This window comes from Amycolatopsis sp. NPDC051128 (genome assembly GCF_040682715.1).
Lineage (GTDB): Bacteria > Actinomycetota > Actinomycetes > Mycobacteriales > Pseudonocardiaceae > Amycolatopsis.
This window is the reverse complement of the sequence record NZ_JBFBBN010000030.1, coordinates 54514-112184: the sequence shown is the minus strand read 5'-3', so window position 1 is coordinate 112184 and position 57671 is coordinate 54514. Positions and strand designations below refer to the sequence as shown.

Below are 57671 nucleotides of genomic sequence, written 5' to 3'. Positions count from 1 at the left end.
CCGCAGCCAGACGTACGAGTCGTACAAGAGCTTCTGGGGGCGGTACAAGTCGGTGACTGCCGACGGAGTGAAGGAGATCGGGCCCGGCCGGGTCACGGCGCGTGTTCTCTACGACGGTGGCAAGCCCGAGACCGACACCTTCACCATGGTCCAGGTGAACGGCGTTTGGATGATTGACGCGCAGGGCTGAACCGACTCGCCTCCGGCCGCGTGTTGACGTATGAGCCGTCACCGCCGTCGATCCACGCTGGAGGTAGCCGTGTCCGTTTCCGAAGCCGACCTGCTCCGGCGCGTGCGATGAGGCCCGCCGACCCGATGGTGTTCATCCTCCCGGCGGCCCCGCCGGGCAGCGACACCTACGACAAGCGGATGTGCCAGAACCTGCCCGCCGTCGGCCAGCCGGTGCTGGAGCTGCCGATCGCCGGCGAGTGGCCGGAGCCCGACGCGACGGCGCGACGGCGGCTGGCGAGATCCCTCGCCGCGCTGCCCGACCGGACCGTGGTGCTGCTCGACGGCGTGATCGCCTCGGGTGTGCCCGAGATCGTCGTCCCGCACGCGCGGCGGTTGCGCCTGGCCGTGCTGGTGCACCAGGCCCTCGCCGACGAACCCGGCCTCGACCCGGCGCACGCCGCGGAGCTGGACGCGTGCGAGCGCGAAACGCTGCGGATGGCCGGTATGGTCGTCGCGACCAGCCCGTGGCTCGCCCGGCTGCTGATCGACCGCCACGACCTCGACCCCGGCCGCGTCTACGTCGCCAAGCCCGGCACCGACGCGGCGCCGCTCGCGGCCGGCGCCGACGGGGTGTCCCGGCTGCTGTGCGTCGGCGACGTCACCCGCCGCAACGGCCACGACCTGCTGGTCCAGGCCCTCGGCGAGGTCGACCACCTGGCACTGTCCTGCGTCTTCGTCGGCTCGCTGGAGGCGGACCCGGGGTACGTCGACGAGCTCGGCTGGTCGATCGAGCGGCTCGGCCTCGGCGGCCGGATCACGCTCGCCGGCGACGCGGTCGACCTCGGCGCCGCCTACAACGCCGCGGACCTGCTGGTCATCCCGGCGCGCGCGGCGACGTCCGGCATGTTCGTCGCGCAGGCGCTGGCCCGGGGCATCCCGGTGCTGGCCACCGAGGTCGGCGGAGTCTACGACGCACTCGGCGTCGACGCCGACGGCGAAATGCCCGGCGTGCTGGTCGAGCCGAACGACGCGTTCGCCCTGGCCGACGCGCTGCACCGCTGGTACGCCGACCCCGAGCTGCGGCGGTCACTGCGCACCGCGGCGCTGGGCCGGGGCAGCGCGCTGGAGGAGTGGGAAGTCGCCGCGCGCCGGCTCACCCAGGCGCTGTCGAGGCTGGCGTCCGAGCCTCGCATCGTCGCCTGACGGCCTTGCCCGGGTGCTGAGATTCCACGAACCTGGCGCCATGTCGTTCAAGCGGTCGGGGACCAACCACCTGCTCGAGTTCGATCGAGGCTTGCTCGAGATCGCCGGCCGTGAGGCGGACCGGCCGCTACGGGAATCACTTCTCGGGTTCCGCGACCTTGTCGTGAACGCGATGGACTGGTGTAACACTCGCAAGAAAAGGTTTCGTCGCCGCGCGTCGATCGTCCGGGTAGCGGCGCTGGTGCTCACCGCGGCCTCAACCGTGGTGCTCGGGATCCAGGAGATTCCCGCTCGCGCTTCCCTCGCGCTGCCCATGGTCGCGCTGGTTACTGTGCTCGGTGGGCTGGAAACGTTCTTCAACTGGCGCTCGCGCTGGGTGCTGATGGAGGAAACGCGATATCAGCTGAACCAGCTACGTGACGAAGTGGACTACTACATCGTGACGACACCGACAGCTGAGTTGAGCCGCGAGCGGCTCGATGAGTTCTTTCATCGGCACCAGGTCGTCTGGGCTGACTCGAGCCGCAGATGGCTCGAGTTCCGCAGACACGACCGCCCGCCGCAGCCGGAGATCCGCTCCACGCCTTGACCAATTCCTTTCGCCGCCCGCGTCACCCTCCGCGACGCCCCGGAGGTCGACGAACCCACCGAGCCCGAGCAGCGCGAACTCCTCGACCGCCAGATGAGCGCGGTCATGAGCTTGGGCCTCGCGGCGGCCTGGTACCGCGGTGAGCCGTTCGGGGTCGCGGTGCTGACACCCGGCCGTGATTTCACGGTGCGCCGCCTTCGCCCAGCGCGATCTTGCCGGTCCGGCGATACCGGGTGGCCGGGTTCCGCACATTCTCTTCCGTCGCTTCCACGAGGCCCTCGCTTCGGAGGATGCGAAGCCAGTGCGCCACGGTCTGGTCGGTGAGACCGGTGGCTGCCGCCAGCTCGACCCGTGCTGGTGAGCCTGCGGTCCCCGTCCCCGACCCGGACGAAGCTGCCTTGGGTCATGCCGGCGCCGCGGCTGAAGCAAGGCTTGCGGTTCGGTGGCAGCTCCGGGATCTCGGCGACCAGGACCCTCGTGCCTTCGAAGTCGTGAATGCCGATGTGCGGCCGGACCGGAGGTTCGAGGTCGGCAGCACACATGGCGGCCAGGTCGGACGACATCTTCGCCGGATCGGAGAGGCCGGTCGCGGCGAACTCCGCTCCCTAGTCCAGGCCGAGGATCAGGGTGCCACCTCGTGTGTTGGCGAAGGCCACGAGTGGGGTAGCAGACGCGTACTCGATGTAGTCACGCCAGGGTGAGCGCGTAGATCTCCACTCGCGGGTCATCCGGCAGGCTGACCGACTGCAGCGTCTTCCCGCCGTCGAGCGCGGCCGAGATTCCGAACAGCCGGACCGGCGGCCCGTCCACGCCGCTGCCCGCCTTGATCCGGTGCGGCATCTCGAGCACGACCGGACTACCCGGCCCCGCCCAGTCGCCGAACGTCGCCGCGAGGTCGGTGCTGGTGCCGTCCGTGTAGTGCGCGGTCAGCGTCGTCGACACCGGTCCGTTGTGCGACGCTCCGACCAGCCGCATCGCCGTGTGCTGCCCGGCCGGGAGCAGGAGCGACTGTCCGCGTGCCTCGACGAAGTTCGCCGCGGTGCCCGAAGCGTCCGGTGCCGCGTAGGTGACGCCGTCCCAGACCACCGGTCCGGCCGGGGGCAGCAACGCCGCGTCGTAGCTCCAGCCGCCGCCGTCGAAATCGCCCTCCGACGATGCCGCCACTGTGGCCGTGCCGTCGTGGTCGCGGTCGCGGCCCAGGTCGACCGCGCACTGCGCGCCGGCCGAAACGCACGCGCTGGGCGTCCGGACCTCGACCGTCACCGACCTCGTCACCGTGTTCGCGCCCAGCCCGGCCACCTTGACCTGTACCGGATACTTCCCGAGCGCCGTGCCCGCCGGCACGGTCACCGTGATCGGCACCGTCTTCTGCGACGGCGACCGCCCCGACCAGATCAGCTGGATCGGCTGGACCTGCGCCTTCCACCCCGAAGGCGTGGTCGCGGAGATCGTCACCGGCTGCAGCGCCGGGTTCTGCGCGAGGACGTCCAGGTCGAGGTGCACCTGCTGAGCCGCGCCCGCGGGGATCACGACCGACGTCTGCCGCAGCGACGCGTCGACATGCCGCCGCGGGTCGCCAAGAGCGTTGTTCACCGACGGCGGCTCACTGGCAGTTCCCCACGAAGAGGGCTTCGAACCCAGCTTGTGGGCGAGGGTCCCGCCGTGGGCCAGCGACGACCAGTCCAGCGAGGTTTGCCGGACCCCGCGGCCGTTGAGCGACACGCTCTGGACGTACCGGTTCGTGTCACTCGCACCCGGCGCCGACACCGTGAGCGTCCCGCCCTGCGCCGAGCCGTACTGTCCGATCCGGACGGTCGCCGACTCGAACTGCGGGCTCGACAGCGCGAGGAAGTTCGCGCCGCTCATCGTCGGGTACAGCCCGAGCGACGAGAAGACGTACCAGGCCGACATCGTGCCGAGATCGTCGTTGCCGGTCATGCCGTCGGGGCCGGTGGTGAACAGCGTCATCGCCGCGCGGACGACGGTCGCGGTCTTGGCCGGCGCGCCCGCCCACAGGTACATGTACGGCGCGAGCAGGTCAGGCTCGTTGTTCGGGTTGTACGTCGGCTTGCCGTAGTAGTCGTACGGGCTGGCGATCCAGTCCTTCCGCGCGGTGCCCGCCGGGTCCTTCAAAAGGTTGTCGTACGCGAAGAAGGAGTCGAGCCGCTGCTCCGTCGCCGGCTTGCCGCCCATCAGCGAGACGAGCCCGGCCGGGTCCTGCGGCACGAGCCACTGGTACTGGTAGGCGCCGCCTTCGTGGAACTGGTGGCCGGCGTCGACCGGGTTGTACGGCGTGAGGAAGGTGCCCTCGGTGGTGCGTGGCCGGAACTGCCGGATCGAGGAATCCCACAAGTTGCGGTACCACTGGCCGCGGTCGGCGAACATCCGCGCGTCGGCCTGGTGCCCGAGCCCGCGAGCCATCAGCGCGAGCGCCGCGTCGGCCGCCGAGTACTCCATGGTCGCGGACGCCGGGTGCTCGCAGTCGTTGTCGCCGCCCTTGGCCGCGCAGTCCTTGCCGAGTTCCAGACCACTGGGCAGGTAGCCGCGGTCGTTGTAGTAGCCGACGCCGGAGCGGCCGTTGTACGGCGAATCGGCGGGCGGCGTGCTCGTCGCGTTCTTCTTGAGCAGGGCGTACGCCTCTTCTTCGTGCCCGGCGAGCAGGCCCTTCGACCACGCTTCGACGAGGAACGGCGTCACCGGGTCGCCGGTCATGATGTTGGTTTCGCTCTCCGCCAGCGCCCAGCGTGGCAGCCACCCGCCGTCACGGCCGGTCGCCACGACCGACAACGCGACGTCTCGCGCGGCCTGCGGTTCGAGCATTTCCAGCAGCTGGTTCTGCGGCCGGTAGGTGTCCCACAGCGAGAAGTTCTGGTACGGCGTGTAGCCGCTCGCGGTGTGCACCTTGCCGTCGAAGCCGGTGTACGCGCCGTCGGTGTCGCCGGCCAGGTTCGGGTGCAGCTGCGCGTGGTAGAGCGCGGTGTAGAACGCCGTCTGCCGCTCGGTGGTGCCGCCGGCGATCTTGATCGCGCCGAGCCGGTCGGCCCACTGCTGGTGCAGCGCGGCGCGGGTGGCGTCGAAGTCGTAGCCGGACGTCTCCGCCGCCAGGTTCTTCCGGGCGCCGTCGAGCCCGGTGTAGGACAGGCCGACCTTGAGCACGACGTCGTGGTCGGTGCTCGCGTCGAAGCTCGCCCAGGCGCCGTTGTTCCCGGTGCCCGCGGCGTCGCGGCTGCCCGCGCTGCGCGTCGAACCGCGCCAGGTGCCGAACGAGCTGAACGGCCGGTCGAAGGTGACGGTGAAGTAGACGGTGTGCTCGTCGTGCCCGGCGCAGAACCCGCCGGCGCGGACGCGGCCTTCGAGGGTCCGGTCGCCGACGACGTGGATTTCGGAGTCCTTGACGGACTGGTTCGCCTGGCCGGTGTTGAACAGGACGTTCGCGGCGCCGGTCGACGGGAACGTGTAGCGCTGCCAGCCGGTGCGCGCGGTCGCCGTCAGCTCGGCGTCGATGCCGTACTTCTTCAGGCCGACGCGGTAGTAGCCGGGTTCGGCGTGCTCGTCGTCGTGGCGGTACTCGGACCGGTAGGCGTTCTTGTCAACGTTGTCCACGGCCCCGGTGGTCGGCATGATCGGCAGCTCGCCCATCACGCCGCAGCCGACGCCGGACAGGTGCGTCTGGCTGAAGCCGTAGATCGCGTTCTGCAGGTAGTCGTACCCGCCCTGCCCGCCGGTGTCCGGGCTGACCTGCACCATCCCGAACGGCGCGCTCGCGCCGGGGAACGTGTTGCCGAAGTTCTGCGTGCCGACGAACGGGTTGACCAGGGAAACCGGGTCGACCGGCGCGGCGGCGTGCGCGGTGGCCTGGGTCGTGGCGGCGACCACGAGCCCGACCGCCGCGGCCGCGACCAGCCGTCTGCTTTGCGACCCCATGGGTGCTCCTCCCAGATGACAACGTTGTCAGAAGTGGATCGGGGACCGGATCGGTCAGCAGCCTCTCACCTCGGCGGCCGTTTGAGAAGGCGGCAACCAGGTCAAGCCGTTGTCATGTCCCTCTCGGGCATTGCGGAGGCGGTGGCGAGCAGCGCGGCGATGCTCGGCTTGTTCTCGTCGCGCCGCCGCCAGGTCATGGTGACCTCGGCCGTCTCCCCGGCGAGGGGAACGGCGACCGCGCCGCGGTGCTCGACGATGGCGGGCACGATCCCGCAGCCCATCCCGGCGGCCACGCACCGCCCCAGGGCGGCGAGACTCCCGACCTCGGCCTCGATGACGGGCCCGTCGATCCGGTCCAGCATCTCCCGGAAACCGCACCCACGCGGAGTGGCGAGGAAGCCGACGCCGCGGAGATCGCCGGGCCGGATCTCTTCCTTGTCCGCCAACGGATGTCCCGGCGGAGCGATGACGACGAGCCGCTCTTCGCCGAGCGTCGCACTGGCGAACGCGGGATCGTCCGGCGCGGCGCCGAAGGTGAAGCAAACGTCCATTTCGGACTGTTTCACGGCGCGGTACAGCTCGCCGCGGCCGCCTTCCTCGAGGCTCAGCCGCACCCGCGGCCATCGGGCCCGGTAGGCGCTGAAGATCGGGGGAACCCAGTGCGCGCACAGGGTTTCGAGCGCTCCGATGGTGAGGTTGCCGTCGGGTTCACCGCGTTCGCCGTCGACGGCGGCCTTCGCTTCTTCGACGAGCGAGAGCACTTGGCCGGCGTAACCGACGAGCCGTTCCCCGGCCGCGGTGAGCGTGAGCCGCCGGGCGGTGCGGTCGAAGAGCTTCGACCCCAGTTCCGCTTCCAGCGCCTGGATTTGCTCGGTGACGCTGGATTGGGCGTAGTGCAGCTCGGCGGCGGCGCGGGTGAAGTTGAGCGTCCGCGCGACGACGCGGAAGGTGCGCAGGTGGCGCAGTTCCATGAGGGCCCCCATCGGTGTTCCCGATACCGGCCATCGTAACTCCCTGCTTCCGTCGCTGTCACCCAGCGTCCAGGGTTTCCGGTGTGACAAGACTTCTGACGGGCCTCTCCCTCGGCTACTTCCTGGTCATGCTGGACACGACGATCGTGACGGTGGCGCTGCCGTCCCTGTCGTCTTCGTTGCCGGACCAGCAGTGGATTTCCAACGGCTACACCCTGACGTTCGCGGCGTTCCTCTTGACGGCGGGCGCGTGGTCCGACCGTTTCGGCGCTCGCCGGGTGTTCTTCGCCGGGCTGGTTTCGTTCGCGGGCCTTTCGCTGCTGTCGGCGCTGGCTTTCTCCACGCCGATGCTGATCGCCCTTCGGGCCTTGCTGGGCGTCGCCGGAGCGTTGCTGGTGCCTTCGTCGTTGTCCCTGATCGCGGCGGCCTACCCGGTCGCTTCGGCGCGGGCGAAAGCGATGGGGGTGTGGGCGGCGGTGAGCGGAACGGGCCTGGTGGCGGGCCCCCTGCTCGGCGGCGTGCTGACGGAGGCGTTCGGCTGGCGGGCGATCTTCGTGGTGAACGTCCCGGTGGCCGTGGTCGCCCTGGCGCTGGCCCGCTCGGCGCCGGCTACCCCACCCAAGCCGCGTCGTGCCGACGTGCTCGGCCAGGTCGCCGCGGTGGTCGCTTTGTCGACATTGACATACGCCCTGGTCCAAGGCGTTCCCTGGGTGCTGCCGGTGGCCGCGGTCGCGGCCGTGGTGTTCGTGGCGTCGCAGCGCCGTCCCGATGCGATGCTCCCGTCGCGCCTTCTCTCCTGGGGCCTGCTGTCGGGCGCGATCGTGAACTTCGGGCTGTCGGGTGTCCTGTTCGTGCTGTCGTTGTACTTCCAGGAAACCCGGGGCTACCCACCGTCGTCGACGGGGTTGGCGTTTCTCCCGCTGACGATCCCGACGGCGTTCAACCCCATCATCACCGGCCGCCTGGTCGCGCGGATCGGCCCCCGGGTCCCGGCGGTTTCCGGCTTTCTGCTGATGTCCGCGGGCACGCTGGTCCAGGCGTTCTCGCCGCCGGTGGTGGTCTCGATGCTCGGGCTGGCGCTGCTGGGTTTCGGGGTTTCCCTGGCGATCCCGTCGCTGCTGACCGCGGTGGTCGGTTCGGCCCCACCAGAACTGGCGGGCGTCGCCGGGGGAGCGTTGAACGCCGCGCGTCAGACGGGCGCCGTCCTGGGCGTGGCCCTGCTCGGTGTGCTCGTGTCGGGCACGTCGGCGGCGTTCGCGTTGGCGGCTGCCGCCGTGGTGCTGCTGATCGGGGCCGCGACAGCCGGCCTGGAGCCACGCAAGGCGGCCGCGAACCTCGCGCCCAGATCCTGAAGGACTGGCCGCGGACGAGGAAACGCGTGGCGCGAGGTCGGCGCGCTGATTGAGGCCAAGCGTCGGCCCACCGTCGCAAGCCAAGCCTGATGGAGCGCTTCAACCGGTCTGGCCTTTAGAGGACGTAGCCGAGACGCAGCAGGGCTTTGCGGAACTTCAGCTCCTGATCCTGGGGAACGGCGAGGTGCCGGTCGCCGATCAGCCGGCAGAGCGTTCGAAGACGTCGATCGTGCGCGATGAGCGCGGCCGTGGCGGCGTCGGCGCACTCGATCAGCCGAACGTGACCGAGATCGGTGAGCTGACCGATCCGGCGCCGGACGTCGGAGACCAAGGTGGTCAGCGCGCCGGGCAGTTCGTGTTCGCTGCGTTCGCCGAGGAACTGTGTGAACTCGTCCAGGTCACGTCCGGCGTCGACACCGGACAGGAGACTGGTCGCGGAGACGGTCCAGACCTGGTCGGCGGTCTGCTCGGCGAAGGCGGACAGCGTGAGCCGATCGGCAGCGGAGAGCCGTGTCGTGGCGACGACGTCGAGATTCGGCAGCACCTTGAGCGGGCGGACGTCCGGCACCTCGGCGGCCGGTGGCTCGTACGTATCGGTCAGGCCGAGAACATAGGCGCCGAGCGCGTTCAGGCGGATCGCGACAAGACCGTCGTAGCGGCTCAAGGCGTCGATATCGTCGCCGCCCCAGTTGTCGCGGAAGTCGTCACGTGCCCCGGCCGGGTGAACGTAGTCGAGGTCGATCAACCCGAGCGTGCCCGCGTACTCGAAGAGGACGGCGAGGGTGTAGCGGCCTTCGAGCAGTTCCCACTCGCCGAAGCCGTCGTAGCCGAGGCTGCCGTACTCCGGATCCTCGAGGTACAACTTCCACAACGCACGCTCGGAACGCGCGATTGTCGGACTCAGGCGGCCCCGGCGCATCTTCATGAACAGGGCGTCCACGTCGAGCCATTCACCCGGCGGGCACTTGGCCAGTGCTTTCGCGACCATCTGCCGCCGGGGCGTGGCCGCGGTCAGCACATTGGCCGACCGCTGACCCTTGATCTGCTCGACGCGGCTGAACTCGTCGATCACCGCATGGGTCAGCCAGCGCTGCCACAGCAGGCGGATGGTGTCCGGCCCCGGCGCGGCCAGCGCGGCACGACCCTTCGGCGTCAACCGCAGCTTGCCGCTCTCCACCTTCGCGAGCCCGCCGGCCTGGAGCAGCAGTGGCCAGGCGAACGCGGCGATCGCGTCATCGGCGTAGAAATCGGCGTTGACCAGGTGTTCTGTGATCGTGTCCACTGTGGCCGCCGCAGGAAGTGAGGTCCTCTCGCTGACCTTCAGCTTGCCTCCCGCGCACAGCTCGAGCATTGTGCGGAGGTTCGTCACGGCTTCGAGCTCGGTCAGCAGCAGCCAGCGTTCTTCTTCGTCGTCCAAGGTTTCCACCTGTACTGGATGTCCTCACTCACGGCAAGTCCAGGCTATCTTGCCACTCGCTGTGGGTCCTGAAGTGCCCAGAGGCGTCCGGGTGGGTACCGTATCCGCCCGTGGCTGATACCTCCCTCACCGCATACTCGCCGCTCGTCGACGTGATCGCCGCTGTGCTGGCCGAACGCGGACCGATGGCCGAGGACCTGCTCGTTTCCGTCCTGCTCGACGGCGGTGTGGCTCTGGACGATGATCCGGAAGACGCCTTGGTGGGGGCGTTGGACGACGGCGAGGGGTTGCTGACGGTGCTCGTCGACGGCAGGTGGGCGTCTGTGCCCGCACTGCTGGCCGGCCGGGTGTTCACGCACCGGTTGACCGCGCCCGAGGTCGAGCACGACTTCCTCGAGCCGGAACCGGATCTGACCCTGGTCGGGACGTTGGTCCAGTACGCCGGGCATCAGCGCATGGTCGACGGATCACCGCTGGTTCCGGCGTCTCCGCAATTCGATGTCGAGACCCTGGCCGAGCGAGGTGTCCCGCCAGAGTTGGTCGGCCCTTCCGGGACTCTGTTGCTCCCGCCCGGTTATCTCCGCGGACGGGGTCTGTCCGCCGGCGACGTCGTCGCGTTGCGGATCACCGCGGATGGGTTGCTGCTGGAGGTCGACCAAGCGATCCATCCGGATCGGGTGGCGGCCTTGGGCCACGCGCTGAACGACGAGCTCGCCGACAGTCCCGATGGACCGTTGGAGCTTTACCTGGCGATGTTGGCGGTATGCGCGAGCGATGCGACGTTGTTCAGCGAGCCGCTTCCTCCGGTGCGTGAGGTACTGGCTGCCTGCGGGCTGGAGTACGACGACGAATGGCTGGCCCCGGCGGGGTTCGATTTCCGGCGGTGGCGGGCGGGCGTGCGTCAAAAGACCATCGCGCAGCGGTACGGCCTCGACGACGAGTCGGCGCTCGCGGTCCTGATGATCCTCACGCAGTACGAGAGAGCGGTCGCGTCGCATGAATCGGCCGGCGCGCCGGACATTCTCGACGACGACGTCGTGGCTGCTGGGTTCGGCGCGGCCGTGTCGCTCCTGGTCGATGCGCCGGTCGCCGAGGCTGTCCTCGGCGAGATGCCCGCCGACCCGCAGGCCGCGGCGGCGCTGGCGACGTTCGCCGAGTCACTCGAGCCGAAGGCACCACGCGAGGCACGGCCGGCGTTGCGGTGGCTGCGAGGCAAGGCCTACGAGCGGCTGGGCGACGTGGCCGGTGCCGAAGCCGCGTACGAGGCCGCCGAGTCGTCGGACCCGCGGTGGTCGCCGGCGCTGTACGAACTTGCCCGCTTCGCGGGTGATCGCGGCGACGCCGCCCGAGGGCTCGCCTTGCTGCGCCGTGCCGACGTGCCGCCTGACGACGTTCTGGTCGAACTCTTCGAGCGATTCCAGGTCGAGCCCCGTACCGATATCGGCCGCAACGACCCGTGCTGGTGCGGGTCCGGCCGCAAGTACAAGAAATGCCACCTCAATCGAGAAGAGCTGACACTGGACGAACGTGCGTCGTGGCTGTACCAGAAGGCGGGACTGTTCCTGGGTGACGGTCCATGGCGCGGCGCGGTGATGGCGGCCGCGCAAGCGCGAGCCCAGTTCTCGACCGACAATCCGTACGCCCTGATCGAGGCCTTGGACGACCCGCTGTGCGCGGACGCGGTCCTGTTCGAGGGCGGCGCGTTCGCCGACTTCGTCGCCACCCGTGGTGCCCTGCTGCCGGAAGACGAGCGGCTGCTGGCCGAGCAGTGGCTGCTGGTCGAGCGGTCGGTGTACGAGATCGAGCAGGTCCGTTTCGGCGAGGGCTGCACGCTCCGTGACGTGCGCACGGGCGACGTCCACCAGGTGAGTGAGCGGATAGCGAGCCGAGTGCTCAAGACAGGCACGTTGATCTGCGCCCGCGTCGTGCCGGCGGGCGAGACAGAGCAGATCTTCGGCGGCATCGAACCGGTCGCGCTGCACGAGCGCGACGAGCTCATCGCGCTCCTGGACGCCTCTCCCGATCCGATCGCCTTGATTTCCTTCTTGACCAGGCGCTTCGCACCACCGGAGTTGCAAAACACCGAGGGCGACCCGCTGATGCGAAGGACGACCGCGACGGCGACAGATGGCACGAATACGTCACCACCAACGGCACGAACCGCATCCGGGCCACCCTCCACCTCGACGGCCACGACCTGACGGTGCACACCAACAGCGAAGCCCGCGTCGACCGCGTGCTCGCCGTGCTCAGCACGCTCGACCCGAAGCTCACGGTCGTGAGCGAGTCCCGCCAACCCGCACTCCTCGAGAGGCCGCCGCAGCTCCCACCCGTCGAGACGACCTGATCCGGCTGTTGGACTCCTTCCCAGCCGCCCACGGCCAGCCCGGCGCCATGGACCCCGACCGCCTTCGCGCGGCCCTCGGTCTCCAGTAGGCATGTCGGCCGAATCTTGCCGGCTCCGGCAGATACCTTGTCCCTCATGGAGAAAGTCACCACGCTCGATGTCGACCCCGAGGAGCTCGAAGCAGTGGTGGGCAGCACTTTCTACGCCCGGGGCCTTGACTACGCGCGACGGAACGCCGTCCTCCGCAGCCGATGGAGTTCCCGGGACAACGCGCTGCACGGCAAGGTGCTGGGCAGGGGCGAGATCTACGAGACGTCGGCCTACTTCGAGTCCGTCGACGGGTTGCCCTACGGGTTCGAGCACGGCGAATGCAGCTGCCCGATCGGCTTCAACTGCAAACACGTCGCGGCACTGATACTGGCGACCATCCTGCCCGACCAGCCGCAGGCCAGGCCTGCCCGGCTGCAGGCCCCGGCGACCAAGGCTCGCCGTCCGGCGAAGCCGTCGAGCTGGGAGCAGTCTCTCGGAGCGCTGTTCGAATCGCCTCCTGCCGGAGCGTCGCACCGCCGGGAGACCATTCCGCTGGCGATCGAGCTGTCGCTGTCATCGGACGCACGCACGCCGACGCTGTCCGCCCGGCTGGTGCAGCCGGGCCGGGCGGGCTGGGTCGGCGGCGGCCTGAGCTGGAGCAAGCTGGGTACGCTGACATACCAGGGCTACCACGCCGCCCAGTTACGGGTGCTCACGGAGCTTTACGCGGTCTACCGGTCGCACGATCGGAACTCGGGCTACTACTACTCGGACGTGAAGTCGATCGACCTGTCCGACTACCAGAGCAGCCGGCTCTGGCCGATCCTCGACGAAGCGGAAGCTGTCGGAATTCGTCTGGTACAAGCGAAGAAAGCGCTCGGCGACCTGTCCCCGTACGACACCGCTGAGCTGTGCCTGGACGTCACCGAAGACACCCGGCCCGGATCGCTCACGGTGGCCCCGAAACTGACCGCGGCGGGGAACACCGACGTCGTCCCGGTGCGGTTTCTCGGCGCGACTGGCCACGGCCTCGTGTACACCGAGCGGGCGGACGTCGAGGCAGGTGGTGACCCCAGCCGCTGGAAGATCCGGCTCGCCCGGCTGGTGACCCCCGCCGCGCCCCAGCTGCAACGCATGATCCTGGCCGGGGAGCGCCTGAAGATCCCGGCCGGCCAGACGTCCCGTTTCCGCGACGAGTACTACCCGCGACTGCGGCATATCGCCCCGGTTGTCTCTTCCGACGAAACCTTTGTGCCACCGGCGATCTCCGCTCCGACGTTGACGCTGCACGCGTCCTATCACGACGGTCACGCGCTGGAGCTCGGCTGGGAGTGGGCGTACGAGGTCGGCGAGTCCCAGGTACGAGCGCCACTCACGCCGGCCCGGCCGGAGGACGGCTTCCGCGACCCCGAGCGGGAACGCGCCATTCTCGCCGGACTCGACTTCCCGGCGGAGCAGTTCGGCCTGGAGCAGGTCTCGCCCGGCGAACCGGACCGGATCGAATCGGCGCCGGGCGGTGTTCTCCGAGGCATCGACACGATGCGATTCACCACCGAACTGCTGCCCCTGCTGACCGACCTGCCCGACGTCGCGGTCGAGGTCAGTGGCAACCCCGCCGACTATCGCGAGGCAGGCGACTCGCTGTCCGTCAGCATTTCGACCGAGGACATCGCGGGCGAGACGGACTGGTTCGACCTCGGCATCACGATCAGCGTCGAGGGCAGGGACGTCCCGTTCACCTTGGTTTTCGCGGCACTGGCCACCGGCCAGTCGTACCTGTTGCTCGACGATGGTGCGTACTTCTCCCTCGAAAAGCCGGAACTGCAGACACTGCGTCAACTGATCGAGGAAGCCCGCGCGCTGCAGGACTGGGGCGGCGACACCCTGCGGATCAGCCGCTACCAGGTCGGCCTCTGGGACGAGCTGGCCGCGCTCGGGGTCGTCGGCCGCCAGGCCGCGGCCTGGCAACGCCAGTTGACCGCCCTGCGCTCGATCGACGGGAACGATACGGCAGAGCCACCAGCAACCCTCGACGCGCAGCTGCGCCCGTATCAGCTGGAAGGCTTCCAATGGCTGGCATTCCTCTGGAAGTTCCAGCTCGGCGGCATCCTCGCCGACGACATGGGCCTGGGCAAGACCCTGCAGTCCCTCGCACTGATCTGTCACGCGAAGCGGGCCGACCCGACATTGGCTCCCTTTGTCATCATCGCCCCGACCAGCGTGGTCTCGAACTGGGCAGCCGAGTCCGCCCGGTTCGCGCCCGAGCTGTCCGTAGTGACGGTCGGCGACACCATGCGGCGGCGCGGAAGCACCCTGGCGGAGACGGTCGCGGGCGCCGACGTCGTCGTCACCTCACACACGCTCTTCCGGCTCGACTTCGACGAGTACGCCGAGCTGTCCTGGTCGGGCCTGATCATGGACGAAGCCCAGTTCGCCAAGAACCACCAGTCGAAGATCTACCAGTGCGCGCGCCGGCTCGCGACACCGTTCAAGCTCGCCATCACCGGAACGCCCATGGAGAACAACCTGATGGAGCTGTGGTCGCTGCTGTCGATCACCGCGCCCGGGCTGTTCCCCAATCCGGCCCGATTCGCGGAGTACTACGCCCGCCCCATCGAAAAGCAGGATGATGCCGACCTGCTCGCCCAGTTCCGCAGGCGGATCAAGCCGCTGGTCAAACGCCGCACCAAAGAACAGGTCGCCGCGGATCTGCCGGCCAAGCAGGAACAGGTGCTCGAAGTCGACCTCGCACCGCGGCACCGCAAGATCTACCAGACTCACCTGCAGCGTGAGCGGCAGAAAGTGCTCGGCCTGATCGACGACCTGAACCGGAACCGCTTCACCATCCTGCGTTCGCTGACCTTGCTGCGCCAGCTCAGCCTCCACCCCGGACTGATCGACGAAAACCACGGCAATCTCCCCAGTGCGAAGATCGACGCTCTGCTCGAACAGATGCGGGACGTCGTCGACGGCGGGCATCGTGCCCTGGTATTCAGCCAGTTCACCGGCTTCCTGGACATCGTGCGCCGAAACCTGGAGGATGCCGGCGTCGAATACTGCTACCTCGACGGCAAGACCCGGAACCGCGCCGCGGTGGTGAAGAAGTTCACGAGCGGCACCGCGCCGGTGTTCCTGATCAGCCTCAAGGCGGGCGGCTTCGGGCTCAACCTCACCGAGGCCGACTACTGCTTCCTCCTCGACCCGTGGTGGAACCCGGCGACCGAGGCCCAGGCCATCGACCGGACGCACCGGATCGGCCAGACCCGCAACGTCATGGTCTACCGGCTGATCGCCAAGGGCACCATCGAAGAGAAGGTGATGGAGCTCAAAGCCCGCAAGGCCGCACTGTTCGCCGGGGTCATGGACGAGGGCAACGCCTTCGGCGGAAGTCTGGACGCTGAGGACATCCGCGGCCTGTTCGGTTGAGTGTCGGCGACCGCTCAACGTGTGTTGCGTTCAGGGAAGGTCTGGATCGGGGTGCTCGGCGAGGAATCGGCCGGCGGTGTCGCGGTCGACGAGCGCATTGTCGGCGAGCCATTCGACGGCGCGACGTTGCGCGCGGGTGTCCCGGAACTTGTACCAAGACTCGAGAAGTTCCGGGTACTCCTCGTGCAACTCGTCCTTGAAGCGACGGAAGGCGCCCCTGCCGCGGATCGCCCTCTCAAACCGTCGGCCGGCTCGCTCGTCGCTGATGCCGTCCGCGAAGTCGGCCATGTCCTCGTACCAGACGTAGGACGGCAGTGGCTGGATCGGGATCAGGTCCAGCTCGTCGAGGTCGACCGGCTGCTTACCGTCGATCCCGGCGTCCCGGGTCCAGTACCCCATCTCACCCGTCCGAGGGTCGACCAGGTGGAAGTGCTCGTAGTCGGTCTGGTCTTCCAGGGCCACCGCGATCTCTGCGAGGTCGAACTTGTCCAAGCCGAGCATGCGCACAGCTTATCCGCGGGCGCTCAGTCCGTCGTGCCCAAGCCGTAGGGCCGGCAGCACTGCTTGTACTTCCGCCCGGAACCGCACCAGCACGGCGCCGTACGCATGGGAGGCCAGGTGACCAGCGGGGGGTCGGTCCTCAGGTCAGGGTAGGAGCGAAGGTCATCCGGCGACGGCTTCTCGACTCGCTTGTCCTTGAGGAATTCCTCGAACCCGGCCATGTCCGCGGGCGTCTGACTGACAGTGTGCCCTTCGTCCACCGCGAACACGCAGAGCCGCTCGACCTTCTTGCGATGGTCCTCCCAGCTCGTGCCGGCCTGATCGATCAGGTGCGGCCACCGCGCGATCAACTTCGCGTGTTCAGCTTCCGGCCAGAAGACCGCCAGGATCGTCGCGGAATATTGGTATTCGCCGTCGGCTCCGGCCGGGCTCCAGTTCACGCTGCTCCTCGTTGCCACGCGCAGGAGCATAGGCGATGCGAACCCGAAGACCCGACCGCGGCGGGTCCGATCCCCCGTCACTACCTTGCCAGTAGGCGACATGAGGAGAAACCGGAGTGCGTACTCACTACGACCTTGACGACCACGAGGGTTACGAAGCGGGTGAGGACCTCCTGCTCCGACGCTTCGCCGCTTGGGCCGCCGCCCAGGGCCGTGAGATCGACTCGTATTCCGTGATCTCGGCACTCCAGTTCCGGCACACGTCGGTCGACGGGCGGCTGGGCTATTGGACTGGCGCGGTGGTCCGGGACTTCCTGCTGTCGTATGTGCCGCGCACGCTCTCGGCCACCGCCGACGAGGCCGCTCTCGTGCCCGAAACGCTACGGATGTTCCTCCGGTACCTGCACGAGACCGGGCTGACCGACCCGATGGGCGAGCCACTGGCGGAGCTCGAGGACGCAGTCACGAAGGCGACGGCCGAATTTCCGGCCGCGATGGCCGACGAACGCAATTTCGGCGTCAGCAAGTACTGGGTGATGGCCGCTGCCCGGAACGGGGTGGACCGTTCGGACCCGGACGCGTTGAACGCGTTCCTCGCCGAGGTTCACGAGGGGCGGCACAGTTACGACGCCGGACTCCTGGACGAACTCGTCGCCCGGCAGTTCACCGAGCAGACCGGACGGGCATTTCGGCAGCCGGCGGTTTCGCTGCCGCCGGACTCCAAGCTCGCGGAAGCCGCCGAAAGCTCGTCGATCGTGAGGCAGTTGCGGAAGCTCGTCGAGTGGGTGGGCGACGGCCGTGCGTTGACCGGCACCGGCAACCTGAAACTCGCCGACGCCCGTGACCTGGTGTCGCTGCTGGACACCGGCGACGTGCTCGAACGAGGAGCCGGCGGCGAAGTCCGCAGTAGCGCCGACCTGCCCCACCTCGCCATCGTGTTCGAACTCGCCAAGCGCACCCGGATCGTGCGCGTGGTCAAGGGCAGGCTGGTGCGCGTGGCGAAGGCGGCGCCGCTGGTGAAGAACGCCCTCGCCTTGTGGACGGCGGCATTGGACGCGCTCCCCGAGCCGGGCCTGCTGGTCAGGCCGAGCAGCTGGGTACCCGGCTACGCGCAACTGCTCGACGAGAGCCTCGACATCGTTCTGCCGGACGTGCTCAACACGATCTACGGCATGCCGGAGCCGATGCCCGTGGTCCGGCTCGCCGAAAGCGTGTGGATGGCCTGTGTCGAACGCTTCTACCTCGATCTCGAACCATCGATCGAGCCGGTCTGGCGGGATGGGCTCGCCGCCGAGTTTCGCCGGTTGCTCACCAAGCTGGCCGAATTCGGCGCGGTCGAGCTGACCACGGGACCGGCCGACCCGATGTACACCCTGGATCTGGTACCGGAGAACCCCGAGCTTCCACCCGACGTGCAGGACCGTCTGCGAGTCGCGCTCGAGGCCCCTTCTCTGGACCTGGCCTCCCTCACACCTCTGGCCACCAGAGCGGTCCGCGCGCGGCTGCTGCGGGAGGGCCGGGTCGCGCCGCTGGTGGGGGATCTCGTCAACGCCGCTCCGGCTCCCATGCTGAGCATGCTGGCGGACCATTACGCCCCGGAGACAGCCGTGGCCGAGATCTCCGGCTGGCTGGCCGCGCACGGTGGCCGGGAGGCCGGCCTGCCCCTCTTGCTGGACGCCGTCCGCCAAAGCCCGTTCCGCACGCGGGCGTCGGGCATGCTCGAGGTCCTCGTCAATTCCCTCCCGGACGGCGACGCGCTACTGCGCGACCTGCGCACCGACCCGGCCCTCGGGCCGATCGCGACACGCGTACTGATCGACAGCGGTGAACTGGACCTCCACGAAGTCGATGACCGCGAACGCCTGCTCGGCATGACCGAGCAGTTCCTCGTCCTGCTGGAGACGGCCGGGCCGGAAGGAGCGTCGCAGATGCTGAGCGCACTGCCTGGCGCCGAATTCGCGGATCTGCACGAAGCGATCCTCGAATCGGGGCATCCGGACCGGGTGGGGCTCGCGGAGCTGGCGGAGATGTTCGAGGAGTTCGGGCCGGGCCGTAAGGTGCATCCGCTGGGCGGGCTGGCCCGGTCCCGGAGCACGAAGGGCAAGGGCAAGAAACGCCGCCGCTGAGCCCAGCGGATCTCAGTTAGGCGCGCTGCTACGCGGACGCCGTGCTGACCATCGCTGACACAACGAAGACTGAATGGGTCTGCGGCTGTCCCAGACCTACAGCCTCGCCGCCGGCGGCAAGATTTCGGCAACATCGACAGCGTCCGGCGACACGATGATCACAACGAAATCTTTGGCGACTGGGGTCGCCTCCAGGTCTACTCGACAGCACCGCTGCGAGTCGACTTCACGTCAGCGGTCTCAGGACCGACTGGTTGATGCGACAGCGCACTCGCATGATCATGCGGCGCCATGCGCTTAGACTGAGGAGATTTCGTCGCTGGTGGTGTCGGCGGCCAGACTTGGCCGCCGACACCACCAGGGGTTCATGCTGCGGCGGAATGGCGAGTGAGGGACTCTGTCAGTCGTCGCTCGGCCCGTGACAGCTGTTGTCGGAACTGGTAGGAGGAGACCCCGCGTTCGTTGGCGACGGATGCGGCGCCCTCGCCGTCGAGCCGTACCCGTCCAATTAGGCTGGCTTCGTCTTCAGTCAGGGTGTCGTCCTTGACGGCTTGCGCCAGGACGAGGTCCGGATGTCCGGTCGCCCGTGCCCGGTACCTGACGAAGGTGCTCTCGTCGTAGGTGGAGGAGTGTTTCGTTGATTCGGTCTTCCTTGCCGCGAGCTTCCAGTCCGTAGCGGAGGGCCATGAACCGCAGGGACGAGTAGAGCATCGGCTTGCCGGGGTCCAGTGAGTTCAGTGCCTGGAGAAATCCTTCGACGATCTCGGCGTCGAAGTCGGCGATGTCGCCGCGGAAGTTGCGGGCGATGCTGCCGGCAACCTTCTTCAGGCCCGGCATCATCAACCCGAGTGCCGCGGTGGCCCAGGGGTCGCCTGTTCCTGTGCGCGTCGCACGACCTCGCTCCAGACGGCGTTCTTCACCTGGTTGCTGGTCTGGCGCTTCAGGAGCGTGATCCGGAGTTCGTCCAGGGGGATCGGCGGTCGGGGGAGGCCGAAGCCGATGACGCGTCCGTCGAGTGATAGCGAGGTTGGCTGCGCGGACAACTCGTTGAATCGCCGTTCGATGATCTCCAGCGAGGTGAGCGATCGCTGATGGTCAGGCATTGCGTTGCCTTCCTTGTCGGGGGGATGTCGACACCCCCTAATACGGAATCTGCGGCGTGATCATGAAAGGAATCACTCGATTGTGCGACACCTGCACTGCGTGTCGCTCCGCCGCATTACTCGATCATCTGTCTACGCCCTCTGTGTTGAAGGAGAACGGTATGGAGAACAAGGTCCTGTTAGGCGACGTGCCAGGGGTTGATCTGAGCGCGCTCGATGCGGCGCAGCGTGGAGGGCATACCTGCGTCCGTTGCGGACGTGTTCCGCTTCATCGAGTTGACCTGACGCAGGTCGGCGCGCCAGATCTGATCGCCTGCTCCGTCGAGGATGCGGCAATCTGCTCGCGACCCGTGTTCTGGCTGGCGAAACCCTGCCCGCGGTGGTGCAACGGTCTACACGACGATCGCGACGCCGGCCCGGATCGTCGTCACTTCTCCAGTTGGGAGGAGCAGGTGCCCTTGATCTTGGAGGATGCCCAGGAGATGGGGCCGGGGTTGGGGTGGCAGCCCGAGCACGTGGTCGTAGGCCTTGACCAGGGCGCCCGCGAGGATGCCCCACGGATCTGGTGCGGCAAGGGAGAGACCAATCAGGGCTGGCACCTGACCGAAGACGAGGCCCGCCGCCTCGCTGTGACGTTGACGGCCGCTGCGGACTTGGCTGCAGGTGAGCCGGCCGATCAGCTGCAGTTGCCGTTCGACATAGTCGCGGCGTAGGACGACCGGCAGTTCGGCATGCCGGCGTTGTCTGAATGTCGTCAGCGCGCGATCGAAACGAGGAGGAGTTCGCCGACCAGGGCAACCGTGTCCGGCGTGGTGTCGGAGCCACTGGGTGTCGTCTTGATGAGGCGTAAGCTCCGCTCGGAGGCCGTCCGGAACCAACGTTCGACGTGCAGAGCTGCGTCCTGTCTCAGCACGGTGTCGGCGGCTGCCAACTATGCGCGGACGACCGGTCCGGTCTCGTCATCGAGGGCGAGCCGGACGATGCCGAGCAGGTCGGTCGCTTCCTTGACTCGGGATCGGTTCGGCAGCGCCGGCAACTTTGTCGCGATGAGCGGTCCTGGTTCGGCGACCCGGACGGTGTGTTCGCTTATGGTGCCGCCACCGACAGCATGGAGCCGCCACCGACGGCATGGATATGCAGCGGCGTCGCCGAACGCAGAGCCCAGTCGTGACTGAGCACGTAGAGCCGGTCGGTCGGATCCTCGGGAAGCTCGTCGAGTTGCCCCTCGCTGATTTCGATCACATTCACCCGAACATTGCCGGTCGGCGTGGCGACCATCGCACCCGCCCCATCGATCGCGGTGGCCCCGGTGGCGAGCAGGACATCGAGTTGGCCCGGCTCACCGTCCAGCCACCGGTTAACCGTGTCGATGTCGTTGGTCACCCGATGCGCGGTAGGACCGAGGCGGGACAGAACGGCGAGGCCACCGACCACGGTGATCCTCCGATCGAGCCGCCGAGTTCCACGCTTCGACCCACTCTGCAGTTTGTTCAACTGGTGACGGCACTATGACAGACTGATCACTTGCCGCTGTGCACCAAAGTCTTTCTGCGGCCGAGCAACGCTAGGACGGCCACAGCGGCCACGGTCATCCACGCCTTTCCGATGATCTGCCCAGGCAGGAACTCGAGGGAACCGAAGGCCATCTTGAGGAAGATCAAGCTGTCTGCCAGCAGACCGACGATGTTCGAGCTGACTATGGCGACAATGAGTCCACGCTTCCGCAGCGGTTCGTACACCGCGAAGTCTAGGAGTTCCGCCACTATGAAGGCGACGGCTGACGCCGTGGCGAGCGCGGGGTCGGCCAAGAGGTAGGACAGGATGGTGCCCACCACGATGGCGCCTAGGGCTGCGCTGCGGCCAAGGCTCTCACGTGCCAGGTCTCGCAGGACCAGAGCCAAACCGGCGAAGTAGACGGCTGCTGGAGCGAGGAAGCCGAACCCGACCGGGATTGCGCCGAAGTGGGTTACGACGAGGTTTGCCAAAGGGATAGTGGCGATGTATGCGACGAGCAGAATCACCCCGCTCGGAGTGATCTTCTTCACGGAAGCCTTCTTTCGGAGCAAACTGACTTCTGAGAACGGCTATGCGTTCGTCCTGGTCACGCGAAGCGTTTGAGGGTTGTCGTCACCCTGTGATCAGAGCCACCGCGTCGTGGCTGTGGATGCTTTCGAGGTTGCGCACTCTAACCTCGTGGGCCAACCCGCGGGCGCGGCATGTGAGCGAGATGTCGCGCGCCATGTCCTCGACGAACACGGGGTGATCGTAGGCCTGCATTGTGAGCGTGCGCTCGTCGATGCGCTTGACGAGCGGAACCACCGGAGCCGACCCACTGTCGCGGATGATCTTGACCGCATCCAGCACCGGCAGTGGATACAGGTGGTCCCCACTACCTATGACCGACAGGGTGACCTTGCTGCGCTGGTTGTGCGCACCGTAGTCGGAGATGCTCTTCGAACAGGGGCACAGACTCGTGACCTCTGAGGTGACTGCTGCGGTCACGCTGCAGGAGCCGTCCTGCCAGGTGCCGGTCACCTCCACGTCGTGGACGGACACGGACTCCAGCCCGCTCGTCGGCGCGGACGTCACCTCCGAGATAGGCATGCTGAGGACCACCGAAATACCGGGAGCGTCCAGTATGGCCGCACCAGTTTTCAGCACCTGGGCCATGTCCCGGGGGTCGAACGCCTGCAAGCGTTCGTGGACGAGGGCGACCATCCGACTCATGTGCGTGCCCCGGCGGTCCGCCTGCAGTTGCACGGCGACCGAGATTTCGGCGATGCTCCGCTGGTTCGTGATGCCGTCATCGAACACCACCGGGTACCGCACCCCGGCGATACCGACCTGGTCGACCTCGATGCCCCGAGAGTCCACTTCTGCTTGGATGTCGTGCACGTCACCGCCCTCGATAAGTGCACCCGGAAGTGCAGGTCTCCCGGACCGTCACAGCGGACACCTCGGGCAACCGCGGCGCCAGGCGGTCCCAGATCCACACGGCCAGGTTTTCGCTGGTGGGGTTCTCCAACCCCTCGATCTCGTTGAGGTAGTGATGGTCGAGTTGCTCCTCGACAGGCTTGAACGCGGCTTTCACGTCACCGAAGTCCATGACCCAGCCCGCGAGCGGGTCGACGCTGCCTTCCACGTGCACCGTCACGCGGTAGGAGTGGCCGTGCAGGCGAGCGCACTTGTGTCCCTCCGGCACCTCGGGAAGCCGGTGAGCGGCCTCAAAGGTGAACTCTCGGAAGATCTCCATCAGCGAATTCCCAGGTACTTGTGCGTTTGCAGGGACAGCGACCAGCGTGGGTTCTTCATGCAGTACTCAACCGCCGCCTCGGTGTGGCTCTCCCGCTCTCGGTCGTCGAGGGGTTGGAGCCGGAACGAACGGAAGTCCAAGTGTTCGAACTGCGCAGGGTCACCACCAGCCTGGGGATAGACCAACTTCAACTCGTCGCCGGCGGTCACCACCAGGTCCGCTCCGATCTTCGGGCTGACGCAGAGCCAGTCCAGCCCTGCTGGAGGGACCCGGGTGCCATTCGTCTCCACGGCGACCTCGAACCCACGCTGGTGCAGGGCATCGACAGCTGCTGCATCCAACTGCAGCAGTGGTTCTCCCCCCGTGCACACTGTGAAGCGATTGTTCCTATCCTCCGACGGCCACGCCGCTGCCACTGCGTCAGCGAGTTCGTCGGGCGTGGCGAACCGGCCGCCTCCCGTACCGTCGGTACCGACGAAATCCGTGTCGCAGAACTTGCAGATCGCCCGGGAGCGATCTTTCTCGAGACCGGTCCAGAGGTTGCACCGGGAGAAGCGGCAGAAGACGGCCGGTCGGCCGGCGTGGCTGCCCTCGCCCTGCAAGGTGTAGAAGATCTCCTTGATGAAGTAGGTCATGCGTTCACGTTTCGGTACGTCACGGGATCGGTGAAACCGGCCTCGGCGAAACCCTTGAGCCGCAGCAGGCAGGTATCGCAGCCACCACATGCCCGTCCCTGCTCGTCGGGGTCGTAGCAGCTCGAGGTGATCGAGTAGTCGACCCCGAGGCGGAGGCCTTCGCGAACGATGTCCGCCTTGGACATCTCGATGAGCGGCGAGTGGAGGCGGAGCGGGGTTGCCCCCTCGACGCCGGCCCTGGTGGCGAGGTTGGCCATCTTCTCGTACGCCGCCATGTACTCAGGTCGGCAGTCTGGGTATCCGCTGTAGTCGACCGCGGTCACGCCGGTGAAGATGTCCGTCGCACCGACGACCTCGGCATAGGCGAGCGCGAAAGACAGGAAGATGGTGTTGCGTGCCGGTACGTAGGTCACCGGGATGCTGCTCGCGTCGACCTCGTCGACGTTGCCATGCTTGGGCACCGAGATGTCCGACGTGAGCGCTGAACCGCCGAAGGCGCGAAGGTCGATGTCGACGGTCTTGTGTCCGGCTGTCCCGAGCGTCTGGGCGACTCGTCGAGCTGCCTCGAGTTCGACACTGTGGCGCTGCCCGTATCGGAAGCTAAGCGCGTACGGGGTGAACCCCTGGTCCTTCGCTATGGCCAGTACCGTCGTCGAGTCGAGACCGCCGCTGAGCAGTACGATCGCCGGTCGTTCCATCGACGTCACCCTTCAAGTGGTGGATAGCGGGTCAAGATCATAACTGGCTAACTAAGCTGTAGAGTAAACCGCATCGGAAGCAAGTTACGGTCCAAGGGAGCCGGCGAGGCGTGAAGAAACTATCCGTGGTAGTGACCTGCACGGACCGTAAGATGCTCGTACCGTCTCCGACTCTTCGTGTGGGCTCGCTCCCGGCGGGCACGGTGAGCAGTCGACTCAGTACATGGACGGACCGGGTCCGTGCCGGCACGCACTGCACCCCATTGGGCGGCCTGTACAAGGGTGAGCACTGGCAGCAGGTGCACACTGTGGTCGATGCGGCCACCCGAGCGGGGTTCGAAGCGGAACTGTGGGTCGTGTCCGCAGGGCTGGGCTTGCAGTCCGCAGTCGCCTCATTTCCGGCTTACGCCGCCACCTTCAGCCCCGGCCACGAAGACAGCGTCGCGTCGACCGGGGGCGACCGTCGACTGTGGTGGAAGGGCCTCCAGGAATGCCTCGGCGCGTCGACCCTTGTTGAATTGGGATCCCGTAGCTCCGTACTCTTGGTGTTGTCCGAGGTCTACGGGAGCGTCCTGACGGCGGAGTTGCGCGAACTCGGTCAGATTGGTAGTGACACACTGCTCGTCGGCGGAAGTGAGGACATACCCGGTGTGCAGCGCGTACGGGCCAACGGATCGCTTCGCAAAGCGCTGGGCGGTACCCTCACCGGGCTGAACGCACGGATGGCCAGTTCCTGGCTGGCCCACTGCGAGGACGGTAGGTTGACCTCAGCCACCACGACTGAGACGTGGACACGCTGGGTTGAGCGCTCGGCCCACCACGAGAGCTACAACCGCACGCCGATGACGGACGCGGAGGTCAAAGCGTTCATCCGGGCGTCGGTAGCCAAGCAACATGGCATCTCTCGAACCAGGTTGCACCGGCTGCTCAGGGAGAGCGGCAGGGCTTGCGAGCAGAAGAGGTTCGCCAACCTCTACTCCGAGACGATGGGAGAGCGGTGAACCTCAAGCGCAGGGCGTTGAAGGTGCATCAGCACCCGACGATCCCCCTGTACATCTTCACCCTCGCCGCCGAGGAAGTCGCGCTGATCTCCGACGTGGCGCGGATCTCCCGGGACGATGCTGGTCGACTCCTGGGATATCAGCGCCCTGAGAAGAAGCAGCACGTGAACCAGATCCTCGAGTACCTCGACAGTGACGAGGTGCTGTTCCCCAACGGGTTGATCATGGCTTTGCCCGACTCCGTTCGCTTTCGTTCCAGTCCAGGGCCTTCAGCAACCGACGGCCTGGCCACCAGTGGCACGCTCGAGATCTCACTCGCACAGACCCCCGACGAGCCCCGGCCGGCCTGGATAGTGGACGGCCAGCAGCGGAGCCTGGCCCTCGCACGGACGAAGCGGACTCGTCTCCCCGTGACGGTCGCCGGGTTCGTGGCCGAGGACATCGCCACTCAGCGTGACCAGTTTCTGCGGGTGAACACGGTGTCACCGCTGCCCGCCAACCTCGTGGCGGAACTGTTGCCCGAGGTGGGTACGGCTCTACCTGCGAAGCTGTCTGCCCGCAAGTTGCCCTCCGCCCTGGTCACGATGCTCAACCAGGATTCGGACTCGCCCTTCCGAGGCTTGATCAAGCGGCCGTCGACCAGCCCGGAACAGCGCGGCACCGCGGTCGTCACCGATAACAGCCTCACGGCCGCGGTCGAGGAGTCTCTGAACTCTTCCGCAGGTATCTTGTTCCTCTACCGCAACCTGTCGAACAGCACCATCGACACGGGCGCGATACGCAAGATCCTGGTCTCCTACTGGACCGCCGTGCAGCACACCTTTCCCGAAGCCTGGGGTTTGCCGCCGACCAAGAGCAGGCTGATGCACGGTGTCGGCATCAGGGCCATGGGGCGACTCATGGACAAGATCGTCCCGAACGTGGACGTGGAAGCAGCAGATGTCGTCGAGCGGATGACGAAGGAACTGGCCTTGATCGCGGACCACTGTCACTGGACCAAGGGGCGGTGGGGTGAGCTGAGCATCGCTTGGAACGAGCTCCAGAACACCCCGCGACACATCAGCGTCCTGTCCAACTTCATCATCCGTGTCTACGTCAAGTCACGGGTGAACGCGTCATGAAGTTCTACTTCCCGGACAGCCAGGACCTCGTCAGCCCAACGTACGACTTCATCAATGACGAGTACCTGCCCACCAGGGTCCGTCAGCGCGACGACGTGTACGCGCATGAAGTGGTCACACCGTCTCCTTATGACGGTGTCCTCGTCAGTAAGGCGATCGTCGATGGCTCGGTGAAGGGAGCAGGCAAGTACGCCGCACCCCAGCGCGCACGGCTCTACCGTCTCGGGGTGCGTAAGTTCTTCAGACTGCCCTCAGGCACCGCCAGCCTCGGCGACTGCGGCGCTTTCAACTACGTCGAGGAGGAGTACCCGCCGTACTCGGTCGACGAGGTGCTCGACTTCTACGACGAATGCGGCTTCGACTCGGGCGTCAGCATCGACCACGTCATCTTCGGCTACGTTCCCGGTGCGGGCGAAGGTGAGGCAGACCCCGCTTGGGTCAAGCGTCGGCATATTTCCCTGGACCTGGCTGAGAAGTTCCTCGCTGCCGTGCAGGACCGCGACAGCCCGTTCGAACCGATCGGTGCCGCGCAGGGGTGGAGCCCCGCTAGTTACGCGGACAGTGTGGCCCGCCTGCAGGAGATGGGGTATCCCAGGATCGCGCTCGGCGGCATGGTACCGCTGAAGACTCACGAGATCGTGGCGTGTCTGGAAGAGATCTCGACCGTCTTGCAGTCGGAAACGCAGTTGCATCTGCTCGGGATCACCCGGTTGGAGAGCATGGAGCGCTTCGCCGAACTGGGCGTGACCAGCTTTGACAGCACGTCGGCGTTCCGACAGTCGTTCATGGACGATCGGAACAACTACCACGTCGCGGACGGTGCGTACACGGCCGTGCGTGTCCCCCAGGTCGACGGTAATCCCGCTCTCAAGCGAGCGATCCTTTCAGGCGCGGTGTCACAACGCGACGCCATACTCGCCGAACGGGAGTGCCTGAGTGCTCTGCGGGGCTACGACCAGGGAGCCGTGGACCTTGAGGATGTCATGGCTGCCTTGGCTGCTTACGAAGCGCTTGTGCTGGGCGAAAACCAGGCGAATAAAAAGAGCTATCTGGTCCAGTACCGCAGAACGTTGGAGGCGCGGCCCTGGAAGTCCTGCCCTTGTGCGTTGTGCGAGAAGCACGGTATCGAGATAGCGATCTTCCGAGGCACGGAGCGGAACAAGCGGCGTGGGTTCCACAACCTGGCCGTCCTGGAAGCCAAGATGCGCAAGGTCTCACCGCGAGCGATTCGCGGCGAGACCGTCCCCTCAACTAGGAGAGAAATTGGCTGACAGGTACACCCTCCGACTCCCGGCTCTCGAGGTCCGGCAGGGGCGGCGACGGATCTACTGCTTCGCCGTTGACGGCAAGAAGCTGCACAGCTTTGCGGCCGTGTCGCGCATCCGTCGTGACGATAGTGAGCAGTTGCAGGGCTACCAGCGTCCTGAGGTACTCAGCCACATCCGTGGCATCCGCAAGTACCTCGAGTCCGGTGGGGCGATGCTGCCCAATGCGATCGTCGTCGCCTTCGACGAACGAGTGCAGTTCACCCCATCATTGATGATCCCCTCTGACACGGTCGATTACTCGGTACCAGGAGAACTCGTCATCCCGGTGGACGAGAGCTTGTCCGAGGCGCAGAAACCGGCTTGGTTGGTCGACGGTCAGCAGCGCAGCGCAGCGATCCGTGATGCCGATGTCGCCGAGTTCCCCGTCGCAGTCGTTGGCTTCATCACCGACTCCGAAGAGGAGCAGCGTTCGCAATTCATCCTGGTCAACTCCACGAGGGCGTTGCCCAAGGGTCTCATTCACGAACTGCTCCCCGACACCACCGGCCACTTGCCTGACGCGTACGTGCGCCGCCGCCTGCCTGCGCAGTTGATGACGCGCTTGAACGGCAAGCGCGAGAGCCCGTTCTTCCGCATCATCGCGTCACCGACTGCTCCGGACGGCTACATCAAGGACAACAGCGTCCTCAAGATGGTCGAGCACAGCCTCTTCGAAGGAGCGCTTTACCAGTACCGCAACCCCGTCGACGGCACTGGTGATGTGGATCGGATGCTCACCCACCTGATCGGCTTTTGGTCGGTCGTGCGCGAGGTCTTCCCCGAGGAGTGGAAGAAGCCTCCACGTAGTTCACGCCTCACCCACGGCGTCGGCATCCAGGCACTCGGCTTTGTCATGGACACGCTGACGGAAGACGTGCCGGCCGAAGGTGTGAAGACTGTGGAGCTCCGGAGAACCTTGGAGAGCCTGCGTCCCCATGTCGCGTGGACGTCCGGTACTTGGCAGTTCAGCGATGGTGAACGACGCTGGAACAACCTGCAGAACACACCGAACGACGTCCGGCAACTCACCTCCCACCTGCTGAAGTTGCTGCGCAAACGCAAGCGCTGACGTTCGATTCAGTAGGATAATGCGTCGGCATGCACAGCCCTGGGTGTTTGCCGTGAGGGATGTGAGCTGAGCGCGCTGATGATGCGAGCATCGGTACGCGGACCGGTGTTGCGCTGGTGCTGCCCGTCGAACGCGCCCGCGAGATGTGCGCTGATTCACCACTCGGAGCCGCTGTCGAAACCGTCGAGGGGGTGCTACTCGACGGTAACTTAGTCTGTCCCGTGCGTTGTGTAACGCGTGTGGTCGCAGGCACGATTCCTCTTGTGCTCGGCGAGCCTGTGTCGACTGAGTCGGTGTGTCTTGTCCGGACGCGCGGTCTCCGATGTGAGTTCTCCGGACGGTCCAGGGTGTCGAGTGCTACGATCGGGATGATGTCGTCATGGTGCGCGAGCGGGCCGGCTCGCTAAATGGGACTCCGTCGATGAACAGGTTCGTCGGGCAATGGGTTCAGGTGTCCGGCAACGGGCTGGGCTTCGGCTTTTGCAAGGCGAAGCGAGGCAACGACAGTGCGGTGGTCGTCTATACTGATGTGCCGCACGTCCACGAATCGGAATTAGTGGTCCCGGTTTCCCGCCTTACAGTTCCGAAGCTGCCGCCGGGCACGAGGATCTGGTTGGAAGGCGAAGTTTACGGCTGGCGAGCTGCGGAAGTAGCTTCAGCGGCCGGTTTCGGTGAGTACTGGGTGCGTGTGGCGGGCGCTTCGGGTCGTGACGTCAAGGTGCCCGGCCCGAAACTGATGGTTCGCTGGAACGAGCAACTGAGTGATCCGATCACCGCACTTGCGCAAGGCCTCTGCGACACTCCGGAGTACTACGCCGCCCGGAAGGGCTTTCGTGACTGGTTGATCGAACAACGGAGGTCGGCTCGGGGGTTTACGGCCGTACTCTCGGCTCCCGTCGGCTTCTACCAGCACCAGTTGGACACGGTCGCGAGGATGCTGGCCGATCCCGTCCTGCGTTACCTGCTCGCGGACGAGGTCGGCCTCGGTAAGACCGTCGAGGCGGGACTGGTACTTAGGCAGTTGCTGCTCGATGACCGCGACTTCAAGGCGCTGGTGTGCGCTCCGGTCACATTGGTGCAGCAATGGCGAGACGAGTTGACCGAACGTCTCCTGCTTGACGCTGCCCTGGCCGAGGGGCGTCTTGAAATCATCTCTCACGAGGATTTGCTCTCTCGGCACGACCTGACCTCGTTCGGCTTGGTGGTGATCGACGAGGCGCACCACCTTGTTGACCACCTCAGTTCGTTCGAGGCGACCCGCCGGGACCTGTACGACGTACGAGGTCTCCTGTTGCTGTCAGCGACACCGATGAAAGGAAGCCTCCGGACTTTCCTCGGTCTGTTGAATTTGGTCGATCCGATGGCTTTCCCGCTGGATAGTGTCTCGGAATTCCGTCAGCGGGTCGAGTTGCGGGAATCGGCGGCGAGCAGCGTTCAGGTTCTTACCTCGCGCCGGTCTACGCTGCGTCAGCGACGTCTTGCGCTCGATGGATTGACCGCGTTACACGGCTCGGACTCCATTTTCGGGGATTTGGCCGACGAATGCCGGAAAACTGAAGACACTGCCTCTCCAATGTGGCGGAGTCTAGCAGACTACGTCCGCGAGACCTATCGCATCAGCAGGCGCATGATTCGGCACCGGCGCAATACCGGGCCCGCTGCGGAGTACCCGGTGTCGGGACGGAAACCGACGTTTGTCGCTGTTGACGATCCTGCGCGGCCCGATGTCGACGACTTCCTGGACGAGTACCGGGAACGATTGGAGGGGCGGCTCGACGGCCGGTTTTATGCTCGTACCGTCATGCACGGCCTCGGCGGCTCAGGCCCGCTCCTGCGGCATCTGGAAAGCTCACTGAACGTCAGCGGCGCGATACCTGACGATGTGCGCTCGTTGGTGGAGTCGACCGCAGCCCGCCTTCGGTTGCGCGGTACCAACACGCGGGTGAACTGCGCCTTCGAGGTGGTGGACGCGCGGATTGAAGCCGGGCAGAAGGTCGTGATGGTGGCGACTTCGGCGGACATGGCCGCCCACCTGTTGGAGTTGGCGCGATCACGGTGGGGTGGTTTGATCCGAGGGCACCTGAGCGGGATGACTCAGCAAGATCGTGACGACGGTGTCTTGGAGTTCTCGGAGTCACGTCACGTCCAGTTGCTGATCGGCGACCACAGCATCGAAGAGGGGCGGAACCTGCAGCGCGCCGATGTTCTCGTCAACTTGGACTTGCCGCTCGACTTCAACAGGCTGGAGCAGCGGATCGGTCGCCTCGACCGGTTCGCCCGTCGCTCAGAGCCGGCCGAGGTGGTTGTCTTGACTGAGCCCGCCAGTTCGTGGGTCTCTGCCCAGATCGCCATGCTCAGTGACGGTATTGGCATCTTCGAGTCCTCTGTCGCCACTCTGCAACGCCTGCTTGAGGAAGAACGTGAGCGCCTGATCCTTACGCTGGCGCACGAAGGGAGTGACGCTTTCACTCGCGACTTGGGAGCTCTGCGTTCCGCGCTCGATGAAGAGCGGAACGAGGTGGACCTTCTCGAGGAGATCGAATCCGTCACGGTCGCAGCCGACTTCGATGAGGTGGGCATGAGCGATCTGCGGGCAACCGACGACGACGTGGAAGGACTACGTCGAACCTTCACCCACTTCACTGCCGTGCGAGGCGGCGTCGCACTGCGCCCAGTGGAGGATCAGCACGGATTGGTGCGCTTCGGTTCCGTACCAGGGCGGGCCAGGCGAGCGGGTGTAGACCGCATCGGCGGACTCTCCGAGGACGCCACTCGTGAGGTTGCTGGGCTGCTCAAGCAGACCTACGCTTACTCCCGTGACACCGCGACTGCTCGGCGGGGAGTTTCACTTCTCCGCCTTGGCGATCCGTTGGTTGACTGGCTCGAGGGCTACCTGCGACGAGATGAACGTGGGCGTACTCGAGCGATAGTGCGCCCCACCTCGGCTGTGCGTTCGCCGGAGTTGTGGTTGCACTGCGAATTTCTCGTCGAGTACGACGATTCGCACCTCGCCTTCGAGTCCGAAGGGATCCGGCGCAGGCTTCGCAGGCGCGGCGACGCTCTCCTGCCCCCCGCTGTCGTGGAGACCTGGACCGACGTGCATGGCGCGGCGTCACCGGATTTGCTGGAGGTCTTGCACGCGCCGTTCGACGAAGGTCACGACTACGTGCTGCGCGGGCAGTTGTGGCAGGCGGTCTTGGACGAGTTCCCGGAGTGGCGGCAACTCTGCCGGGCGAGTTACGAAGAGGCCCGTGCGCAACTCGCCTCGGCTGCGGCTCTGACATCGGTGCCGTCCGCTGCCGGCAGGCGCGCTGAGGCGGAGGTGGACTCGCGCTTGGCCGTACTGCGTGCCAGAGCGCGTCGGTTGCCGACGAACGCCGAGCGCGCGAGCGCTGCCCGCGATGTGCAGCAGGAGATCGAACTCGGAAATGCCGTGGTCAAGGGCGCGACCAAACCCGCGGTTTCGGTCATTGCGTGCGGAGGTGTGGTGCTGTGGCCCAAACGTTAGACGCTAGTCGGCATGCCTCTGCCGAGAACGAGCGAATGAGGGCCTTATTGGCAGACCCTGGCGTGGCTCTTGCTGAGCCGTTCACGGACGACCTCTACGTGAGGTTGGCCGAAGTGGTCTCGACGCGGTCGGCCGGAGGGATGGACCTGGCGGTGCTATTCCGCCAGCTCCTACGGCGCTCGAGCCTGCGTGAGGAGCGCGTCGAGCGGGTTGTGGTGGCCGACTCGTTGTCGGAGAGGTTACGGCCGGTCGCCGGCGCAACTTGGTTGCGTGAGGAGCGGGGCAATGTCTGGCATGCCATGCCGTGGGCGCCGACATGGCTGGACGAACCCGGTGTGCCGGATGCCGCCGCGAACACGGGGGCGCTGGCTTCAACCCGCTTCACCCCGGCCGATATCGCCGCGGACCCGTTCTTTACGCGCTTGACCAGGTACGAGAGTTACCGGACGCCGGGACAACGAGCGGCGTGCCGAGCCGTGGTTTCGGTTCCGCCCGGCAGTTCGGTCATCGCCATGCTCCCGACCGGATCAGGGAAGACAGAGGTCGCTCTCTGTCTCGCGAAGCGCAAGGACCACGCCGTTTGTCTGGTCATCGTGCCTACAGTGGCTCTAGCCTCCGATTTCGAACGGCGTTTCCGCGATCACTACTCGAAACTGCACCCGAGGGCGAAAAAGGACGCCATGACGTTCGCTTGGACCAGCAAAACGCCTAGCAACGAACGGGAGCGGATTCGTACGGCCCTGCGTGAGGGCCGGCAGCCCATCCTGGTGACGTCGCCGGAATCGGTAGGCCGGGCGTTACGCGCTGTGCTGCTAGAGGCAGCCGAGAACGGTCGTCTGGGCAGCATCGTGGTGGACGAAGCGCACCTCGTCACCCAGTGGGGACGTGATTTTCGTCCGGAGTTCCGTACGCTCAGCCACCTCCGTGCGGAGTTGTTCGATGCGGTCCGCGCGAGCGGCGAGGAGTTGCCCGTCACTCTGCTCCTGAGCGCAACTCTGGGCGCGGATGAGCTCGAAGACCTGCACAAGCTGTTCGGGGAGCCTGGTCCTACGACGTTGATCGCCGCCAACGCGCTACGCCCCGAGCCCGACATCTGGATCGCGGACTCGGACGATCCCGACGAGCGGGATGACCGGGTGTTCGAAACACTCGCCAACACACCGAGGCCGGCAGTCCTCTACGTGACCAAACCGGAGGTAGTACGTTCTTGGATTGAGCGGTTGCGAGATCGCGGCTACCACCGTATTTCGGAGGTGACCGGCAAGACCAGCGTCGACAACCGCGCCGAGGTGCTTGCTGCGCTCCGCGGCGAGGAGGATGCAGCGCCTCGAACAGATCTCGTCGTGGCGACGTCTGCGTTCGGGCTGGGGATCGACTATCCCCACTTGCGGACAGTCGTGCACGCTTGCCTGCCGGAGACAGTGGACCGCTGGTACCAGGAGTTGGGACGCGCGGGGCGTGACGGGCAGGCATCGGGCGAGTTCCTGCTCACCGCGCAGTCAGTGGATTTGCGGGAGGCTGAGAGCCTGACGACGAAAGTCCTCACGCCTGAGAACGCAAACGTGCGTTGGAACGACCTGTGGGCGCATGCGAAGGACCAGCACGACGTCCACTTGCTGGATCTCGAAGGCAATCGTGGCACGATCGGTGAGGGGTCATACAACCGCCGATGGAATGCCCAGTTGATTCAAGGGCTGGTCGAGTTGGATGTCCTCCGGCGCCACAGGGTCTACGTCGAGGACGTCCTCATGTCGACCGAAGAGGGCGAGCACGACTGGGTGGCCGTCGGACTGCTTCGGCCGATCGCGGGCGACGAATCATTCTGGACTGGAAAGTGGGCGACATGGCAGAAAGCGCAGTGGCAGCGGTCTCGTGACGCATTGACAGCCATGCAGAGTGTTGTCGTGGCGGAGTCGCCGGCGTGCGCCGCGATCGCTGAGTACTACCGAGCGGGCCCTACCGGCTATGATCTTTTCGGCGTGGCAGCCCAGTACGTCGAGCCGGAATCCAGGTGTGGCCGGTGTCCCGGTTGCCGGCGCCGCGGCGTTAGACCGCCCCACGACCCTCCGCCGCGTCCTCCGCAGCGTTGGCCCGTTCCGGCGAGGACCAGTGCGAGTTTGTCCGACTTGGTCGAAGCGGTCGGAAGCGGTAGCGCTCCAGTGCTGTTGTGGACGGACCGGCACGCCGACGTGGCTCCGAAACTGGCCCGTGCCCTGGTCCGCCGGGGCGTCAACCACCTCGCGGGCAGGATCGGAGACACCTTGCCGGACGCGCCTTGGCTGTTCGTTGATCCGGATCCGGTCCACCCCGTGGATTTGACGCCGTTTTCGTCTTTCGTGGTCTACCACCCGGATCAAAGGGTGCCGGCTGCCTGGCTCAACGCGAGGGCGCGCTTCGGCAACCGGGATCCGGATGTCAGCGTTGTCGACGTCCTGCTCGTCGGACCGAATGCTCGGATAGACGGTCGGCATGTGGTCCGCGACCTCAGGGCGGTCCACGCCGACACTGCACTTGAGATACTGGGAGGCTGAGTGCTGGATTTCCTCGACACGCATGCTCGCGCTAGCGCGCAGGCTCTACTGGTCGTGTGCCGGTACCTCGCTTCGCAGGCCAAGGGCCAAGACAGTGACGACCTCCGGGAGGCCCTTCAGCCCGGATCCCTCGTCAGGCCGACCGACTTGAGGAGCGGCATGCTGGGGCCCGCGCTGGCTGTCGGCAAAGGCCTGGGTTTCATCGAATCGTCCGAGGGCAAACCACCGTTGTGGACGCTGTCCAAGGCCGTCGATAGGAGGACCCTCGAAGATTCATCTGACAGCACGCGAGCTTTCTACGGCAGTGTGTTGCATACTCTCGGAACGCGGGCCGTTGCCGCGGCCGAGAGTGGAGACAAGGTCTCTGACATCGCCTTAGGTTTCGTCTGGTTGGCTGCGCAGGATCCGCTCGAGCCCATATCAACCAACTGGGGCGAAAGAGCGGAAGACTCGATCATCAAAGCGGGACTGGACTCCGAGATCAACAACGGCACCCAGTGGATCCCGTTTTGCCGTTGGGCGACAAGCCTCGGTCTGGCCGTCGAGAGTTCGCTGAGTTCCAGGCGCTCTTTCCTGATCCCCGATTGCAGTGGTGCGATTCGGCGAATTTTGCCGCGCCTTCCCCGATCTCTGCCGGCCGAGCAGTGGCTCCGCCAGGTGTATTCGGCCCTGCCAGTGCTGGGTGATCCTCAACTGACCAAGTTGGTCCCGGGGTTGCCCACCAGACAGGCGTCGGTGATCAGTGGCTCGCTTGCATTGGCATTGCACAAGCTCGCACGCGCGGGCCTCATCGAATTGATTCCGTCGGAAGACGCCGTGGACGCCGTGCTGGTCCGCTTGGGAAATCAGAGCAAGCGCGTCAGCAAAGTGCGGATCTTGGAGGAGTCGGCATGACCACGATGCAGGGCTTCCGGTGCTGGCACGCGGATGCGGTCGGAAAGACCGTCTACTCGGACATCGGTGCGTTGCCCGGTGACGCCGACGCCGTGTTCCTGGCTGCGCACTCCCCGATGTCGCTGACGCACGTCCGGGGTGCCGAAGTGGTCGACGGCGACGGCAGCGAGCGTGACGTCCTCGAGGCGCTCATGGCCGCCACAGGCGATCCTGACCGGAACACGCTCATCGCCGTGACTGGCGTCCCGGGCGCAGGCAAGAGCCACGTGGTCCGGTGGGTGCACGCGCATCTCAAACTCGACGAAGAACGCTTCCACGTGCTTTACGTGCCCCGGGCGATCCAGACGATCAGGGACCTGCTCCGCCGCATCGTCCAGGGCCTTCCTGGAGACAGCGGGCAGGAGATGCTGGAGCGGGTCGACGCCGCGGTGATCCGCGCCAGTCCGGCTGAACTGCGCGACCGTCTCCTGGAGGAGATGCGGTACGCACTCACCTGGATTCTGGAGCCACAGCAGCCGAAGGCAGCGGAGACGGAGGATGAACAGGGAAGGCGTGAGGACCGCAACAATCTGCTCGGCGAGCCGGACGACCAGGGCAAACGGCGACATGGTCTAGCCGACCTGCTCGCGGTCTCGCCAGTGAACCAGGCATTGCTGCGCCCGGGCGGCGTGCTCGACAACATCGTGAACTCGGTCCACGCAGAGACGTCCCGGCGTGACGGGGCAGGTAGCCGGTTCGAGGTCGGCGACCTGCCGCTGAAGGAACCCGGCGTCCGATCCGCTTTGCGGGGCGACGAAGAGCTTCTGGACCTCTGGACATTCGTGCTCCAGGATCCTGGGGCAGCCGTTGACCTGCTCAATGAAGCTGTGCAGGAGGCGCTGCTCAGGGCTCTCGGTCTGCGTGCGACGCAAGGGGAAACCTTGGACGTCGTCTTCCGGCAGGCCCGTGAATTCCTCCATCACGAGGGCAAGGAACTCGTGCTGCTCTTCGAAGATCTGGCCCAATTCGGTCTGATCGACGGCGAGCTCTACGACCAGTTCTCAACTCAGCCGGGTTCTAGCACGGCGCCCCTGCGGGTGGTGTTCGCGGTGACCGACGGGCCTTTCGAGAGGATCGTGGGCACCGTGCGGTCGCGGCTGACCCACCACTTTAAGGTCGCTGACGACGCTCTGAAGGACCGTGAAGTATTCCTCTCTCGTTACCTCAACCTCGTGCGTCTCGGGCGCGACGAGGTCGAATCCGCTTGGCGCCGCGCCTCGGTCGAAGATGACCAGGACTGGGTGAGGAACGCCTGCGACTCGAACGAGTACGGAACGCCCTGCCCGATGCGGAGCAAATGCCATTCCGACTTCGGGGCGGTTGAGGTTCCGGGGCTGGGTGCAGTCGGCCTTTACCCGTACAATAAGACGGCGATGCGGCGAGCGCTGGACAGGCCCTTGCCGGAGTCCGCCACTCCTCGGAGCGACCTGGACGTCTGCGTTTCCGAGTCGTTGCGCGAAGCTCATCACCACATCGGTCGTGGCACATATCCCCACGCTCTGGCCTTCGAGAAGTTCAACTCGGACATCACTCGCCCAAAGCAGGTCGTCCTTGCCGGAAGGACCGGTGATGAAGCCGAACGCCTTTACCGCGCACTAGTCCTGTGGGGTGACGAGGAAGATTTGGCGCCCGCGGTCGTGGAAGCGTTCAAGCTGGCCGACGTGCTGGGAGATGGCGCAGTGGGGAGTCCTGCGGTCCCCCCGGTGGCTTCGGCGGAGCATATCGGTGTGACAAGCGGTGGGGCCACTGAACGTCCGAAGCCCGGGCGACTTCAGGTGCAAAGCCCGTTACCGGATCTGTTCAAGTGGGAGACTGGCGGGCGGCTTTCTGAGCCGGATGTGAAGTCTTACCGCAAAACGGTGTACGAATTGGTGAAGGGACGGCTCAACCTCGACCACGATCTCGTACACTCGGGCAGCATTGCTCAAGAATTGATCAGTAACATCTTCGCCGTCACGTCGTTCGACTTCGGCGATGAGGCGTACGGGCGAACTGCGGGTCGCAATGCTGTCCGGTTTCGCTTCGAACGGAATTCGAACGACGTGAAGGTGCTCGCGGCAGCCCGGTGGTTCGCAGAGCACGGCCACTGGCTTCCGGACGAGGGCCACTGGCCCTGGCCTTCCGGCTACGACCCAGTGGACCTCATGCTGACCCTCGAACAGCGTCTTGACGAATGGGCCGGTGAGGTCCGCGCCGAGGTGTTGACCAGGCGGAGCACCAGGGATCTCGCGCGCGCCGCCGTTGCGGCGCGCGCGATCGCATTAGTGTGTGCGGGCGTTGACCTGGACTCGGCGGCCGGCCTCCGCGCATGCCTGTCTGTCGTGCCGACGTCTGGTGAGCCCACGACCTTGACGTGGTCCGCTGTCGAGAACGTTGCCCGGACACTGCTGGAAAAGACGGCGATTTCGAGCCTCATCGGCGATCTGGCTTCCGTGCGCCAAGGGGCTGGAGGTCCGCAACTCATCGATGTGACCGTGCTTGACCAAGACCTCGAGGTCGCACTTGCGAGACCGACCCATTATCTCCAGCAGGTAGCAGATGGCTTCAAGGAGGTGGAACCGATCCTGGCCGCCGAGGCGGCCGCATTGCTCGCCGCCGTGAGGCAGTGTGCTGATGACACCGTCGCGCAAGCACGTCAAGCCCTCGAAACGGTGGAGGAGATCCTCGGCGGCAGCAGAGTCCGCGTCGTGGCCAAAGAGGCCGAGGAATTCGGTAGCCGCGCTTTGAAGAGTCAGTTCTTCCGCCCACGTGATGGTTACAGCGAGTTCTCCGACGCGGTGCAAGTGCTCAAGCAGGCGCCCATCGACCTACCGCAGCGGTGGGAGGTCGACGCCGGTGTTCCGGCTGGTGACGAAGCGGTGCGCATCCAACGCTGGATGCGCACCGCAGTCCGGGTGGCGAATGCGCTTGAGGTGATCCGGCACACCGCTGCGCTGACCAGTGAGGAGTGCTCCCACAACACTCCGGAATCGGGAGACTTGGACCAGCGAGAGGCATTTGTGCACGAGAAGTTGATCGAGGTAGAGCAGCGTCTTCGCGTGCTCGCTGGCAACGGCGGCGCTCGTGGTTGACTCAGTGCCGACGTGGTTGTCCGAAGCGCGCCGGGCCGTCGATCGCGCGGGAAACGACAAGCAGATCCAAGATCGACTCTCTCACCTGACGGCCGTCGATGATGAGTTGCATCGGTGTCTCGACCAACTGGCTGATCTCGTCGAGGCGGCCGAGGCTGGGCACGGGACCTGGTGGTCATCTCTCGACGTCCCGTCGAAGGTTTTCACGGACTTGAAGTCCGCGCGCAAGTCCATCGATCCACGTCAGTGGAGCCGTGCGCGCAATGCGCTCGAAGAAGTATTCAAGCAGGCCGAAACTGAAATCCGTACGTCCTGGCAGGGGTACGTGACCGACCTCGCGGGCAACGCCGGGGATCTCCGCAAGTTGGTTCGCGTCCTCGGTGCGGCCCCCGCTCTTGCCGAGGAGGCCGCAAGGCTCGACGAAGCCCTAGCCCAGTTGAACGTCTCCCGCGGCAAACTTCCCGACAAGGAGTCGGTCGCCAAAGCTCGTGCCGCGGCCGACCTCCTTGACCGACTGGCTGACAAGCTGCCCCACGATGTGAGAGATTTCCTCACGGCGGCAGCAAGGGGGACAGGTGCTCCACTCGACTTGTTGACACCGGAAGTCCTCGCCTGGCTCACGGTCAACTCCGCAGTGGACGAGTTTCGCATCATCGTTGCCGGAAAGGGACGGGGGCAGGCACGTGGATGAGCTGACCTTGATGGCGCTGACGGCGCTCGAACTTCGGGAAGTGGAGTTGCTGGCGTGGGGAGCCGTCGGCGCTGAGTGGACGGCCGACGAGGTGCTCGGAATCTTCGCCGAGTCGGGGGCAGGGCAAACCGAGTTCGATCGCCTGCTGGACGCTCTGTTGATCGTGCGCACTCCCGACGGCGGCTATCGGTCACGGAGTGCTGAAACGGTGCGTCTGCTGGCCACTCTGCGCCAGTCCTACCGCAGTAGGCGGGTGAGCGAAGGCAAGCCGCTCATTCTCGACCATAGGTTCCTTCATCGTCCGCGACGCAGGCCGGCTCGAAACATTCCGGCTGAGGCCGTCCTCGATGAGGTGCGGGGCCGACTGGGCGCCGCTGGGTACGAAGCCGCGATGGCCATTGTGCCTCCCGATTTGTCCGGGTTTCAGCGACGCAGCACCGAAGCGGTGCTGACCGCTCTCAGCGCTGCTCGCGCGGCTGGTGTGATGATCTCGGCCGGCACGGGTAGCGGCAAGACGCTCGCCTTCTATCTGCCGTTGTTGGCGTGGCTCACCGATCAATTGGCCGCGCAGCAGGTCAAGGGGACCCTAGCCCTGGCTCTCTACCCCCGCAATGAGCTGCTGAAGGATCAGTTGCGGGCGCTGTTGGAGTACCTCGATCGGATGTCACGCGCAGGCTTGGGGACTCCGCCGATCAGCCTGGCCACCTGGTTCGGCCAGACGCCGTCCGACGCCCAGCAGGTGCGCAAGAGTTGGACCAGGAAAGACCGCGATTACGTGTGCCCGTTCCTGCGGTGCCTCGTGTGTGGTGATGATCTTGTTTGGCGCGGAGCGGATCTCGAAGCCAAGCCGGCTCGCGAGCGGCTGTTCTGTGCGAGGCCGGAGTGTGATGGCAGGATCGACGGAACCCGTCTGCGCCTGACCCGGAGCAGCGCGCTGAACAGTCCCGCTACCGTAATGCTGACGACTACGGAATCACTCAACCGTCAACTCTCGGCACCGGGCAACCTGGCCGCGTTCGGCGTCGGAGTGCCGTCCGCGAAGCCATCGGCGACCCTTGCGGCGGTTCTCCTGGACGAGGTGCACACATATGAAGGGGCGACGGGCGCGCAGAACGCTCTGCTCCTTCGGCGCCTAACGCATGCTATGCGCCGCAAGCCGGTGTGGGTCGGGTTGTCAGCGACTCTTCTGAACGCGGGTGAATTCTTCTCGCGTCTGGTTGGCATCTCTACCGCGGACGTGACCGTGGTGCAGCCGGACCCGACGGAACTGGTGGATTCGGGTGCGGAGTACCTCCTGGCTCTGCGGCATAACCCATACTCCCAAACCGGGTCATTGTCAGCGACTATCCAGACTGCAATGGCCCTGACTCGGTGTCTTGACAGCCTCGTCGACGACCCGATAGAGCCACCCCCGACGTCCGATGGAGTGGCTGGTAAGCGCGCCTTCGTCTTCACCGACAAGTTGGACAGCACGAACCGGTTGTACTGGGACCTGTCGGATGCCGAAGACGTCAACAGCGCCAATCGGTGGCGCGGGCGGAGGCCGCGAACCCTTGCCCATCTCCGGGCGTCAGAACAACGTGCGCTGAACCCCGATCACCGTGAGCCTGCCGTCGGGCGCGACGCCGATGGTCAGTGGTGGTGGTTGCCGGAGCAACTGGGTTACGGCCTGGAGGCGGACCGTTCGCTGCGTGTCGGTCGCACGAGCTCCCAGGACAGAGGTGTCGAGTCCGACGCTCAGGTCGTGGTGGCGACCGCCACCTTGGAAGTGGGGTTTGACGACGACCGCGTCGGCGCCGTCATCCAGCATAAGGCGCCTCATGACGCGGCACAGTTCCTCCAGCGCAAAGGCCGTGCTGGACGTAATCCGCTCACTCGTCCGTGGACTGTTGTGGTGCTGAGTGACTGGGGCCGCGATCGCCAGGTGTGGGACGCCTACGACGCACTCTTCGATCCGGAGCTCCCGCCGCGCAACTTACCGCTGGAAAATCTCTACGTGCTGCGGATCCAAGCGGTCTACTCGTTGCTCGATTGGTTGGCGGTGGAGTTGCGCTACACCAATCGACAATCCACGTGGGTCGACCTCGCCGGTCCCGCCGAGCAGTTGTTCCGCAACCCTCGAGCACAGGAAGAGGCGCGTGAGCGCCAGCGGAAGCTGATGGTCAAGCTGGAGCAACTGCTCCGGCCGGGGCCGGAGCGCAAGCGTCTGCGCAAGCACCTTCGCGATGCATTGGCCCTCGGTTCCGACGAGTTCGCCGAGTCGATCGTCGACACGCTGTTGTGGGAGTCGCCGAGGCCGTTGCTCCTAGCCGTTGTCCCCACCATACGGCGTAGGTTGGAGCAGCAGTGGAGTGGTGAGCAGCCTGCGGACGACGACATCCGTCTGCAGACGAGGACGCCTCTACGGGACTTCGTTCCCGGAAACCTCTTCGACGACTTGATGGTGCCCGACGTCGAGTTGCTGGTACCTGGCCGGGGTAATCGCCCACAGGTGGAGCAGTTGCCGGCCCTGCGCGCGTTACGCGAATTTTGCCCGGGCAACGTGAGCAGACATTTCGGTGTCTACGCTGAGAACAAGCGGCACTGGGTCCCACTTCCCGCCCAGATCCCCGGTGAGGCCGAGATCCAGGTCGAGGTGGACTCGACCTTCAAGGCCGATTTCGTCGACGCTGTCACCGTCGATCGGACTCGGGTGACCGTGTACCGGCCGACCGCGGTGACTTTGGAACCCGTACCCAGCGACGTTCGAGACTCCTCCTCGGTCGCCCCCGACTGGGAGTTCCACGTGACGCCGCTGGGGCATGGCATCGCCGCGAGCCTGGGACGGGGCACCGATCGGCTTCTCACGGGACTGAGCTTCCATCTGCACGTCCAAGGCGGCGGTGTCCGCACTATCAGGTTCGCCAGGACGGCCCGCGGAACGATGTGGGACCAGACCGGCCCCGCGCCGCGACCGGTCCGGCTCGTCTTCGGTACGGGAGTTCGGGACGACTGGGTCCCCGGCGCCGTCGGGGTGGACGTCCACTGCGACGCAGTCACAGGGATCGTCCGTGTGCCTGATGTCCCTGATGATCCAACGCCCGCGGAACGAACAAGCAGGCTCAGGTACCTCCTCACTGCCGAGGCGGACCTGCCCGAGCCCATGTCCGTGTTCGATCGTGACAGGCTCGTTCAGGTCGTGACCTTGGTGATCGCCGGTACGCCCGACGGCAAGCGTGCACCCGCGTCCGCGGACGAGTGGACGCAGCGGATGACGTCGGCCGCAGACATCCTCGGGCTGCTCAAAGCGGACGATCACGAGGGCTCTGACGCGAACTCATGGCGTGGTTGGTTTGTCGATGATCAGGTACTCAGTGCCGTCCGGGAGTCTGTCGAAGAAATCTTCTGCGCCCAGCGAACCGCGCCGTGGCTGGCGTGGTGGCGGCGGGGGTACACGCTCTCCGCAGCAACATTGGTGCTCAACGCGCTGGCAGTTCGGTGCCCCGGGGTGGATCCAGAAGAGTTGACAATCGACCTCGATCCCGGCAAGGACGACGTATTCTGGTTGACGGAACGCTCACCCGGTGGCACCGGTCAAGCCGAGACGTTCCATCGGGTGCTTGTTCAAGCCCCGGACGCGTTCGGCCGTGCGTTGGAAGATTCTCTCCGTCCCACGACCGCCGACACCGCGGACGAGGAGTTGAGCACCTTGGTGCGGCTGAAATCGCCCGAGGTCGTCGATTCGCTAGCGCGTCTGCGCGCGGCTTGGCGGAAAGGGCACACAGCAGTCGCGGAAGCAGTGCGAGCGGTCGAGGAGGCGGCGCGCCGTCACGACATCAACCTCGGCGGACCGGCCCGGTCGGCTCTGAGCACTCGGATCGCCGGCCCCGGTGCTCACCCGAACTTGGTCGCTACTCTCGTTTCGTGGCTCGATCTTCGGGACCGTGTCACGCGTGATAAGGGGATTGTGGTGGATCCGCGAACTCTCGGTGCATTGGTCGGCGGGGATCAAGTCCTGGATGGGGTCCTGCACCTCGGTGGTGGTGACGTGCAGCCCGAACGACGTGCTCGGGCGGTGGCCAATGTGCTGTGGCCTTGGGGACGTGTGCCGCAGCCGCCGTCGGCCGCGTACAGCCGCGTTCCCGAGGTTTCGTTCGACCGGTTGCGTGAGCAGTTGCAGCTCTCGCCCGAGTCCGTCGACATCGTCGGCTGGGACGATGAGAGCCGTAGTCAGGTGCACAAGGCTCTGCTTCAACACGGAGAATTGATACTCCGGATCGGCCACGCTCAGCACACCGTACTTCGCACTGTTCTTCTCGACCTGCAAACCTTTCCGGTGGAGGTGGGAACGCTGTTGACGCATCCTGTCGTCGTGGGCCTGAACCGTTCGACTCGCACTGTGGAACTCCGACTGCTGCTGCGGGAGGCACTATGACGCGCGTCATCCGCAAGTCTAAGGCTCAAAGCGCCGGCGATGTGCTCGACTTGTTGAACGCCCTGTTCACGGCGGAACTGATTGCTCCCAGCAGGTGCTTATGGCTGGTATCGCCTTGGATTTCCGACGTGGAGATCATCGATAACTCGGTCGGTACGTATCCAGTGCTAGCGCACTACGGGAAAAGGGTGGTCCGACTAGCCGAAGTGCTGGGCACGCTCGCCATGGCTGGCACGAAAATCGTCATCGCCACCACGCCGGACTTGGCCAACAGTACCTTCATTCGGCGAATGCAACTCCTACGCAGGGACCTCCACATCGAGCAGGTGGTCGACATCCAGACGGACTACAGTGGAAGGCTGCACACGAAAGCCCTGACGGGTGATGACTACGCCTTGGCTGGCAGCATGAACATCACCTTCAACGGGATCTTCATCCGGGAGGAACAGGTCGAACTTAAGACTGACACTGAATACGTCGCTCAAGCCAGAATGGATGCGTACGACCGGTTCGGCGGTGTGCTGTGAACATTACCGAGCTTCTTCAGCGGTGCATGGGAGACGCCGAGCAGTTCAAGGACTTCCGCGAGAGGGTCGAGTTGCTCGTCGAAGAGCAGGCTCGCGGCTGGGATGGAGGGCCTGGGGGATGGCTCGTTGTGCCGGTAAACCGCCTGCCCCGAGGTTTCTATCTGATCTCCAGGGATCCCGAGGGGCAGCGACGTGGGCGAGAGGTGCTCAGGGGATTCCTCGGACCCGCCGAAGCGGATTTCGAAACAACGCCGCTGGCGCCTGATGCGCAACAGGTGGATAAGTACTTGGTGGAAGCTGGATTCGGCTATCTGGCCAGCGTGACGCGGAATGGCCCGACCACGCGCGAGCGGTTGCTCGTAGCCTTGGAAGACATGCTGGCCACCGTCAGCGGGCGGGAGTTGAGGGCTAAACGCCCGCAACCGTCGCAGTACCTTGATTTGTTGCGCGACTTCCGGCTGGCTCTCGCCCAGGGTGACGGAAGGCAAGCAGATGACGCGCTGAACAACCTGCGTCTGACCGGCAGGTTGAGCGCCGAGAACCTCAGGTTTCTGAAGGTAGAACTCCTGGGTGCCCTCGGTCGGTGGGATGAGCTGCGAGGGCAGGATTTCCTGATCGAGTTGCTCAGAGCTCGTCGGCCCAGGGCGATTAACGAGTACCTGATGGAGATGATCTGGCGCACCGAGATCGGTGAACTGGTCGCTCGTGACACCGCTCCGGACGCCATCTACACCGAGCACAACCTCGGCTCGCGCTATGGAAACGTCTTGAGTGCGGTCGATGTGTCGAACACCGAGCCAGGACGCGCCTTGAGTGTCGTCGTGGCCACCGCTTTGAACGATGAGGAGCGGCTGCAGCGGCTCCTCGCGGGTGCTGTCGATTCGTCGGAGCAGGAACTCCTCCGCGGAATAGCGCGCCACCGGCTGTCGGCCGCGACGCCGGAAAGCCTTGGCATAAGGGATTTGTTCGAACAGGGACAACGCGGCGCCGTCGTCAGAGCTTTCGTTCAGGCGCCGACTCCCGAGACCGCAGAGTTCGCCGTGGAGTCGATCCTCGAAGCCGAGGACGCGACGCGCGCTGGGCTTGTACTCGAGGCTGTCCAGCAGTTCGTCGATGCCGAACTGCTCGTTCCCGGGCGACGGTTACGCCGTGACATCGAAGAGCTTGCCGTGTTGGCCGGTTCTCGGTGCGCAGACTGGAGTGAGTGGGGCGTACGGATCGGCAATCGCGAGCCTTGGCCGGATGGAGCACGGGTCCTTCGAGCCCAGCACGGTGAATGGACCTCCATCGAGCAACTGTCCTCGAAACAGGTCGAAGCCCTGGCCTACAACCTGCTGGGCGCGTGGGAAGGAGCGAATCAGGAACAAATCCTGGCTGCACTAGATGTCTTGTGCGAGGAGGCAGCCACCGTGACTGCTGTACCGCACGCTGCAGAGTTCTGCGACGCCGTGCAAGTTCTGCTCGCTGAGCAGAACAACCTCAGCGGTCCCGTCCGCGAAGCGTACCTTCGGCTGCTGGATCAGGTCTTGGCCGGCGCTCCGACAACGGAGCGGTACATACAAGCCGTGGCCCAGGCTATGAATCTGTGGACCCGGATCAGCGCTCCGACCACCGTCGACTGGGGGATCGGCCTCGCGGACCTGCTGCTCATCCACCCGTCGGCGGACCTAGGCGTACGGGTCGAAGCCATCAGTGCCATCGTGGGGAAGGCGCGGGACTTCGGTCAGCGCTCTTCTCTGCGTCAACGCACGGAAATCGAACTTCTGGCGGTGGAGATCGGCATCCCGCCTCGTCAACTCGCACCGGCTACGACGGGCGTCGATGTCGTGTGGAGCAGGCTCGACGGTCAGTTGGTAGGTGTCTACTCTCTTCTGCCGAGGGCCGCCGAGTCCCTGGAGCGTCGTTTGAAGGCTCTCTGCTCTCCCAAGTCGGTCGAGGGGAACGCGGACCGGGTGTCCACATCAGCGCTGAAGAACCTGGCCGACAAGGCCGACTTCATGATCGTGGACACGTGGCACGCTTCTCATGCCGCGACCGGCGCCATCGACGCGGTGCTGCCCAGAAACAAGCAGATCTGCCCGCAGGGGCGCGGCGTGTCCAGCTACCTTCAGGCGTTGGAGCAGGCGTTGTTGGCAAGGGATGCCTGAATGGCCGATTACCCCGGCTGCCTGTCAAGCCTTAAGCCAGCAGAAGGGCTCTAGCCTCACGTACCTGGTGCCCCCGGCAGGATTCGAACCTGCGACACCCGCTTTAGGAGAGCGGTGCTCTATCCCCTGAGCTACGAGGGCATGTACTGCCAGCACCAGCGTACCGGGCCCGCACCGGCCACAGCACCAGGGGCACGGATGGAGTAGCCCGACTCTCGTCGTCACCCAGGTGAGTGGTTCTCATGCTCCACCCACATGCCCGGTACACCCCGCCGGACGGTTGACCCCACCTGACCTGGACGGACCAGTCGGTCACCTGGTCGTGTCTGGTTTCGAACTGCTGAACAACAGTAGGTAACCTTCGTTAACGGGACGCGGGGAGCCGCTCCCACCGGCTGTTGCGGAGGGCTTCGTTGATCAAGCTCATGTTCGCCGACGACGAGGAACTGGTGCGCTCGGGACTGCGCGCGATGATGTCCGGGGCCCAGGACATCGAGATCGTGGGCGAAGCCTCCGACGGCAGATCCGCGGTCGAGGTCGCCCGCCGGTATCACCCTGACGTGGCCCTTCTCGACATCAAGATGCGTGCCCCCGACGACGGCATCCGGGCGCTGAGGGCCATCCTCGCCCTCCCCGATCCGCCCACCGTTGCCATGCTGACCACCTTCGACATCGACGAGTACGTCAGTCTGGCTCTCCGGCTGGGCGCCAACGGCTTCCTCCTCAAGGACATCGACCCCGCCGCCCTGCTGCGGGCGGTGCGGGATCTGGCAAAAGGGGGTGCTGTCCTCGACCCGGGTGTTGCCGCGCGGATGGTTCAGTCCCATCGGGACGAACAACGCGCTGCTCAGCCCGCCCGCAAGCTGCTCGCCTCGCTGTCCGACCGCGAACGCGAGGTCGTGGCGCTCATCGGGCAGGGACTGAGCAACGCCGAGATCGGGGGACGGCTCCACCTCTCCGAAGCCACCGTCAAGGGGTACGTCTCCGCCGTGCTCTCCAAGATCGGCGCGGCCAACCGGGTGCAGGCCGCGCTGCTGGCCTATCGCGGTGGCCTTCTCGACCAGTAAATGCTGCTCACGGCGCTGGAGTTCCTCGGGCTCGTCGCCTTCGCGGCGTCCGGGGCGCTCGCCGCCGTGCGGGCGCGGCTCGATGTCTTCGGCGTTGTCGTCGTCGGGCTCACCACCGCGCTCGGGGGCGGCGTCATCCGGGACGTCCTGCTCGGCATCCATCCGCCGACCACCCTGCGGAACTGGTCCTACCTCGCCGTCTGCGGGGTGACGGCCCTGGTCGTCTTCGTCTTCCACCCTCAGGTCGCGCGGCTGCGGCGGGGCGTGCTGCTCGCGGACGCGCTCGGGCTCGGCGTCTTCGCCACCGCCGGGACGACGATCGCGCTCAACGCCGGCGCCACCGTCTACGCCGCGTGCCTGATCGGGATGACGACCGGGATCGGCGGTGGCGCCGTCCGCGATCTTCTGCTCCGGGAAATCCCGCTCGTCCTGCGGAAGGAGATCTACGCCGTGGCCGCGCTGGCCGGTTCGGCGCTCGTCGCTGTCGGTCACACTGTGCGACTGCCGGAGGGGCCGGTGACCGTGGCCGCGGCCGCCGTCGTCGTCACGATCAGGATGGTCGCGCTCTGGCGGCACTGGAACGCCCCGGTCGCGCGCGGTCCGGAATGAACGGAATCCTTTGTTAGTTCTGTGTGTGTTCTTAGGCGGGTCTCAGCACGCTGAGTAAAACTAGCGCCATGCGCATCCTTGTGGTGGACGACGACCGCGCCGTCCGTGAGTCGCTTCGGCGGTCCCTGGAGTTCAACGGCTACCAGGTCCAGCTGGCCAGCGATGGTGCGCAGGCGCTCGAAGCCATCGTCGCCGACCGGCCCGACGCCATGGTCCTGGACGTCATGATGCCGCGGCTCGACGGCCTCGAGGTCGCCCGGCGGCTGCGCAGCACCGGTGACGACCTGCCGATCCTCGTGCTCACCGCCCGCGACACCGTCTCCGATCGGGTGTCCGGGCTGGACGCCGGCGCCGACGACTACCTGCCGAAGCCGTTCGCGCTCGAGGAACTGCTCGCCCGGCTGCGCGCGCTGCTGCGTCGCGCCGTCCCGGAGGGCCCGAACGGCCAGGCCTCGGAGGCGCTGGCCTTCGCGGACCTGACCCTCGACCCCGGCACGCGGGAGGTCCGCCGCGGCGGCCGCGAGATCAGCCTGACCCGGACCGAGTTCGCTCTGCTGGAACTGTTCCTTTCCTATCCGAAGCACGTCCTCACGCGGGGCCGGATCCTGGAGGAAGTATGGGGTTACGACTTCCCGACGTCGGGCAACGCGCTGGAGGTCTACGTCGGCTATTTGCGCCGCAAGACGGAGGCCGAGGGGGAGCCGAGGCTGATCCACACGGTGCGGGGAGTGGGGTACGTCCTGAGGGAAACCCCGCCGTGACCGACCCCGGCGCGGAAGACCCTCGCGGGACGCGCTGGGGCACGCGCCGGTTCTCGTTGCGCGGTCGGGTGACGCTGCTCGCCGCCGCCTGTGTCGCCGGCGCCGTCGCGCTGGTGTCGATCGGTGCGTACATGGTCGTGCGCAGCAACCTCTACCAGCAGCTGGACGACGGCCTGATGGCCCGCGCCCAGGCGGCGGTCGACTCGCCGCAGGTGCAGACCGAGCTGCGGCAGGTCCCCGGCGCCTTCCTGGCCAGCGCCGACCTGCAGATCGGGCAGCTCAACGCCGCGCCCGACGTCCAGCACGCCGTGATGACCTACCCGCTGTCGAGTTCGCCGCCGCCGTTCGACCAGCGCGAGCTGGCCGTCGCGAACGGCGATTCGGCGGAGTCGCTGCGGACGGACTTCCGCACCGACAGCCGCGTGGTCGCGCTGCCGGCCGGGCACGGCGAGGCCATCGTGCTCGCCCAGTCGATGGGGCCGACCAAACGCACACTGAACGAGCTCGCGCTGGTGCTCTTCCTGATCGGCGGGGCCGGCATCCTGGTCGCCGCCGCGGCGGGCACCGCGGTCGCGCGGGCGGGCCTGCGCCCGGTCGACCGGCTGACGTCGGCCGCCGAGCGCGTCGCCAAGACCGGCGACCTGCGGCCGATCCCGGTCAGCGGCGACGACGAGCTGGCGCGCCTCACCCAGACCTTCAACACCATGCTCGGCACGGTCGCGGACTCGCAGGAACGCCAGCGCCAGCTGGTCGCGGACGCCGGGCACGAGCTGCGGACGCCGTTGACGTCCCTGCGCACCAACCTCGAGCTGCTGCTCGCCGCGAGCAAGCCGGGCGCGCCGCCGCTGCCGGACGAGGACCGGATCGACATCGTCGCGGACATCAGCGGCCAGCTCGACGAGCTGACGCAGCTCATCGGCGATCTGGTCGAGCTCGCGCGCCAGGACGAGCCACGGGAGCGCTTCGAGCGCGTCGACCTGCTGGACGTCGTCGAGCGGGCGCTGGACCGGGCGCGACGGCGGGCGGGCGAGATCAACTTCGACGTCTCGCTGCAGCCCTGGGTGCTCACCGGCGACAACAGCTCGATCGAGCGCGCGGTGCTGAACCTGCTCGACAACGCGGTGAAGTTCTCGCCGCCCGACGCGACGGTCTGGGTGCGGCTGTACCCGCTGGGCGACGGCACCGCGGTCGTCGAAGTGGCGGACGCCGGCCCGGGCATCGCCGAGGAGGACCTGCCCAAGGTCTTCGACCGCTTCTACCGCTCGTCGGAGGCGAGGACGCTGCCCGGTTCGGGGCTCGGTCTCGCGATCGTGAAGCATGCGGCCGAGCGGCATGGCGGCGCCGTCTACGCTTCGCAGGCGCCGGAGGGTGGCGCGCTGATGACCATCCGGCTGCCGGGGGCGCCCGGCTGACTCGGGCGTTTCCGACGCCCGTGGTGGTGTTGTTGTTCGGCCTTGGCGTGGTTACCCGCGCCGTGACCTGGTGTTTCGAAGTTCACCCCGTGCTGTTCGGCCGACCCGGTGTTGAATCGTGTAGGATTTTGTGTGGTTGAGAACTGACGGGGACGGAGTTGAACGGTGCTGGCGCGTCAGCGACAGGCGGTGATCCTGGAAGAGGCACGCCGGACCGGTGCGGTCCGGGTCAGTGACCTCGTGACCAGGCTGGGCGTGTCCGACATGACGGTGCGCCGCGACCTGGACGTCCTGGCCGGCCGGGGTCTCGTCGAGAAGGTGTACGGCGGCGCCACCTCGATCGTCGGCAAGAGCACCGACGAACCCGGGTTCGAGGCGAAGTCCGTGCGCCAGCGGGCGCAGAAGGAAGCCATCGCCGACCTCGCCGCGACGCTGGTCCGGCCCGGCACCGCGATCGGCATCTCCGCCGGCACCACCACGTGGACGCTGGCGCGGGCGCTCGACGCCATCCCCGGGCTCACCATCGTGACCAACTCGATCCAGGTCGCGGACGTGCTCCGCGGGTCGACGCAGCCGGAGCGCACCGTCGTGCTCACCGGCGGGGTCCGGACGCCGTCGGACGCGCTGGTCGGGCCGGTCGCCGTGCACAGCCTGCGGTCGCTGCACCTCGACGTCGTCTTTCTCGGTGTCCACGGGATGGCCGACGGGCCGGGGTTCACGACGCCGAACCTCACCGAGAGCGAGACCGACCGCGCGCTGGTCGAGGCCGGGCGCAAGCTCGTCGTGCTCGCCGACCACACCAAGTGGGGCACCGTCGGGATCTCCACGATCGCCGACCTGGACGAGGCCGACGTCGTCGTCACCGACGACGGGATCACGGACGAGGCCAAGGAAATACTTGCCGAACAGGCAGGGGAACTCATGATCGCCGAAACGGCGGAGACGGTCGAGGCCGAAGAAGCGTGAAGCGCACTGTACGACACCTGGCCGACGGCCGGGAGATCATCTATTTCGACCAGCCCGGCGCGCCCGACCGCGTCGCCGAGGACACCCGCGACCTGCCGCCGGTTTCGGCCGCGTCGGAGATCCGGCTGGACCCGCTCACCGGTGAATGGGTCGCGATGGCCGCGCACCGGCAGACGCGGACCTACAAGCCGCCCGCGGACCTGTGCCCGCTGTGCCCGAGCAAGCCGGGGAAACCGAGCGAAATCCCGGAAAGCGATTACGACGTCGTCGTCTTCGAGAACCGGTTCCCGTCCTTCGCCGAGGATGTCGTCGGCGAGCAGTCCACTGTGGATGGTCTCGGATTGACGCCGGTGGCGCCGGGCCGCGGCCGCTGCGAAGTCGTGTGCTTCACCAGCAACCACAACGGGTCCTTCGCCCAGCTGAGCGCGGAGCAGGTGCGGGCCGTGGTGGACGCGTGGGCCGATCGCACGGCTGGGCTGTCCGAAGTGCCCGGGGTGGAACAGGTCTTCCCCTTCGAGAACCGCGGCGAGGAAATCGGCGTCACGCTGTCGCACCCGCACGGGCAGATCTACGGCTACCCGTTCGTCACGCCGAAGACCGAGCGCATGCTCGACGTCGCCCGCGCCTACCAGGCCGAACACGGCCGCCCGGTGCTCGGCGACGTGCTGGCGGCCGAACGCAAGTCCGGCGCCCGCGTGGTGACCTCCGGCGAGCACTGGACGGCGTACGTGCCGTCGGCGGCCCGCTGGCCGGTCCAGGTGCAGATCGTGCCGCACCGGCAGGTTCCGGACCTCCCCGCGCTGACCGAAGCCGAGCGCGACGACTTCGCCGGCGTCTACCTGGACGTGCTGCGCCGCTGCGACGCGCTGTACGACCGGCCGTTGCCGTACATCGCGGCGTGGCACCAGGCGCCGGTGCACCGCGACCGCGACCTCGCCTGGCTCCACCTGGAGGTGTTCTCCGTGCTGCGCGCGAAGGACAAGCTGAAGTACCTGGCTGGGTCCGAATCGGGCATGGCGGTGTGGATCAACGACGCGACGCCGGAGCAGATCGCGGAACGGCTCCGCGAGGCGGGCTGAGCGGCCATACTCATCTGCGATGCACAGGTTCGGCTCAGGAACCTCTCAGGACCATCGCGCAAGGTGAAGACATGACCGAGAACGACCCCAGCGCGCACGACCCCGCGGCGCCGCGGCACCCCGCGGACGCCCAGCCCGGCCACGAGGCCGCTCAGGGCGGTTGGGCGGGTACTCCGTACGGCGAGCAGGCCGCGCCCGAGTCCGGCGGCTCGCCGCAGTACTCCGCGCCGTCCTACCACGCGGTGACCGGGGCCGATCCGTCCTACGGAGCGCAGAACGCGAACCCCTGGTCGGCGGGCGCGCAGGTGCCGTCCGGCCAGACCCAGCAGAGCGTCTACCCGCCGCCGAACCCGTATGCGCACCCTGGCACGTCCGTCTACAACGCACCCGATCCGCAGCCCAAGCGGTCCGGCGGGAAGCTGCTCGCCGGCGTCGCGCTGGTCTCGTTGCTGGTCGGCGGCATCGCGGGCGGGACGGTCGGGTACTTCACGGGCGGGACGTCCAACGGCCCGGCCAGCAACGCGCTCAACGCGCCGAAGCCGGCCCAGCAGACCGGCAACGCTCCCGCCGGCTCGGTCGAGTCGGTCGCGCAGAAGCTGTCGCCGAGCGTCGTCGAGCTGCAGGTGAGCGGGCAGCAGGGGGCCGGCGAGGGCTCCGGGTTCGTCGTCAGCACCGACGGCTACATCCTGACCAACAACCACGTCGTAGCGGTGGCCGCGAACGGCGGGCAGATCCAGGCCGTGTTCCAGGACGGCAAGAAGGCCGCCGCCAAGGTCGTCGGCCGCGACCCGACGACCGACATCGCGGTGGTCAAGGTCGACGGCGTCGCCAACCTGACCCCGGTCGAGATCGGCCGGTCCGACGACCTGCGGGTCGGCCAGTCCGTGGTCGCCATCGGCTCGCCGTTCGAGCTGGCCGGCACGGTCACCTCGGGCATCGTCAGCTCGCTGCACCGGCCGGTGCGCGCGGGCGGCAGCAGCGGCGACCAGACCACGGTGATGGACGCCGTCCAGACCGACGCGGCGATCAACCCCGGCAACTCGGGCGGCCCGCTGGCCAACATGGCCGGCCAGGTCATCGGCATCAACTCGGCGATCTACAGCCCGCAGTCCGGCGGCCAGGGCCAGGGCGGCTCCGAAGGCGGCAACGTCGGCATCGGCTTCGCCATCCCGATCGACCAGGCGCGCCGCACGGCGGACACGATCATCAAGACCGGCCAGGCGGTGCAGACCTACATCGGCGCCCAGGTGAAGAACGCCCCGCAGGGCGGCGGCGCCGAGCTCGGCGCCATCGAGGCCGGCAGCCCGGCGGAGAAGGCCGGCCTCAAGGCGGGCGACGTCGTCACCAAGATCGACGACCGCCCGATCGACTCGCCCGACACGCTGGTCGCCGCGGTCCGCACCCGGGCGCCGGACGAGAAGGCGACGTTCACCCTCGCCGATGGCCGCAAGGTCGAGGTGACGCTCGGCGGGAAGCCCGTCCAGCCCAACTGATCCGTTCCAGACGCTCGGCCGTCTCGGCGGCCGAGACCAACTTCGGCTCGACCCCCGCATCCCGGGGCCGGACCCACAAGGCCACGCGCGACCAGGCACTCGATGCCGGTCGCGCGTGGCCGCATTTGTGCCGGGGGTCAGGTGCCGGAACGGTCGGTTCGCGTGCCTGGAGGGGCATCACGGGTGATCGGGGGGACGACACGGTGGCGGAGGGCGGTCAGGACCACCAGGAGCCAGACCGCTGTGACCGTGAGGGTCAGGCCGAGGGCGGGGTCGCCGTCGTGGAGGCCGGGCATCGGTGGGGTGCCGTACGGACGCCAGAGCAGCGGGAACGCCAGGATCAGCAGCACGCCGGTGATCACCGTGCCGGTGACCACCGGAGCCCGCCATGGGCGCGGGAGGAGGCGGGTCAGGGCGGCGCCGAGGACCGCCGTCAGCGGGGCGACGACGGCGTCGTTGAGGATCGGGCCGCCGACGAGCCAGCCGACCGTGCCGAAGACGTCCGGGCGCAGCGGCAGCGCGTATTCGGCGAACAACACCACGCCCCACGCCAGCGCCGCGAGGCCCGGAAGGGCCAGCAGAGCGCGCGCCGTCCTCACAGTCTCTTCGATTTCACAGTGTCTCCAGTTTCGTGACCCACTTCGTCTGCAGCACCCCGGGCCGGTTCGGGGCGATGATCCGGCACGGGAAGCCGTGGTCGATGTCGAGCACTTCGCCGTTCAGCTCCAGGGCCAGCAGCGTCAGTTCGTCCGCCGTGTGCTCACCGGGGAGCACGCTCACGCCGTACAGCCCGGAACGCTCCGAAGAGGACACCCGGATCGCGGTGCCCGGGCGCGCGCCGGCGGCGTTCAGCAGGACCGGCAGGGAAACTCCGCGCCAGGTCGCCGACTGGCTCCAGCCCTCCACGCAGGCGATCGGCAGTTCGGCCGTGGTCTGCGGCAGCGCGCGCAACTCGTCGAGCGAGAACGTCTTCGTGGCGCGTGAAGTCACCACGGAGAGCCGCCAGGCCGACGACCACGTGACTCCCGCGGCCGCCGCCGTGCGGTTCACCGGGAGACCCTGCGTGCCCTTGCCGGTCTTCCAGGCGAGGCCGGAAACGCCGCGCAGGAACGGAACCGTCGCGCCGGCGGTGGCGACGACCGCGACACCGGTCGCCAGCCCGGTGGTGCGGAGAAATCCCCGCCGCGACAGCCCGGTGGACGGAGGTTCCTCGACGCTCTCGCGGCTCAGCGCCCGGCGGATGACCGGCAGCTTCACCGCGACGTGCACCAGGATCGACCCGATCGCCAGCCACGCGACCGCGTAGTGGACCTGTGGGAAGTAGAAGCCCCACGGATAGTTCTGCGCGACGTTCAGCAGCCCGGTCGTCAGCTCGAAGAACGCCGCCCCCGAAAGGACCAGGATCGACAGCCGTTCCAGGGCGTGCGGCAGCGAGCGGACGAGTGGCCGGCCGAACAGCTTCGGATAGACGCTCCACAGTTTCGCCAGCAGCAACGGGATCGACGCCACGCCGGCGATCACGTGCAGTCCCTGCGTGACGCGGTAGAGCCCGACCGGCCGGCTGGGCCAGAAGAACCACTCCGGCGGGTGCTGGATCAGGTGGCTGAGCAGGCCCGTGACGAAGCACGTCGTGAACGTGACCGCCAGGGCCAGCCCGATTTTCGACGTCACCCGCTCGTCGTGCGCCGGCGCCTTGAACTGTTCTTCCTTGGGGATCGGCAGCTTCACGCCCGTTCCAATCGCGCGAACCAGCGGTGGCCGTGCCGCGTGGTCCAGTCGACGCGCAACCCGGCGCGCACGGCGACTTCGGCGATCGCGTCGACACCGACCCACGCCCAGGTGAACCAGGCGCCGTCGGCGTGGCCGGGACGCAGCCGGACGCGCTCGTGCCGCAGGCCGTGCCCGGGCGGCTCCAGTTCGACGAGGACGTCGCCGTCGGCGGCGATCAGCCGCGCGACGCGGCGCAACAGGGCGACCGGGTCGCCACCGATGCCGATGTTCCCGTCGGCGAGCAGGGCGTGCCGCCACCGGCCTTCTCCGGGCACGCGGTCGAAGACGTCGCGGTGCAACGCGCTTCCGCCGCGACGGCGGGTCAGGCGGACGGCCGTGCGCGAGCTGTCCACACCCAGCGCGGCGACCCCGCGCCCGGCCAGCGCGGCGGTGAGCCTGCCGGGGCCGCAGCCGATGTCGATGGTCGGCCCGGCACAGGCGTCGAGCAGGACGTCGTCGCCTTCCGACGGTTCGATCCAGCGTTCGACCGGCAGCTCGATCCGCTCGCCGTTGGCCAGTTCGAGCCAGCACCGGTGGCCGAGCAGGCCGCGGTCGAACTCGTTGCCGGTGATCGCCGGGGCCGTCATCACGCCACCGCCCGGCCACGGACCGCCGCGACGGCACGGGCGAACCGGCCGTCCGGGCACGCCGCCGCCACCGAGCGGGCATCCGCCATGGTGTCCACATCGGACAGCCGGGCCGCCCCGCTCGGCCGCAGCCCGCTCGCGACGAGCGCCCGCAGCGTGCGTATGCCGGTGTCGTCGCGGGACATCGGGACGCCCGCGAGAACCTGGGCGTGCCGCGGCTCGGCGAGTCCCAGCGCCCACCAGCCGCCGTCCACGGCCGGGCCGAGCACCGAATCGTGCCCGCCGTGCAGGACCGGCGCGACCGCCGCGGCGAGCGACTCCGGCGTGACCTGCGGAGTGTCCATGCCGATCTGCAGCACCGGAAGGCCGGTGTGCACCGCGGCCGCGTCCGCGTGGGCGTTGACCAGCCGGGCGCCGAAGTCCCCGCCACGCTGCGGGATCGTGGTGACGCGGCGCAGCGCCAGGCCGATCTCGGTGGCCAGGGCGGCGGAGCCGAGGTCGCCGGTCATCGCCACGACGGGCGCGGCGCCCGGAACCGCGCAGACGGCGTCGAGCGTGTCGAGCAGCGCGGCCGCGGCGATCCGCGCCGCCTGTGCGGGTGTCGCCGGCGGGCAGAGCCGGGTTTTGGCGAGGCCCGGCACCGGCGCCTTGGCCACGACCAGCAGGACGAACCGGGCCGTCATCGCGCCAGCACCCGCCCGAAGTCGCGGACCGCGCGCAGCGTGCCCCGGACCGAGCCGGACACCTTCGACTTCGTCCCCTTGGCCCGTTCGCCGTAGCGGACGTCGAATTCGCGGACCCGCCACCCGGCGCGCTGGGCCTTGAGCAGCAGTTCCAGCGGGTAGCCGAACGCCCGGTCGGTGACGTCGAGGCCGAGCAGCGCCCGCCGGTCCGCGGCGCGCAGGGGAGCGATGTCCCGCACCGGCAGCCCGCGGCCGCGCAGCAGCCGCGCCAGCACGACGTTGCCGGCCCGCGCGTGCCACGGCCACACCCCGGGGCCCGTCGGCACCCGGCGTCCGACGGCCAGGTCGGCGCCGTGCTCCACCGCGGTCACCAGCCGCGGCAGGTCGGCGAGGTCCAGGGACCCGTCGGCGTCGGCGAAGCACACGATGTCCGCGGTGGCGGCTTCCAGGCCCGCGTGCACGGCCGCGCCGTAGCCGCGGCGCGGTTCGTGGACGACCTTCGCGCCGAGCGCGGCCGCCACTTCGGGCGAGCCGTCGGCCGAACCGTTGTCGACCACGATCGCGCGGTAGCCCGGCGGCAAGCCGGCCAGCACGCCGGGGAGAGCGCCCGCTTCATCGAGGCAAGGGAGGACGACGTCCACTTCCAAGTCAGTCACGACGCCGACCGTAGGGCCGCCCTGGACGCCGTAGAACCCTTGTGGCGCTTACCGAATCATGACATCCGGGGAGTTCTTACCG

General features: G+C 66.9%; 46 protein-coding genes and 1 tRNA gene (1 of these 47 running past the window's edge). 28 read left to right on the top strand and 19 right to left on the bottom strand.

The features are described 5' to 3' along the window. The 3 genes from AB0M82_RS27695 to AB0M82_RS27685 all read left to right on the top strand — a co-directional run. On the top strand, positions 1-190 hold the 3' portion of the coding sequence (locus tag AB0M82_RS27695; protein WP_364727605.1) for a serine/threonine-protein kinase. 1292 nt of this gene lie to the left of the window's left edge; only the last 190 of its 1482 coding nucleotides appear in the window; its start codon lies beyond the left edge, outside the window; the stop codon is at positions 188-190. 125 nt (positions 191-315) lie between these two features. Beyond that, entirely contained in the window at positions 316-1374 is a 1059-nt protein-coding gene (locus AB0M82_RS27690; protein ID WP_364727623.1) for a glycosyltransferase, read from the top strand. 40 nt (positions 1375-1414) lie between these two features. Then, positions 1415-1963, top strand: coding sequence for a DUF4231 domain-containing protein (locus AB0M82_RS27685; RefSeq protein ID WP_364727603.1), 549 nt, complete (start codon positions 1415-1417; stop codon positions 1961-1963). A gap of 687 nt (positions 1964-2650) precedes the next feature. Here AB0M82_RS27685 and AB0M82_RS27680 read toward each other — a convergent pair. After that, entirely contained in the window at positions 2651-5887 is a 3237-nt protein-coding gene (locus tag AB0M82_RS27680) for a GH92 family glycosyl hydrolase (RefSeq protein ID WP_364727600.1), read from the bottom strand. A 101-nt stretch (positions 5888-5988) separates the two neighbouring features. Further along, positions 5989-6870, bottom strand: a complete 882-nt coding sequence (locus AB0M82_RS27675) for a LysR family transcriptional regulator (protein ID WP_364727597.1) — start codon at positions 6868-6870, stop codon at positions 5989-5991. A gap of 71 nt (positions 6871-6941) precedes the next feature. Here AB0M82_RS27675 and AB0M82_RS27670 point away from each other — a divergent pair, with 71 nt between their 5' ends. After that, on the top strand, positions 6942-8210 hold the full coding sequence (locus tag AB0M82_RS27670; RefSeq protein ID WP_364727594.1) for an MFS transporter: 1269 nt from the start codon (positions 6942-6944) through the stop codon (positions 8208-8210). 115 nt (positions 8211-8325) lie between these two features. Here AB0M82_RS27670 and AB0M82_RS27665 read toward each other — a convergent pair whose 3' ends face one another. Further along, the gene (locus AB0M82_RS27665) at positions 8326-9636 is read right to left on the bottom strand and encodes a helicase-associated domain-containing protein (protein WP_364727591.1); all 1311 of its coding nucleotides are present in this window, start codon (positions 9634-9636) and stop codon (positions 8326-8328) included. A 101-nt stretch (positions 9637-9737) separates the two neighbouring features. On the opposite strand from AB0M82_RS27665, the gene AB0M82_RS27660 reads away from it, so the two are divergent. The 3 genes from AB0M82_RS27660 to AB0M82_RS27650 all read left to right on the top strand — a co-directional run bounded on the left by AB0M82_RS27660 (position 9738) and on the right by AB0M82_RS27650 (position 15430). Beyond that, entirely contained in the window at positions 9738-11828 is a 2091-nt protein-coding gene (locus AB0M82_RS27660; RefSeq protein WP_364727589.1) for an SEC-C domain-containing protein, read from the top strand. 2 nt (positions 11829-11830) lie between these two features. Further along, the gene (locus AB0M82_RS27655; protein ID WP_364727586.1) at positions 11831-11974 is read left to right on the top strand and encodes a hypothetical protein; all 144 of its coding nucleotides are present in this window, start codon (positions 11831-11833) and stop codon (positions 11972-11974) included. 135 nt (positions 11975-12109) lie between these two features. Beyond that, positions 12110-15430 (top strand): SNF2-related protein, encoded by a 3321-nt coding sequence (locus AB0M82_RS27650; protein ID WP_364727583.1) that lies wholly within the window; start codon positions 12110-12112, stop codon positions 15428-15430. A 30-nt stretch (positions 15431-15460) separates the two neighbouring features. Here the strand turns inward: AB0M82_RS27650 and AB0M82_RS27645 are convergent, their stop codons facing one another. Together AB0M82_RS27645 and AB0M82_RS27640 are read right to left on the bottom strand one after the other, a co-directional pair. After that, positions 15461-15931, bottom strand: coding sequence for a UPF0158 family protein (locus AB0M82_RS27645; RefSeq protein WP_364727581.1), 471 nt, complete (start codon positions 15929-15931; stop codon positions 15461-15463). Between the two features lie 23 nt (positions 15932-15954). After that, positions 15955-16371 (bottom strand): SEC-C domain-containing protein, encoded by a 417-nt coding sequence (locus tag AB0M82_RS27640; RefSeq protein ID WP_364727579.1) that lies wholly within the window; start codon positions 16369-16371, stop codon positions 15955-15957. A 116-nt stretch (positions 16372-16487) separates the two neighbouring features. Between AB0M82_RS27640 and AB0M82_RS27635 the strand changes: the two genes are divergently transcribed. Next, entirely contained in the window at positions 16488-18497 is a 2010-nt protein-coding gene (locus AB0M82_RS27635; protein ID WP_364727577.1) for a hypothetical protein, read from the top strand. A gap of 525 nt (positions 18498-19022) precedes the next feature. Here AB0M82_RS27635 and AB0M82_RS27630 read toward each other — a convergent pair. Together AB0M82_RS27630 and AB0M82_RS27625 are read right to left on the bottom strand one after the other, a co-directional pair. Further along, positions 19023-19337: a hypothetical protein gene (locus tag AB0M82_RS27630; RefSeq protein WP_364727574.1), complete on the bottom strand. Its 315-nt coding sequence runs from the start codon at positions 19335-19337 to the stop codon at positions 19023-19025. Beyond that, positions 19337-19600 carry a hypothetical protein gene (locus AB0M82_RS27625; protein ID WP_364727572.1) on the bottom strand — a complete coding sequence of 88 codons (264 nt, stop codon included), beginning with the start codon at positions 19598-19600 and terminating at the stop codon, positions 19337-19339. Before AB0M82_RS27625 ends, AB0M82_RS27630 begins: the two co-directional genes overlap by 1 nt. A gap of 161 nt (positions 19601-19761) precedes the next feature. Between AB0M82_RS27625 and AB0M82_RS27620 the strand changes: the two genes are divergently transcribed. Then, complete coding sequence (locus tag AB0M82_RS27620) at positions 19762-20313, top strand: hypothetical protein (RefSeq protein ID WP_364727569.1); 552 nt, start codon at positions 19762-19764, stop codon at positions 20311-20313. Between the two features lie 373 nt (positions 20314-20686). Here AB0M82_RS27620 and AB0M82_RS27615 read toward each other — a convergent pair whose 3' ends face one another. The 6 genes from AB0M82_RS27615 to queC form a co-directional block, all read right to left on the bottom strand. After that, the gene (locus AB0M82_RS27615) at positions 20687-20983 is read right to left on the bottom strand and encodes a hypothetical protein (RefSeq protein ID WP_364727566.1); all 297 of its coding nucleotides are present in this window, start codon (positions 20981-20983) and stop codon (positions 20687-20689) included. Between the two features lie 137 nt (positions 20984-21120). After that, the gene (locus tag AB0M82_RS27610; RefSeq protein WP_364727563.1) at positions 21121-21645 is read right to left on the bottom strand and encodes a VUT family protein; all 525 of its coding nucleotides are present in this window, start codon (positions 21643-21645) and stop codon (positions 21121-21123) included. 82 nt (positions 21646-21727) lie between these two features. Then, entirely contained in the window at positions 21728-22495 is a 768-nt protein-coding gene (locus tag AB0M82_RS27605) for a GTP cyclohydrolase, FolE2/MptA family (RefSeq protein ID WP_364727561.1), read from the bottom strand. Between the two features lies 1 nt (position 22496). Beyond that, positions 22497-22853 carry a 6-carboxytetrahydropterin synthase QueD gene (gene queD / locus AB0M82_RS27600; protein WP_364727559.1) on the bottom strand — a complete coding sequence of 119 codons (357 nt, stop codon included), beginning with the start codon at positions 22851-22853 and terminating at the stop codon, positions 22497-22499. Next, positions 22853-23488: a 7-carboxy-7-deazaguanine synthase gene (gene queE, locus AB0M82_RS27595; RefSeq protein ID WP_364727556.1), complete on the bottom strand. Its 636-nt coding sequence runs from the start codon at positions 23486-23488 to the stop codon at positions 22853-22855. The genes queD and queE overlap by 1 nt, the downstream gene beginning before the upstream one ends. Continuing rightward, positions 23485-24186, bottom strand: coding sequence for a 7-cyano-7-deazaguanine synthase QueC (gene queC / locus AB0M82_RS27590; protein WP_364727553.1), 702 nt, complete (start codon positions 24184-24186; stop codon positions 23485-23487). Before queC ends, queE begins: the two co-directional genes overlap by 4 nt. 308 nt (positions 24187-24494) lie before the next feature. Here queC and AB0M82_RS27585 point away from each other — a divergent pair, with 308 nt between their 5' ends. The 12 genes from AB0M82_RS27585 to dpdD all read left to right on the top strand — a co-directional run bounded on the left by AB0M82_RS27585 (position 24495) and on the right by dpdD (position 46506). Continuing rightward, entirely contained in the window at positions 24495-25187 is a 693-nt protein-coding gene (locus AB0M82_RS27585; protein ID WP_364727550.1) for a hypothetical protein, read from the top strand. After that, entirely contained in the window at positions 25184-26308 is a 1125-nt protein-coding gene (gene dbpB, locus AB0M82_RS27580) for a DGQHR domain-containing protein DpdB (protein ID WP_364727547.1), read from the top strand. Before AB0M82_RS27585 ends, dbpB (AB0M82_RS27580) begins: the two co-directional genes overlap by 4 nt. Further along, positions 26305-27579, top strand: a complete 1275-nt coding sequence (gene dpdA / locus AB0M82_RS27575; protein WP_364727544.1) for a tRNA-guanine transglycosylase DpdA — start codon at positions 26305-26307, stop codon at positions 27577-27579. The genes dbpB (AB0M82_RS27580) and dpdA overlap by 4 nt, the downstream gene beginning before the upstream one ends. Next, complete coding sequence (gene dbpB / locus AB0M82_RS27570; RefSeq protein WP_364518621.1) at positions 27572-28684, top strand: DGQHR domain-containing protein DpdB; 1113 nt, start codon at positions 27572-27574, stop codon at positions 28682-28684. Before dpdA ends, dbpB (AB0M82_RS27570) begins: the two co-directional genes overlap by 8 nt. Before the next feature lie 379 nt (positions 28685-29063). Further along, positions 29064-32192, top strand: a complete 3129-nt coding sequence (gene dpdE, locus AB0M82_RS27565) for a protein DpdE (RefSeq protein WP_364727542.1) — start codon at positions 29064-29066, stop codon at positions 32190-32192. Between the two features lie 62 nt (positions 32193-32254). Then, positions 32255-34723: a protein DpdF gene (gene dpdF, locus AB0M82_RS27560; RefSeq protein WP_364727540.1), complete on the top strand. Its 2469-nt coding sequence runs from the start codon at positions 32255-32257 to the stop codon at positions 34721-34723. Beyond that, positions 34724-35617, top strand: a complete 894-nt coding sequence (gene dpdG, locus AB0M82_RS27555; RefSeq protein ID WP_364727537.1) for a protein DpdG — start codon at positions 34724-34726, stop codon at positions 35615-35617. Beyond that, on the top strand, positions 35614-38727 hold the full coding sequence (locus AB0M82_RS27550) for an ATP-binding protein (RefSeq protein WP_364727534.1): 3114 nt from the start codon (positions 35614-35616) through the stop codon (positions 38725-38727). The genes dpdG and AB0M82_RS27550 overlap by 4 nt, the downstream gene beginning before the upstream one ends. A 4-nt stretch (positions 38728-38731) precedes the next feature. Then, positions 38732-39418 (top strand): hypothetical protein, encoded by a 687-nt coding sequence (locus AB0M82_RS27545; RefSeq protein WP_364727531.1) that lies wholly within the window; start codon positions 38732-38734, stop codon positions 39416-39418. Further along, positions 39411-43832, top strand: coding sequence for a protein DpdJ (gene dpdJ / locus AB0M82_RS27540; protein ID WP_364727528.1), 4422 nt, complete (start codon positions 39411-39413; stop codon positions 43830-43832). Before AB0M82_RS27545 ends, dpdJ begins: the two co-directional genes overlap by 8 nt. Next, positions 43829-44359 (top strand): phospholipase D-like domain-containing protein DpdK, encoded by a 531-nt coding sequence (gene dpdK / locus AB0M82_RS27535; protein WP_364727526.1) that lies wholly within the window; start codon positions 43829-43831, stop codon positions 44357-44359. The genes dpdJ and dpdK overlap by 4 nt, the downstream gene beginning before the upstream one ends. Beyond that, on the top strand, positions 44356-46506 hold the full coding sequence (gene dpdD, locus AB0M82_RS27530; protein ID WP_364727523.1) for a protein DpdD: 2151 nt from the start codon (positions 44356-44358) through the stop codon (positions 46504-46506). The genes dpdK and dpdD overlap by 4 nt, the downstream gene beginning before the upstream one ends. Before the next feature lie 65 nt (positions 46507-46571). On the opposite strand, the gene AB0M82_RS27525 is transcribed toward dpdD, so the two are convergent. Further along, positions 46572-46647, bottom strand: a tRNA-Arg gene (locus AB0M82_RS27525). 272 nt (positions 46648-46919) lie between these two features. Between AB0M82_RS27525 and AB0M82_RS27520 the strand changes: the two genes are divergently transcribed. From AB0M82_RS27520 to AB0M82_RS27490, 7 genes are all read left to right on the top strand, one after another. Beyond that, the gene (locus AB0M82_RS27520) at positions 46920-47573 is read left to right on the top strand and encodes a response regulator transcription factor (RefSeq protein ID WP_364727520.1); all 654 of its coding nucleotides are present in this window, start codon (positions 46920-46922) and stop codon (positions 47571-47573) included. After that, a complete protein-coding gene (locus tag AB0M82_RS27515; RefSeq protein WP_364727517.1) occupies positions 47574-48182 on the top strand; it encodes a TRIC cation channel family protein in 609 nt (202 codons plus the stop codon). Positions 48183-48250: 68 nt separating this feature from the next. Next, on the top strand, positions 48251-48943 hold the full coding sequence (locus AB0M82_RS27510; RefSeq protein ID WP_364727514.1) for a response regulator transcription factor: 693 nt from the start codon (positions 48251-48253) through the stop codon (positions 48941-48943). Then, positions 48940-50355, top strand: a complete 1416-nt coding sequence (locus AB0M82_RS27505) for a HAMP domain-containing sensor histidine kinase (protein WP_364727511.1) — start codon at positions 48940-48942, stop codon at positions 50353-50355. Before AB0M82_RS27510 ends, AB0M82_RS27505 begins: the two co-directional genes overlap by 4 nt. A gap of 165 nt (positions 50356-50520) precedes the next feature. Beyond that, positions 50521-51321 carry a DeoR/GlpR family DNA-binding transcription regulator gene (locus AB0M82_RS27500; protein ID WP_364727508.1) on the top strand — a complete coding sequence of 267 codons (801 nt, stop codon included), beginning with the start codon at positions 50521-50523 and terminating at the stop codon, positions 51319-51321. Further along, positions 51318-52400 carry a galactose-1-phosphate uridylyltransferase gene (galT, locus tag AB0M82_RS27495; RefSeq protein ID WP_364727506.1) on the top strand — a complete coding sequence of 361 codons (1083 nt, stop codon included), beginning with the start codon at positions 51318-51320 and terminating at the stop codon, positions 52398-52400. The genes AB0M82_RS27500 and galT overlap by 4 nt, the downstream gene beginning before the upstream one ends. A gap of 71 nt (positions 52401-52471) precedes the next feature. Further along, positions 52472-53893, top strand: coding sequence for a trypsin-like peptidase domain-containing protein (locus tag AB0M82_RS27490; RefSeq protein WP_364727504.1), 1422 nt, complete (start codon positions 52472-52474; stop codon positions 53891-53893). Between the two features lie 137 nt (positions 53894-54030). Here AB0M82_RS27490 and AB0M82_RS27485 read toward each other — a convergent pair whose 3' ends face one another. From AB0M82_RS27485 to AB0M82_RS27465, 5 genes are read right to left on the bottom strand one after another with little or no spacing between them, the layout of a single operon-like run. Further along, entirely contained in the window at positions 54031-54492 is a 462-nt protein-coding gene (locus tag AB0M82_RS27485; protein WP_364727501.1) for a hypothetical protein, read from the bottom strand. Positions 54493-54505: 13 nt separating this feature from the next. Further along, positions 54506-55621 carry a molybdopterin-dependent oxidoreductase gene (locus AB0M82_RS27480; protein ID WP_364727499.1) on the bottom strand — a complete coding sequence of 372 codons (1116 nt, stop codon included), beginning with the start codon at positions 55619-55621 and terminating at the stop codon, positions 54506-54508. Further along, positions 55618-56250 (bottom strand): class I SAM-dependent methyltransferase, encoded by a 633-nt coding sequence (locus tag AB0M82_RS27475; RefSeq protein WP_364727497.1) that lies wholly within the window; start codon positions 56248-56250, stop codon positions 55618-55620. Before AB0M82_RS27475 ends, AB0M82_RS27480 begins: the two co-directional genes overlap by 4 nt. Further along, on the bottom strand, positions 56250-56933 hold the full coding sequence (locus AB0M82_RS27470; protein ID WP_364727495.1) for a DUF2064 domain-containing protein: 684 nt from the start codon (positions 56931-56933) through the stop codon (positions 56250-56252). Before AB0M82_RS27470 ends, AB0M82_RS27475 begins: the two co-directional genes overlap by 1 nt. After that, positions 56930-57574, bottom strand: a complete 645-nt coding sequence (locus tag AB0M82_RS27465; protein WP_364727621.1) for a glycosyltransferase family 2 protein — start codon at positions 57572-57574, stop codon at positions 56930-56932. The genes AB0M82_RS27470 and AB0M82_RS27465 overlap by 4 nt, the downstream gene beginning before the upstream one ends. Between the last annotated feature and the right edge of the window lie 97 nt (positions 57575-57671).

Coding starts and splice junctions, on each gene's coding strand:
- AB0M82_RS27650 (WP_364727583.1), top strand. CDS start 12,110: ATGGAGAAAGTCACCACGCTCGATGTCGACCCCGAGGAGCTCGAAGCA.
- AB0M82_RS27675 (WP_364727597.1), bottom strand. CDS start 6,870: ATGGGGGCCCTCATGGAACTGCGCCACCTGCGCACCTTCCGCGTCGTC.
- dpdK (WP_364727526.1), top strand. CDS start 43,829: ATGACGCGCGTCATCCGCAAGTCTAAGGCTCAAAGCGCCGGCGATGTG.
- AB0M82_RS27685 (WP_364727603.1), top strand. CDS start 1,415: ATGTCGTTCAAGCGGTCGGGGACCAACCACCTGCTCGAGTTCGATCGA.
- AB0M82_RS27550 (WP_364727534.1), top strand. CDS start 35,614: ATGACCACGATGCAGGGCTTCCGGTGCTGGCACGCGGATGCGGTCGGA.
- AB0M82_RS27630 (WP_364727574.1), bottom strand. CDS start 19,337: ATGATGCCGGGCCTGAAGAAGGTTGCCGGCAGCATCGCCCGCAACTTC.
- queE (WP_364727556.1), bottom strand. CDS start 23,488: ATGACCTACTTCATCAAGGAGATCTTCTACACCTTGCAGGGCGAGGGC.
- dpdA (WP_364727544.1), top strand. CDS start 26,305: ATGAAGTTCTACTTCCCGGACAGCCAGGACCTCGTCAGCCCAACGTAC.
- AB0M82_RS27490 (WP_364727504.1), top strand. CDS start 52,472: ATGACCGAGAACGACCCCAGCGCGCACGACCCCGCGGCGCCGCGGCAC.
- AB0M82_RS27515 (WP_364727517.1), top strand. CDS start 47,574: ATGCTGCTCACGGCGCTGGAGTTCCTCGGGCTCGTCGCCTTCGCGGCG.
- queD (WP_364727559.1), bottom strand. CDS start 22,853: ATGGAGATCTTCCGAGAGTTCACCTTTGAGGCCGCTCACCGGCTTCCC.
- dpdE (WP_364727542.1), top strand. CDS start 29,064: ATGGTGCGCGAGCGGGCCGGCTCGCTAAATGGGACTCCGTCGATGAAC.
- AB0M82_RS27690 (WP_364727623.1), top strand. CDS start 316: ATGGTGTTCATCCTCCCGGCGGCCCCGCCGGGCAGCGACACCTACGAC.
- queC (WP_364727553.1), bottom strand. CDS start 24,186: ATGGAACGACCGGCGATCGTACTGCTCAGCGGCGGTCTCGACTCGACG.
- AB0M82_RS27625 (WP_364727572.1), bottom strand. CDS start 19,600: ATGCCTGACCATCAGCGATCGCTCACCTCGCTGGAGATCATCGAACGG.
- AB0M82_RS27680 (WP_364727600.1), bottom strand. CDS start 5,887: ATGGGGTCGCAAAGCAGACGGCTGGTCGCGGCCGCGGCGGTCGGGCTC.
- AB0M82_RS27510 (WP_364727514.1), top strand. CDS start 48,251: ATGCGCATCCTTGTGGTGGACGACGACCGCGCCGTCCGTGAGTCGCTT.
- AB0M82_RS27475 (WP_364727497.1), bottom strand. CDS start 56,250: ATGACGGCCCCGGCGATCACCGGCAACGAGTTCGACCGCGGCCTGCTC.
- AB0M82_RS27470 (WP_364727495.1), bottom strand. CDS start 56,933: ATGACGGCCCGGTTCGTCCTGCTGGTCGTGGCCAAGGCGCCGGTGCCG.
- AB0M82_RS27645 (WP_364727581.1), bottom strand. CDS start 15,931: ATGCTCGGCTTGGACAAGTTCGACCTCGCAGAGATCGCGGTGGCCCTG.
- AB0M82_RS27620 (WP_364727569.1), top strand. CDS start 19,762: ATGGAGAACAAGGTCCTGTTAGGCGACGTGCCAGGGGTTGATCTGAGC.